This window comes from Sinomonas humi, assembly GCF_000802235.1.
GTDB classification, from domain to species: Bacteria; Actinomycetota; Actinomycetes; order Actinomycetales; family Micrococcaceae; genus Sinomonas; species Sinomonas humi.
In genome coordinates this window covers 1-57,152 of the sequence record NZ_JTDL01000037.1, presented here as the reverse complement: position 1 = coordinate 57,152, position 57,152 = coordinate 1, and the positions used below count along the sequence as shown (strand labels likewise).

General features: G+C 68.3%; 52 protein-coding genes and 1 pseudogene (1 of these 53 running past the window's edge). 22 read left to right on the top strand and 31 right to left on the bottom strand.

Annotated elements, in window-relative coordinates; all coding sequences use genetic code 11:
• On the top strand, positions 1–443 hold the end of the coding sequence (locus LK10_RS02645) for an AAA family ATPase (RefSeq protein ID WP_043119896.1). Its footprint begins 2,692 nt before the window's first position; only the last 443 of its 3,135 coding nucleotides appear in the window; the start codon falls outside the window, past its left edge; it ends in the stop codon at positions 441–443.
• Positions 444–519: 76 nt separating this feature from the next.
• Positions 520–1,728, top strand: coding sequence for an MFS transporter (locus tag LK10_RS02640; RefSeq protein ID WP_231567564.1), 1,209 nt, complete (start codon positions 520–522; stop codon positions 1,726–1,728).
• Positions 1,729–1,742: 14 nt separating this feature from the next.
• Here the strand turns inward: LK10_RS02640 and LK10_RS02635 are convergent, their stop codons facing one another.
• Positions 1,743–2,453 (bottom strand): IclR family transcriptional regulator, encoded by a 711-nt coding sequence (locus LK10_RS02635; RefSeq protein WP_043119892.1) that lies wholly within the window; start codon positions 2,451–2,453, stop codon positions 1,743–1,745.
• Positions 2,454–2,634: 181 nt separating this feature from the next.
• Here LK10_RS02635 and LK10_RS02630 point away from each other — a divergent pair, with 181 nt between their 5' ends.
• Positions 2,635–3,165: a flavin reductase family protein gene (locus LK10_RS02630; RefSeq protein ID WP_081998216.1), complete on the top strand. Its 531-nt coding sequence runs from the start codon at positions 2,635–2,637 to the stop codon at positions 3,163–3,165.
• Positions 3,166–3,196: 31 nt separating this feature from the next.
• Positions 3,197–4,648: a 4-hydroxyphenylacetate 3-monooxygenase, oxygenase component gene (gene hpaB, locus LK10_RS02625; RefSeq protein WP_043119891.1), complete on the top strand. Its 1,452-nt coding sequence runs from the start codon at positions 3,197–3,199 to the stop codon at positions 4,646–4,648.
• A gap of 115 nt (positions 4,649–4,763) precedes the next feature.
• Here the strand turns inward: hpaB and LK10_RS02620 are convergent, their stop codons facing one another.
• The 10 genes from LK10_RS02620 to LK10_RS02575 form a co-directional block, all read right to left on the bottom strand.
• Positions 4,764–5,456, bottom strand: a complete 693-nt coding sequence (locus tag LK10_RS02620) for a GntR family transcriptional regulator (protein ID WP_043119890.1) — start codon at positions 5,454–5,456, stop codon at positions 4,764–4,766.
• A 54-nt stretch (positions 5,457–5,510) separates the two neighbouring features.
• Positions 5,511–6,881 carry an MFS transporter gene (locus LK10_RS02615; protein ID WP_043119889.1) on the bottom strand — a complete coding sequence of 457 codons (1,371 nt, stop codon included), beginning with the start codon at positions 6,879–6,881 and terminating at the stop codon, positions 5,511–5,513.
• Between the two features lie 187 nt (positions 6,882–7,068).
• Positions 7,069–7,836, bottom strand: a complete 768-nt coding sequence (locus LK10_RS02610; RefSeq protein WP_043119888.1) for an SDR family NAD(P)-dependent oxidoreductase — start codon at positions 7,834–7,836, stop codon at positions 7,069–7,071.
• 12 nt (positions 7,837–7,848) lie between these two features.
• Positions 7,849–8,814, bottom strand: a complete 966-nt coding sequence (locus tag LK10_RS02605) for a 3-hydroxyacyl-CoA dehydrogenase family protein (protein WP_043119886.1) — start codon at positions 8,812–8,814, stop codon at positions 7,849–7,851.
• A 15-nt stretch (positions 8,815–8,829) separates the two neighbouring features.
• Positions 8,830–9,765: a sugar phosphate isomerase/epimerase family protein gene (locus LK10_RS02600; protein ID WP_231567563.1), complete on the bottom strand. Its 936-nt coding sequence runs from the start codon at positions 9,763–9,765 to the stop codon at positions 8,830–8,832.
• Between the two features lie 92 nt (positions 9,766–9,857).
• Complete coding sequence (locus LK10_RS02595; RefSeq protein WP_043119883.1) at positions 9,858–10,781, bottom strand: NAD(P)-dependent oxidoreductase; 924 nt, start codon at positions 10,779–10,781, stop codon at positions 9,858–9,860.
• Complete coding sequence (locus tag LK10_RS02590) at positions 10,778–12,307, bottom strand: four-carbon acid sugar kinase family protein (RefSeq protein ID WP_052206858.1); 1,530 nt, start codon at positions 12,305–12,307, stop codon at positions 10,778–10,780. Before LK10_RS02590 ends, LK10_RS02595 begins: the two co-directional genes overlap by 4 nt.
• 42 nt (positions 12,308–12,349) lie before the next feature.
• Entirely contained in the window at positions 12,350–13,126 is a 777-nt protein-coding gene (locus LK10_RS02585; RefSeq protein WP_043119882.1) for a triose-phosphate isomerase family protein, read from the bottom strand.
• 1 nt (position 13,127) lies between these two features.
• Positions 13,128–13,589 (bottom strand): ribose-5-phosphate isomerase, encoded by a 462-nt coding sequence (locus LK10_RS02580; protein WP_043119881.1) that lies wholly within the window; start codon positions 13,587–13,589, stop codon positions 13,128–13,130.
• A 64-nt stretch (positions 13,590–13,653) separates the two neighbouring features.
• Positions 13,654–15,405, bottom strand: coding sequence for a dihydroxyacetone kinase family protein (locus tag LK10_RS02575; protein WP_043119880.1), 1,752 nt, complete (start codon positions 15,403–15,405; stop codon positions 13,654–13,656).
• A 204-nt stretch (positions 15,406–15,609) separates the two neighbouring features.
• Here LK10_RS02575 and LK10_RS02570 point away from each other — a divergent pair, with 204 nt between their 5' ends.
• Together LK10_RS02570 and LK10_RS02565 are read left to right on the top strand one after the other, a co-directional pair.
• Positions 15,610–16,080 (top strand): hypothetical protein, encoded by a 471-nt coding sequence (locus tag LK10_RS02570; protein ID WP_156143999.1) that lies wholly within the window; start codon positions 15,610–15,612, stop codon positions 16,078–16,080.
• 77 nt (positions 16,081–16,157) lie between these two features.
• Positions 16,158–16,952 (top strand): alpha/beta fold hydrolase, encoded by a 795-nt coding sequence (locus tag LK10_RS02565; protein ID WP_052206900.1) that lies wholly within the window; start codon positions 16,158–16,160, stop codon positions 16,950–16,952.
• Positions 16,953–16,986: 34 nt separating this feature from the next.
• Here LK10_RS02565 and LK10_RS02560 read toward each other — a convergent pair whose 3' ends face one another.
• Entirely contained in the window at positions 16,987–18,570 is a 1,584-nt protein-coding gene (locus LK10_RS02560) for an aldehyde dehydrogenase (NADP(+)) (RefSeq protein ID WP_269429481.1), read from the bottom strand.
• The gene (locus LK10_RS02555; protein ID WP_043119874.1) at positions 18,567–19,907 is read right to left on the bottom strand and encodes an enolase C-terminal domain-like protein; all 1,341 of its coding nucleotides are present in this window, start codon (positions 19,905–19,907) and stop codon (positions 18,567–18,569) included. The genes LK10_RS02560 and LK10_RS02555 overlap by 4 nt, the downstream gene beginning before the upstream one ends.
• Positions 19,908–20,031: 124 nt before the next feature.
• Here LK10_RS02555 and LK10_RS02550 point away from each other — a divergent pair, with 124 nt between their 5' ends.
• Entirely contained in the window at positions 20,032–21,015 is a 984-nt protein-coding gene (locus LK10_RS02550) for a hypothetical protein (protein ID WP_043119873.1), read from the top strand.
• Here LK10_RS02550 and LK10_RS02545 read toward each other — a convergent pair.
• Positions 21,012–21,683: a TetR/AcrR family transcriptional regulator gene (locus LK10_RS02545; RefSeq protein WP_081998214.1), complete on the bottom strand. Its 672-nt coding sequence runs from the start codon at positions 21,681–21,683 to the stop codon at positions 21,012–21,014. The two genes, LK10_RS02550 and LK10_RS02545, sit on opposite strands and share 4 nt — an antisense overlap.
• Before the next feature lie 200 nt (positions 21,684–21,883).
• Here LK10_RS02545 and LK10_RS02540 point away from each other — a divergent pair, with 200 nt between their 5' ends.
• From LK10_RS02540 to LK10_RS02515, 6 genes are read left to right on the top strand one after another with little or no spacing between them, the layout of a single operon-like run.
• Positions 21,884–23,584: an amidohydrolase gene (locus tag LK10_RS02540; RefSeq protein WP_231567561.1), complete on the top strand. Its 1,701-nt coding sequence runs from the start codon at positions 21,884–21,886 to the stop codon at positions 23,582–23,584.
• A gap of 50 nt (positions 23,585–23,634) precedes the next feature.
• Entirely contained in the window at positions 23,635–24,624 is a 990-nt protein-coding gene (locus LK10_RS02535) for an ABC transporter substrate-binding protein (RefSeq protein WP_043119871.1), read from the top strand.
• 3 nt (positions 24,625–24,627) lie between these two features.
• Complete coding sequence (locus LK10_RS02530) at positions 24,628–25,404, top strand: ABC transporter permease (protein WP_043119870.1); 777 nt, start codon at positions 24,628–24,630, stop codon at positions 25,402–25,404.
• Positions 25,401–26,192, top strand: coding sequence for an ABC transporter permease (locus LK10_RS02525; RefSeq protein ID WP_231567559.1), 792 nt, complete (start codon positions 25,401–25,403; stop codon positions 26,190–26,192). Before LK10_RS02530 ends, LK10_RS02525 begins: the two co-directional genes overlap by 4 nt.
• Positions 26,189–27,025, top strand: coding sequence for an ABC transporter ATP-binding protein (locus LK10_RS02520; protein WP_043119869.1), 837 nt, complete (start codon positions 26,189–26,191; stop codon positions 27,023–27,025). Before LK10_RS02525 ends, LK10_RS02520 begins: the two co-directional genes overlap by 4 nt.
• Positions 27,022–28,701: a sulfatase family protein gene (locus tag LK10_RS02515; protein ID WP_052206857.1), complete on the top strand. Its 1,680-nt coding sequence runs from the start codon at positions 27,022–27,024 to the stop codon at positions 28,699–28,701. The genes LK10_RS02520 and LK10_RS02515 overlap by 4 nt, the downstream gene beginning before the upstream one ends.
• Before the next feature lie 132 nt (positions 28,702–28,833).
• Here LK10_RS02515 and LK10_RS02510 read toward each other — a convergent pair whose 3' ends face one another.
• Entirely contained in the window at positions 28,834–29,799 is a 966-nt protein-coding gene (locus LK10_RS02510; RefSeq protein WP_043119868.1) for an AraC-like ligand-binding domain-containing protein, read from the bottom strand.
• A gap of 12 nt (positions 29,800–29,811) precedes the next feature.
• Positions 29,812–30,384 carry a TetR/AcrR family transcriptional regulator gene (locus tag LK10_RS02505; protein WP_043119867.1) on the bottom strand — a complete coding sequence of 191 codons (573 nt, stop codon included), beginning with the start codon at positions 30,382–30,384 and terminating at the stop codon, positions 29,812–29,814.
• 232 nt (positions 30,385–30,616) lie between these two features.
• On the opposite strand from LK10_RS02505, the gene LK10_RS02500 reads away from it, so the two are divergent.
• On the top strand, positions 30,617–32,524 hold the full coding sequence (locus tag LK10_RS02500; protein WP_052206898.1) for a primary-amine oxidase: 1,908 nt from the start codon (positions 30,617–30,619) through the stop codon (positions 32,522–32,524).
• A 142-nt stretch (positions 32,525–32,666) separates the two neighbouring features.
• Positions 32,667–34,193: an APC family permease gene (locus tag LK10_RS02495; protein WP_081998212.1), complete on the top strand. Its 1,527-nt coding sequence runs from the start codon at positions 32,667–32,669 to the stop codon at positions 34,191–34,193.
• A gap of 6 nt (positions 34,194–34,199) precedes the next feature.
• Here the strand turns inward: LK10_RS02495 and LK10_RS02490 are convergent, their stop codons facing one another.
• A complete protein-coding gene (locus LK10_RS02490; protein WP_052206856.1) occupies positions 34,200–34,943 on the bottom strand; it encodes a phosphoribosyltransferase in 744 nt (247 codons plus the stop codon).
• Positions 34,944–35,008: 65 nt separating this feature from the next.
• Between LK10_RS02490 and LK10_RS02485 the strand changes: the two genes are divergently transcribed.
• A complete protein-coding gene (locus LK10_RS02485; RefSeq protein WP_043119866.1) occupies positions 35,009–35,614 on the top strand; it encodes a DnaJ family domain-containing protein in 606 nt (201 codons plus the stop codon).
• A 34-nt stretch (positions 35,615–35,648) separates the two neighbouring features.
• On the opposite strand, the gene LK10_RS02480 is transcribed toward LK10_RS02485, so the two are convergent.
• The 11 genes from LK10_RS02480 to LK10_RS02430 all read right to left on the bottom strand — a co-directional run bounded on the left by LK10_RS02480 (position 35,649) and on the right by LK10_RS02430 (position 47,746).
• Positions 35,649–36,494 (bottom strand): HpcH/HpaI aldolase family protein, encoded by an 846-nt coding sequence (locus LK10_RS02480; RefSeq protein WP_043119865.1) that lies wholly within the window; start codon positions 36,492–36,494, stop codon positions 35,649–35,651.
• Positions 36,479–37,264, bottom strand: a complete 786-nt coding sequence (gene hpaH, locus LK10_RS02475; RefSeq protein WP_043119864.1) for a 2-oxo-hept-4-ene-1,7-dioate hydratase — start codon at positions 37,262–37,264, stop codon at positions 36,479–36,481. Before hpaH ends, LK10_RS02480 begins: the two co-directional genes overlap by 16 nt.
• A gap of 3 nt (positions 37,265–37,267) precedes the next feature.
• Positions 37,268–38,386 carry a 3,4-dihydroxyphenylacetate 2,3-dioxygenase gene (gene hpaD / locus LK10_RS02470; RefSeq protein ID WP_043119862.1) on the bottom strand — a complete coding sequence of 373 codons (1,119 nt, stop codon included), beginning with the start codon at positions 38,384–38,386 and terminating at the stop codon, positions 37,268–37,270.
• Positions 38,387–38,428: 42 nt separating this feature from the next.
• Positions 38,429–39,934, bottom strand: a complete 1,506-nt coding sequence (gene hpaE / locus LK10_RS02465; RefSeq protein WP_043119861.1) for a 5-carboxymethyl-2-hydroxymuconate semialdehyde dehydrogenase — start codon at positions 39,932–39,934, stop codon at positions 38,429–38,431.
• Positions 39,935–39,961: 27 nt separating this feature from the next.
• Positions 39,962–40,675 carry a GntR family transcriptional regulator gene (locus LK10_RS02460; protein WP_043119860.1) on the bottom strand — a complete coding sequence of 238 codons (714 nt, stop codon included), beginning with the start codon at positions 40,673–40,675 and terminating at the stop codon, positions 39,962–39,964.
• Entirely contained in the window at positions 40,672–42,189 is a 1,518-nt protein-coding gene (locus tag LK10_RS02455) for a fumarylacetoacetate hydrolase family protein (RefSeq protein ID WP_043119859.1), read from the bottom strand. Before LK10_RS02455 ends, LK10_RS02460 begins: the two co-directional genes overlap by 4 nt.
• Positions 42,190–42,804: 615 nt before the next feature.
• Entirely contained in the window at positions 42,805–43,623 is an 819-nt protein-coding gene (locus LK10_RS02450) for an alpha/beta fold hydrolase (RefSeq protein ID WP_043120131.1), read from the bottom strand.
• An 80-nt stretch (positions 43,624–43,703) separates the two neighbouring features.
• Positions 43,704–44,036: a biotin/lipoyl-containing protein gene (locus LK10_RS02445; protein ID WP_043119858.1), complete on the bottom strand. Its 333-nt coding sequence runs from the start codon at positions 44,034–44,036 to the stop codon at positions 43,704–43,706.
• Positions 44,029–45,132, bottom strand: a complete 1,104-nt coding sequence (locus LK10_RS02440; RefSeq protein WP_043119856.1) for an alpha-ketoacid dehydrogenase subunit beta — start codon at positions 45,130–45,132, stop codon at positions 44,029–44,031. Before LK10_RS02440 ends, LK10_RS02445 begins: the two co-directional genes overlap by 8 nt.
• Positions 45,125–46,120, bottom strand: a complete 996-nt coding sequence (locus LK10_RS02435; RefSeq protein WP_231567583.1) for a thiamine pyrophosphate-dependent enzyme — start codon at positions 46,118–46,120, stop codon at positions 45,125–45,127. The genes LK10_RS02440 and LK10_RS02435 overlap by 8 nt, the downstream gene beginning before the upstream one ends.
• 327 nt (positions 46,121–46,447) lie before the next feature.
• Complete coding sequence (locus tag LK10_RS02430) at positions 46,448–47,746, bottom strand: amino acid permease (protein WP_231567582.1); 1,299 nt, start codon at positions 47,744–47,746, stop codon at positions 46,448–46,450.
• Positions 47,747–48,110: 364 nt separating this feature from the next.
• Between LK10_RS02430 and LK10_RS02425 the strand changes: the two genes are divergently transcribed.
• The 6 genes from LK10_RS02425 to LK10_RS02400 all read left to right on the top strand — a co-directional run bounded on the left by LK10_RS02425 (position 48,111) and on the right by LK10_RS02400 (position 54,634).
• On the top strand, positions 48,111–48,581 hold the full coding sequence (locus tag LK10_RS02425; RefSeq protein WP_043119854.1) for an Lrp/AsnC family transcriptional regulator: 471 nt from the start codon (positions 48,111–48,113) through the stop codon (positions 48,579–48,581).
• 273 nt (positions 48,582–48,854) lie between these two features.
• Positions 48,855–49,604, top strand: a complete 750-nt coding sequence (locus LK10_RS02420) for an NUDIX hydrolase (protein ID WP_043119853.1) — start codon at positions 48,855–48,857, stop codon at positions 49,602–49,604.
• A complete protein-coding gene (nadA, locus tag LK10_RS02415; RefSeq protein ID WP_043119852.1) occupies positions 49,601–50,911 on the top strand; it encodes a quinolinate synthase NadA in 1,311 nt (436 codons plus the stop codon). Before LK10_RS02420 ends, nadA begins: the two co-directional genes overlap by 4 nt.
• Before the next feature lie 2 nt (positions 50,912–50,913).
• Complete coding sequence (gene nadB / locus LK10_RS02410; RefSeq protein ID WP_052206854.1) at positions 50,914–52,545, top strand: L-aspartate oxidase; 1,632 nt, start codon at positions 50,914–50,916, stop codon at positions 52,543–52,545.
• Complete coding sequence (gene nadC / locus LK10_RS02405) at positions 52,542–53,480, top strand: carboxylating nicotinate-nucleotide diphosphorylase (protein ID WP_052206853.1); 939 nt, start codon at positions 52,542–52,544, stop codon at positions 53,478–53,480. The genes nadB and nadC overlap by 4 nt, the downstream gene beginning before the upstream one ends.
• Positions 53,477–54,634 carry a cysteine desulfurase family protein gene (locus LK10_RS02400; protein ID WP_043119849.1) on the top strand — a complete coding sequence of 386 codons (1,158 nt, stop codon included), beginning with the start codon at positions 53,477–53,479 and terminating at the stop codon, positions 54,632–54,634. Before nadC ends, LK10_RS02400 begins: the two co-directional genes overlap by 4 nt.
• Before the next feature lie 13 nt (positions 54,635–54,647).
• On the opposite strand, the gene LK10_RS20695 is transcribed toward LK10_RS02400, so the two are convergent.
• The 3 genes and pseudogenes from LK10_RS20695 to LK10_RS22170 form a co-directional block, all read right to left on the bottom strand.
• On the bottom strand, positions 54,648–56,306 hold the full coding sequence (locus LK10_RS20695) for an HNH endonuclease signature motif containing protein (protein ID WP_052206852.1): 1,659 nt from the start codon (positions 56,304–56,306) through the stop codon (positions 54,648–54,650).
• 36 nt (positions 56,307–56,342) lie between these two features.
• Positions 56,343–56,837: a GtrA family protein gene (locus tag LK10_RS02385; RefSeq protein ID WP_231567558.1), complete on the bottom strand. Its 495-nt coding sequence runs from the start codon at positions 56,835–56,837 to the stop codon at positions 56,343–56,345.
• 92 nt (positions 56,838–56,929) lie between these two features.
• Positions 56,930–57,152: pseudogene (locus LK10_RS22170) on the bottom strand (amino acid permease); the annotation flags it as partial.

The window sequence follows — 57,152 nt, the reverse complement described above, 5'->3', positions numbered from 1 at the left end:
TCATGAGCGATGGCCGCTTCAGTCTCGAGCACAGCGATGCCCTGGCCGCCCGAGGCGCTGCTTCGGGCCTCGGGCTCGAGGTCTTCGATGCCTGGACTGGCCAGCGCCGTGACCCCTCGACCCTCTCCGGGGGAGAGTCGTTCATGGCATCCCTCGCCCTGGCGCTCGGGCTCGCAGACGTCGTCCAACACGAGGCTGGGGGAATCGATATCGAGACCCTGTTCGTCGACGAGGGTTTCGGAAGCCTCGACGAGCAGACACTCGAACAGGTCATGGAGGCCATCGAGGGACTTCGAGACGGAGGGCGCACCGTCGGGCTCGTGAGCCACGTCGCCGAGCTCAAGCAGAGGATCCCAGCGCAGATCCGGGTCACCAAGGGCCGCTCGGGCTCGAGCGTCGCAGTCGTCGCGGGCGCGGATACGTTCTACGATGGTGGGGCGTAGCCGGGTTGGGCGCGACGGGAGGCAGGGACGTCGTGCATGAGCTGAGGCGTGCCCCGTGTCGACCCGAGTCTCTGTCTTGTCGCGCTACAAAGTCCTGCCAGACCTTGCTGGTGCAGCCTTTCTTCCCCTGGGCCTTCTCGCCCGCCTGCCCCTCGCGATGCTCACCGTCGGGACGCTCACCCTCGTAGCAGTCGAGTCGGCGTCCTACGCTCTCGCCGGTGTTGCTGCGGGCGCTGTCGGAATCGGCTCTGCCATTGGGGCACCCATCCTCGGTGCGCTCGCCGACCGGGCAGGGCAGAAGAAGGTGCTCCTCATCGCGGCGGCACTCAACACCGTCGCAGTCACCGCCGTCGTGCTTGCTGCCCTCTCGCTGAGCGCTGCGAACAGCGGGGACCAGGCTGGCGGCGCCGTCGTTGTCGCGGCTCTGCTGTCTGGCCTGACGACTCCGCAGGTCGGGCCGTTTGCGAGGGCGCGCTGGATGGGGCTCACCGAGGGACGGACTCTGAGGGCGCTCGAGCTTGACGCCGCCCTCTCGTATGAGGGGACTGCAGACGAGCTGACGTTCGTGCTCGGGCCAGCCCTCGTCGGCCTGTTGGGGGCCGGGATAGCCCCCTGGTTGCCGCTTTCGACCGCAGCCTTCCTGACCGCCACGTTTGTGACGGCCTTCGCGCTGCACCCAACCGCCTCCGCGGTCCGACCGATCCCACGTCACGAGCTTCCCGCCGTGACTCTCCGTGAGTGGTCGATCGTGCTGGTTCCTGTCGCGGCGATGGTGGCAATGGGAACATTCTTCGGCGGCACCCAGGCGGCGTTGACTGCGTTCGCCGGGGAGCACGGTTCACCGGATCTGGCCGGCCTGCTCTACGCGGCGCTCGGTCTCACCTCTGCCGTCGCGGCCCTGAGCGTCGCGGTCTGGCCGCCGGCTTTCGGCCTCCGGCTCCGCTGGGCCGTGTGCGCGGGGTGCATGCTCGTCTTCAGCCTCTCCCTCTTCGCTCCGCACGGCCTGACCTGGATGACGGGCGCGCTCCTGCTGGTCGGAATCCCCGTGGGCCCGATCATGGTGACCGTCTTCGGCATCGGCGGGCGGATTGCTCCCCGTGGCAGGACCGGGACCGTCATGACCGCGCTTGCGAGCGGGATCGTGGCGGGCACGGCGCTCGGAGCAGCCATCGGAGGGCAGCTCGCGGCGCGCGGTGGGACAGCAGCCGCCCTGTGGGCGCCGGTGGCAGCGGCGGGCGCGCTGCTTGCGCTCGGGGCGGGGGCCGCCGTCGTGCGCCGCCGCTGATTCGAAGATCTGGTTCAGCCGACGGCGGCGGCAATGCGGCGGGCCGACTCCTTGAGCGCTTGTCCGATCCTCTCGACCTCGATGTTTCCCCCCAGATGTACGACGGCGAGTGCGGAGGGCCGCTGCCGAGGCGTCAGGATGGGCGCGGCAATCGCAAAGACCCCTGGAATCACCTCGTCGTGGCTCACCGCGTACCCGCGCTCCCGGGCTTCCTCGGCCTCCGCTCGATAGGGGACGTCGGGCATCCGGCGTTCCCATTCGACACGCCCGATCGCGGACTGGATGGCGATGCCCGGGGCTCCCGAGGAGATGCTGTGGCGGGTGCCGGGGCGCTGCGCTATGGTCGTGCCGTTGTGGCGCGGTTCGACGGTTGCGAGCGTGACGCAGTCCGCGTGGTCCCACACGACGACGAAGGCGGTCATCCCGAGTTCCTCGGCGATACGGCCGAGTTCTGGTGCCGCCGCTGATTGCAGGTCGCGGGCGACGCCGCGCGCCAGGACGGCGAGACCCGCACCGGGCTGGAGACGTCCCGAGTCGTCGCGTTCGATGAGGGAATGGTCCTCGAGCGTGCGGATGATGCGGTAGGCGATTGAGCGATGCACCCCGAGCGAGTCGGCGAGCTCCGCGATGGTGAGAGGTGAGCGTGCGTCGGCGAGAACCTCGAGCGCGCGGATCCCTCGCGAGAGGGTCTGGGAGTGGGCCGCCGTCTCCGTTGCCTGCGGCATGCTGTTCCTTTCGGGGAAGGGTCACTCGGACCGCGGGATCGGGTCTTAGAGTCTTGTGTAGGACTCCACTGCACCCTACAGTTGAAATGTTCGATATGGGGACTCTATGTTCAATTATAGAACTGGAATTCGATATTCGACAGAACCTCAGCAGAATGTGACGGCCTGAGGAGGGAGCGCGATGATCGCCCAGCCGGGAGCGGTCCCCGAGAGGACGGGGCGAACCGTGAGCGCGCGCGCTCACCACTTCCGGGGCAGCCTTGGGCGCTTCGCGACGGGCGTCGCAATCGTTACGTTCGATGGCGCGACGAAGCGCCACGGCATCACTGTCAACTCGTTTACCTCAGTCTCCCTTGACCCCCCGCTCGTGCTCGTGAGCATTGCGCGCAACACTCGGGCCCACGATGAGCTCGCCGGGCGGCCGTTCACCGTGAATATCCTCGGGGCCGAGCAGAAGGCCCTCGCCATGCACTTCGCGGGCAGCCCAGGGCTGGAGCCACACTGGGTCGAGGGGACGGTCGCTCCGCGGCTCAGCAGGGTCCTCGCCTACTTCGAGTGCAAGCCGTGGGCGGCCTACGACGGCGGTGACCACACCCTCTATCTGGGCGAGGTCGTGGATTTCAACTATCGGTCCGGGGATGCGCTCGCCTTCGCGAGCGGCCGCTTCACCACAATCCCGGAGAGCCAGCTCGGCGTGGAGGACCTGCTTTAGAGCCCAACCATCCGACGACGGGAGAAGCACCATGGGCATTCGTACCGGCCAGCAGTTCCTGGACAAGCTCAATTCGATGCGGCCGCATCTGGTGATCGACGGTGAGGTGGTTTCTGAGAACCTCACCGATCACCCCGCCTTCAGGGGCCTTGCGCGAACCTACGCGGCGCTCTTCGACCTGCAGCACGACCCGCAGTTCCGGGATCGTCTGACCTACCCTTCGCCCACCACGGGAGAGCGTGTCAACACCTCATTCCTTGTTCCGCGTTCGAAGGAGGACCTCGCGCAACGACGCGAGGCAATGTCGGTGTGGGCGGAGTACTCGAATGGCTTCCTCGGCCGCACCGGCGACTATATGAACTCTGCACTCACCGCTCTGAGCGCTGCGAAGAAGTTCTTCGCCCAAGCGGATCCCGTCTTCGGCGAGCGCATGGAAGCGTACTACGAGATGGCGCGGGAGAATGACCTTCTCGCGACCCACACCCTCATCCCACCCCAGGCCAACCGCTCCGTCACAGGCTCGGAACAGCTGGGTGGCCAGCTCGCGGCCCGCATCGTCGAAGAGAAGGACGACGGCGTCGTCGTCCGTGGTGCGCGCATGCTCGCCACGATCGCTCCCATCGCCGACGAACTGCTCGTCTTCCCCTCGACCGTCCTCCGCGGCACTCCTGACGACGCACCCTACTCCTTCGCGTTCGCGATCCAGAATGACGCGCCGGGCCTGCGCTATCTGTGCCGGACCGCCCTGCACAACGGCGGGAGCCACCACGACGAGCCCCTCGCGAGCCGCTTCGAAGAGGTCGACGCGGTCGTAGTGTTCGACGACGTCTTCGTTCCGAACGAGCGGCTGTTCATGCTCGGGCACCCCGAGCTGTGCAATCAGTGGTACTCGGAGACTGGGGCCGCCGCGCTCATGACGCATCAGGTCGTGACTCGCACTGTGGCGAAGAGCGAGTTCTTCCTGGGGCTGGCATCTGAGATCGGAGCCGCCATCGGGATCGACGGCTTCCAGCACATCCAAGAGGACTTGGCCGAGCTCATCAAGGACGTCGAGATCGGCAAGGCGCTCGTTGTGGCCTCCGAGGCGCAGGCGGAGCTCAGCGACGACGGGGTGATGCTCCCGCACTGGCCGACCCTCAACGCGGCACGCAACTGGTATCCGAAGATCTCGCAGCGCTACCCCGAGATCATTCGCAAGTTCTGCGCCTCCGGCCTCATGGCCCTCCCCGGCGAGGCAGATCTTGACGTTGCACGCGACGACATCGAGATGTACCTGCAGGGGAAATCGCTTACGGGGCCCGAGCGGATCCGCCTCTTCAAGCTCGCCTATGACGCGTCCATCACGGGCTTCGCGGGCCGGCAGGCGCTCTACGAGTACTTCTTCTTCGGGGACCCGGTGCGCATGGCGGGGGCACTCGTGAACAGCTACGACCGCGAGCCTGTCCGCGCGCGTGTGCGGGAACTGCTGCACCGCGAGGACTGAGGGGTCGTCTTCGGCCCGGCACGTCCAAGGGTCACGTAACGACGCTTTTCACCGTCGTTAGGTGACCCTTGGATGGTGGCTCACCGTCGTTAGGTGACCCTTGGATGGTGGGTGGTCAGCTGCGCTTCGAGGCGGCGTCCTTCACAGCGCGGTCCCGCACGCCCGAGATGTGCTCGAGCATCGCATCGTGCGCTCGCTGTGGGTCGCCCGATTCGAACGCCTCGAGGATCTTCGTATGCTCCTCGATCGCGTTCTCGGCGTCAGTCACGCCGAGCTTCCCGAAGAACCTGAAGCGCTGCACCTGGCCGCCGAGGGCCCTGTACGCGTTGACCAGGAACCGATTCTGTGCGTTCTCGGCGATGAGACGGTGGAACCGCTCGTCCGCCTCCCAATACGCCCCGTACTCTGCGAAGGTCGGGCCGGTCGGAGCCCCACGGAGGTCGTCGACGGCCTGCTCGAGCTCTTCCCGAAGCTCCGCTGTCACATGAGCGCAGGCGCGCTCTGCGATGGCTGGTTCGATGATCGCTCGCGCGGCCATGAGCTCATCGAGCTCCTCCGCCGTGAAGAGTGGAGCCACCCGGTAGCCCTTGAGCGCCGCGCGCCGGACGAGCCCAGTGGACTCGAGCCGGGCGAGCGCCTCGCGAATCGGTGTCTGAGACACGTCGAGCTCTTGGGCCATCCGATCGATTCCGATGGCCTGCCCGGGCTCGAGCCGGCCGTCCATGAGGGACGCGAGCAGTTCCTGGTACACGTAGTCGGCCAGGAGCTGTCGGTTGGCTGGCCGACGACCACTCGAAACGGCGTGCATGGGTCGAATCCTATCGGATATTGTCTCGGTCACGTCAGGCTCGTGAACTCCTCGCTAGTGGTGCATCACCGGTTCGTCGAGCAGTTCGTCAGACTTTGCCGTCCGGAAGAACCTCGTCAGGTACATCATGAGCGCTCCGAGGAATGCGAAGACCCCGAGGGAGATGACGCCCCAAGCTCCGCTCGTCGTCGGCATCGCCGAGTTGAACGCCGTCCGCATGAGCGGGGCGACGAAGCCGCCGAGATTTCCGAGCGAGTTGATGAGCCCGATGCCGGCCGCGGCGGCTGCCCCCGTGAGGAAGGACGTCGGATAGGCCCACGTGATCGGTCCGACGGCGAGGAAGCTCGCGACTGCAAGCGTGATGAACACGATGCCGAGCAGCGGCTGGCTGCTCACACCCGCCCACGCGGAGCCCACGATGAACAGGCCGGTGCCGATGTAGAGGAGCGTGCCCCAGTTGCGGCGACGGGCTACCGTGTGCGCAGCGCGGCCGAGGAAGTAGCAGGCGAAAAGGCCCACGAGCCACGGGATGGCGGAGACAAGGCCGACTTCCCAGCCGACCTTCTTGCCGAGGAGCCCGGCAACCTCTTGGGGCAGGTAGAACGTAGTGCCGTACACCGCGATCTGCAGGGCGAAGTAGATGACCGTGAAGTACCAGACCTTCCAGTTCGCCATGGCCGACCAGATGCCCTTCGGGCCGTCCTGGTTCCGTGCCTGGTCCTCTACCGCCATGGCATTGGAGAGGGCGAGCTTCTCGTCATCGTCGAGGAACTTGGCCTTGGCGGGACTGTTCGTGAGGAGGAACAGCGCGGCGATACCGGCGAGGATCGCGAGGATGCCCTCGCCGAAGAACATGACCTGCCAGCCGCGGGCGAAGCCGAGGGAGTCGCCGAAGCTGATCAGGCCGCCGCTCATCGGGGCGCCGATCATCTGCGAGAAAGGCTGCGCGAGATAGAAGATCGCGAACATCTGGACGCGGACCTTGTTCGGGAACCACTCGGAAAGGAACATGATGACGCCCGGGAACAGCCCCGCCTCGGTGACACCGAGGAGGAAGCGCAGCACGTTGAACATGACGTCGTTCGTCGTGAAGGCGAAGCAGGCCGCCACGATTCCCCACGTGATGGAGATGCGGGCGAGCCAGAAGCGCGCGCCGAAGCGCTTGAGCAGGAGGTTGCTCGGGACTTCGAAGATGGCGTAGCCGATGAAGAAGATGCCGGCACCGAGGGCGAAGGCGGCGTCGCTGACGCCGCGGTCGGCCTTGAGCGCGGCTTGGGCAAAGCCGACATTCGTGCGGTCCAGGAACGCTACGAAATACAGGATCACAAGCATCGGCATGAGGTGCCGAGCCGCCTTGCTGATGGCGGATTTCAATTTCGCGTCGTGGATGGACGACGCGAGGGTCCTCTCGGCTGATGTGGACACTTCAAGCTCTCCTTTGAGATGAACTTCTCGTAAGACGGGTGCGCGAATTGGTGCCGCCGGAGCGGCGTCAGTGCTGAAGCAGCGACGCCGCGCCAAAGGCAACGAGGGCAAGGCCCACGGCGAGGAACAGCAGGCGCGATTTCGACCAACTGCCCAGAAGGGATTTCATGTGGGGTCCGCTCTGTAATCAGTGCATGTAGAGGCCGCCGTCGACGTTCAGGGTCTGGCCCGTCACGAAGCCGGCGTCCTCGCTGATGAGGTAGGCGATTGCGGCAGCGATGTCGCGCGGCGTGCCGATTCTCGGCAGGACGCCGTCGGCCGCCATCAGGACCTTGCGCTCGTCGGTGAGGGTCCCGCCCATGATGTCGGTGTCGATGGGTCCGGGAGAGATCACGTTGACGGTGATCCCGTCGTGGCCGAGTTCGCGGGCGACGCTGCGCGAGAAGCCGATGATGCCGGCCTTCGCGGCGGAGTACGGGGTCTTGCTGTACGTGCCGCCGCCGCGCTGTGCCGAAACCGAGGCAAGGCTGACGACGCGCCCCACACCGTTCTTGACCATCGATTCGACGGCCCTGCGCGTTGCGTAGTGGACGCCGTTGAGGTTGATGTTCATGACCCGGTTCCACTCTTCGGGGGTGACCTCGAGGTAGGGGACGGGCGAGGAGACGCCGGCGAGGTTCACGAGCGCGACGATCTGGGGCAGGGCACCTTCGAGTTCATCGAAGGCAACGCGGACCTGAGCCTCATTCGAGACGTCGGCCCCGGCTCCAGCTGCCTGGACGCCGTGCTCGAGGACGATCTCTTCGGCGACGCGCTTCGCGGCAGCAGCGTCGAGGTCGATGATCCCCACGTTCCAGCCTCGCTCGGCCAGGTAGTGGGCGGACGCACGGCCGATGCCACGGGGAGAGGCGGCACCGGTGAGGATGACGGTCCGGGATTCGGGGAAGGCGGTCATGGGGGGGTTCTCCTAGTTGATCGGTGCGGGGCCGAGCTCGTCCATGAGCTTCTTGATGGCCACATAGGCCTTGTTCCGGTACGCGACGAGCTCCGGCGTGCGGTCGGCGGGCACGTTGAGGTACCCCGCGCCGGACTTGGTGCCGAACTTCCCAGCATCGACGAGCTCTCGCAGCGATTCGGGAGTGGCGAAGCGCTCAGGCCAACGGGTCTGGAGGGACGCGTAGCAGAACGCGTAGACGTCGAGCCCGGCCATGTCCGCGATCGCGAACGGTCCGAATGCCGGGAGGCGGAAGCCGAACGTCGTACGGACGATGGTGTCGATGTCCTCGGGCGTGGCAATGCCCTCTTCGACGATCTGCGTCGCCTCGTGGAACAGGGCGTACTGGAGGCGGTTGAGCACGAACCCCGTGGAGTCCTTGACGCGCGCACTCTCCTTGCCCGTCGAAGCGACGATCTCCTCGACGAACGGCAGGACGCCCTCGTCGGTCCCCTCATGGGGGATGAGTTCGACGCCCGGGATGAACGGCGCGGGGTTCGAGAAGTGCACTCCGAGGAACCGCTCGGGGCGCTCGACGGCGGTGGCCAGTTCCGCAATGCGGATGGTCGAGGTGTTCGAACCGATGACCGCCTCAGGCCGAGCGGCTGCGCTGACGCGGCGCAGCGTCTCGTGCTTGATCTCGATCTTCTCGGGCACGGCCTCCTCGATGAAGTCCGCGTCGGCCACCGCGTCCTCGATGGATGCTGCGGGGGAGAGGTTCGCCTTGATGCGCTCGACCGCGTCGGCGGGGAAGAGCCCCTGCTCCGCGAAGTCGGCGGCCTCGGCGAGGAGCCGGTCGTAGTTCTTCTTGGCGATCTCCTCGGAGATGTCGGCGATCTTCACCGTCGCACCGGCGAGGGCGAGCGACTGCGCGATCCCACCTCCCATGTAGCCGGAGCCGACGACGGCGATCTTGTTCTGCGATGCCGAATTGGTCATGGCTGGGATTCCTTCCTAGGCCTTGGGCAGGAGCGAGCGGATGTACTTCTGATTCGTGGCGCACACGCCGAGGCTGTCGCCGCCGTACTGCTCCGTGAGGATGATCCCGTTGAAGCCGAGCTTGATGGCGTCGCGGAACACCTGGCGGTAGTTGATGAGGCCGGTTTCCATGGTCGAGGGCACCGACGTCGCCCAGCTGCCGTCCGCGGCTTCGTCCCGCGTGTAGTTCTTGACGTGCCAGTAGTTGGCGTAGGGGAGCGTCTTCGCGTAGAGCTCTCGCCAGTCCTCGACGGGGCGGTGGAGGCGGATGAGGTTTGCGACGTCAGGGTTGAGCCCGACATTGTCGAGCCCGACGGCCTCGACGAATCGCACCGCGCTGTCTGCTGTCCCCAGATACGTGTCCTCGTACAGCTCGAGAGCGACCGGAAGGCCGACCTCCGCCGCGTGCTTGCCCAGTTCGCGGATGCGGCTGACGGCGAGATCCCACGTCTCCCGGTCTTCGGGGTCCTTCGGCCCCTCGGCCGTCCAGAACCACAGGGCCTTCTTCTGGGCCTCGCTGAAGGGCTGGTGCAGCCCGGTCGAGAAGACCTGCATGCCCCATTCCGCGGCAGCGTCGATCGTGCGGTGCGCGTACTCGAGGTTCCGCTCTTCGTGGCCGGGCATGATGACGCTCTGCCGTTGGAGGTGCACCGAGGGGATGCCGACGCCGTGCGACGCGGCGATGGCGAGGAACTCGTCGCGGCGCGACGGGGAAAGGTCGGCCGGCCGGACGTGGCTGTCCGCGAGCTCGGCGAGGTTGAACCCGACCTCCTCGATCTGGGCGAACATGTCGTCCCAGACCTCAGGCTCGGCGTCGTGCATGTTCACGCCCTGCGCGTCGGTTGGGGCGAAGCCGTGGAGGCACGTGGCGATGGGCCAGGTCTCTGCGGTGTAGTGAGGATTCTCCTGCATGGTGCTCCGTTGCATGGTTGATCGACCGTCCTGATCGTAGATCCTATAGGATTTACAGTGAACCAAGTCACCGCTCAAGTCAAGCTGGTGCTTCAGGCCTCGTCGGGGGCCTTGCGAAGCTCGGGCGCGAGGACGCGGATGACGGCTGAATCGTCTTCTGCCTCGAGCCCCATCGACTGCCCCATAAGAAAAAGCTGCTCGGCGGCTGCCGCGACAGGTGTGGGAAGTCCGGCGGTGCGCGCTGCGCGTCCCACGATCCCAAGGTCCTTCACGAAGATGTCGAGCCGGCTCAGCACGGGCGCCCCGCCGTCGTCGTATGCGCTGAGCATGCGCCGGCCGCGATCCCCGAGCATGAAGGAGCCCGCCGCACCTGCCGTGAGGGCGTCGAGGGTGCGCGCTCGGTCAAGCCCGAGGGCGTCCGCGAGCGCGAGCGCCTCGGCTGCTGCGGCGATGTGCACCCCGCAGAGGAGCTGGTTGACCGTCTTGAGGGCTTGGCCGTCCCCGGCCCGGTCGCCCACGACCGAGAGCGTCGAAGCCAGCAGGTCGAGCACGGGGCGGGCGCGTTCGAGCGCCGACGGTGACGCGCCGACGACGACGAGCAGGTCACCTTGTCCCGCGCGAACCGGGCCGCCTGAGAGAGGAGCGTCCACGAGGTCGACACCGAGTTCCGCCAGGCGTTGGGCGGTTCCGTCCACGGCTCCGGTCCCAACGGTGCTGGTCAGGATCGCGACAGCGCCTCGCGAGAGCTCGGGTGCGATACCCGCATCCCCGAAGAGGACGTCCTCGAGCTGGGCTTCGTTGCGTACCGCGAGCAGAACCGCGTCGGCCCCGCGCGCCGCCTCGCGCGCCGATCCGAACGTCTCGACGCCCGCCTCGCGGGCGAGTGCGAGGCGTTCCTCAGCGATGTCGAAGCCGTGGACGGTGAGGCGCGTGGCGAGCCGCGATGCCATGGGCAAGCCCATCGCGCCGAGGCCGAGGACAGCAACCGTGTAGCGGTCGGCGGCAGGGTCAGTCATTGATCGGTTCCTTCTGGTAGCTCACCTTGGTCCTTCTGGTAGCTCAGCTTGGCTACTACGTCGGCCAAGGATGCGTCGTCGCCGACGTTTCCCGCGAAGACGACGTAGGGGATGCCGAGGGCAGGGCCGTCCATCGGCTCCCAGAGCGAGACGATTCCGGGGAGCATGGGGCCCCTGACGATCGCGTGCCGGATCCCGAGGCCGTGGGCGGCGACGTCGGACGATGTGATGCCGCCCTTGGCCACGACGAAGCGCGGGCGGACGGCCGCGAGGGTCCGGCGCACCACGTCGACGAGGGCCGCCGAGATCCGGCGGGCGATTGCGAGGCTTCCTGCGGCGGTGTCCGCGGTGACGAGGGTGCGGGTCGTGTGGACCACGACGTCCCCCGTCGCAAGCGAGGCGGCAACGAGCTCCGCGGTCTCGGCGACGTGCGATTCGTCGCCCGCGAGGACGCGTTCGACGTCGAGTTCAACCACGCGCGCGGACGGGAGGCGGCCCAGCAGCGCCTCGAGCTGCCGGGTGGTCTGCCCCACGTGCGAGCCGACGACGACGAGGCCGCCGCGCGGTGGGGCGTCGGGCCCGAGCGCCTCGGCAGAGCTGAGCGGCGCCTTGACCTCCTGACCGATCCGGCCGCGCACGAACGGAGGGCCGACCCGGTAGATGAACCTCTTCCCACGCCGCTCGGCCTCGGCGAGGCCGAGGGCGAGGCGCCGGAAGTCGTTCTCGGTCACAATGTCGACGGCGATCGGCGTCCGGTCCGTGGCGGGTGCCAGTGCATCCGCAATGGCGATCGCGCTTTCCGTGGGGGTGCCCGTGCGAAGGGTTGCGAGGTCGAGCACGATCACGCGGTCCGCCGGATAGCGCCCGCCCGACTTCTCCTCGACGTACTCCGCAAGTCTCGAGTTGTGGTAGCCGAACGTGGCGTCGCGCGCGAACTCGGTCTCGGCGACGGGCGTGAGCTGGCCGGAGCCGTTGCGGGTGTAGTGTGTGCCGCCGATGGTGACGCGGCCCGCGTCGGGAAAGGCCGGGACGATGACCACCCCATCAGCGCCGAGCGCCTCCTGTGCTTCGAGGGTTGCGGCGATCGTGTCTGTCTCGAGGGGGAAATGGCCGCGCAGTGTCGAGTCGCTGCGGCTCGTGAACGCCAGTTCGAGCCCCAGCTCGCGGGCCGCCGCGAGCGCATTCGTGACAACTTCCCGATTCCGTTCGGCCGCCTCGCCCGGGTCGAGGCTGCGGGTGTTCGTGAGGACGTAGACCGCAGCGGGAGGCTGGTGCTGCTCCTGGGGATTGTCACGTTCGGGTCGAGGGGAGCGGGAACCGGATGCAGCGAGTCCGAAGGCCCATCGGAAGTCGTCTGGCTCCCATGCGGTGAGGACGGGCAGGTCGGCGACCGACTGTGTTCCAGTCGGATCGTCGTCCAGGACCACAAGAATCCGCTTCGAGGCGGAGACGGAATCCGCAACCGCCTCTGCGGGCACGGTCGCGTCGGCGGGGAACCCCGCGAGCAGTTCTTCTTCGACGATCACAGGCACCTCATCGTGGACGGGAAATTGGTGGGACGGCTGCCGCTAGCGGGTCCCGGCGGGCTGCGCGCTGAGCACCTCGTCGAGGACCTCTTCAAGGGCCTCGGCGCGGTGGGCGAAGCGGCCGAGGAACAGTCCATCGACGTCGTCTGCGATCTCGCGGAGGAGCCCGGGCCGGGCGCTCCCACCGTAGATCACGCGCGAGCCCTCGAAGTCGGTGAACGACTCGAGATGGCGGCGCAGGCGGCCGCACACCGAGCGGATGTAATCCGGTTTGGCAGGTGCGTCCGCCCCGATGGCCCAAAGGGGTTCGTAGGCAACGATGACCCGGCCGCACCGGCCCGCCGCGCGCGCCGTGGAGAGTGCGTCGTCGACTTGCCGCATGCACTCCTGAGCTACGGATTCCGGTGCGCCGCGCTCGGCCTCGCCTACGCACAGGATCGGTGTGAGTCCGTTCCGGAGCGCGGCGTCCGTCTTCGCGCGGACGACGGCGTCCGTCTCGCCGAAGAGGCGGCGGCGCTCAGCGTGCCCGACCTCGACGACGCGGCATCCGACCTCCGCGATCTCAGCCCCGCTGACCTCTCCGGTGAGCGCTCCCGCGTCCTCCGTTGCGAGGTCCTGGGCGCCGACCATGGCGACACCGCGGAGGAGGTCCACCGCAGCCGGCACCGAGAGGTAGGTCGGGACCACGAAGAGCTGCGCCGCGCCGTCGCGCACCGCTGGGTGCGCTCGGGCGACCTCCGCGATGTCACGGCACCACGCGACGGTCTTCGCGTGGCTGAAGTACATCTTGAGGCTTACGCCGACGAGGCAAGGCGCCACGTCAGACGCCCTCGTAGGCGCAGAGCTCCTGGACCTTCTCGTTCGAAGCGCTCGTCTCGTCGAACTCATAGGTGAGCCACTCGCGGACGTTGCGCCGCGCGAGCTCGAGCCCGACCACGCGCTGCCCCATGCAGAGCACCTGAGCGTTGTTCGAGAGCACGGAACGCTCGACCGAGAACGAATCGTGCGCCGTGACCGCGCGGATTCCGGGCACCTTGTTCGCCGCGATCGCGACGCCAAGGCCCGTCCCGCAGATGAGGACGGCGCGGTCCGCCTCGCCGCGGGCGACGATCTCGGCAGCGCTCGTCGCGATGGTCGGGTAGTTCGTATGCCCGTCTGCGCCGACGCCGACATCCATAACGGACGCGACCAGCCCGCTCGCCTCGAGGTCCTTCTTGATTGCTTCCTTGTATTCGAATCCTGCGTCGTCGGAACCGACGACGATGCGCCACTGTCGGGCCATGATGTGCTCCTCTAATTGGTGATGGGGATAGGCAATTGGTGGTGGGGCTAGGGTCCGGGTGTTTTCAGCGGGCGACGTCGGTGCGCTCGCCTCTGCTGAGCAGCGCGGCGATAGTCGTCACAATGAGGGCGAGCGAGACGGCTCCGGGATCGGGCACCCCCAGGGCCTTCTCGCCGTGGGACCGCGCGCGGCCGAGGCCGGGCATGAGATCGGCCGTGCGCTCTGCCGCGGTCGTCGCTGCCTGCGCGGCAGCTTCCCAAGCTTCGGGCAGGGAAGCGCCTTCGTCCACGCGGGCAGCCAACGTGTCGGCGAATGGAACGAGGGCGTCGACGAGCGTCTTGTCGCCTACGCGGGCCTTTCCATACGATCGCACGGTCTCGGACGCCGAAAGCACTCCGTCACGGACGCCCTCTGGCGAGACCGCCTCCGTGTCGCCGAGCCGCTCTCCGAGGGTGCGGAGGATCACGCCCCAAAGGGCGCCGGAGGTTCCCCCGGCGCGGTCGGCCCATGCGTCCGCCGCCCGAGAGAGCAGGGTGCCTGCCCCTGCGCCGAGCTCTACAAGGGCTTCGGCCTCGGCCGCCGCCGCGCGAGCGCCACGCTGCATTCCGATCCCATGATCGCCGTCACCCGCGATCGCGTCGATGCGGCCCAACTCGTCCGCGTGCTCGTCGATGGTCTCGCGGGTTGCGCCGAGGAACTCGGCAATGCGCCGTGCTGCCTCGCTCGAGGCAGCGGACGCGGAAGGCACGTTTGCGCGCTCGTCCGCATCGGCGTCGTCCGCTGTAGGGGTGAGGGACGCGTGGTCCACTGCGCCACAGCGGAAGGCGGGAGTGTCCGCGGGAGCCAGCCACAGGCGCTCGAGCTCGTCGTCTAGCCATAGGAGCGTGAGCGAAACGCCCGCCATGTCGAAGCTCGTGCAGAACTCGCCGACCTGCGGGTCGACGATCGTGAGGCCCGCGGATTCGAGCAGGTCCGCCACCCGGGCGTAGACGACGAAGAGCTCCTCGGACTTCACCGAGCCGAGCCCGTTGAGCACGGGCACGACCCTGCCGCCGGACTTCGAGGCCCCGCCGGGCACTTCGGCGTCGGCGAGGAGCTGTTCGATGAACAGCTCGGCGAGGCCGTTGGCGGTCGGGATGTCCGTCTCGTCGAGCCCCGGTTCGCCATGGATCCCGAGGCCGATCGCCATCCTCCCCTCCGGCACGGTGAAGAGCGGCTCTGCCGCGCCTGGCATCGTGCAGCCGGTGAAGGCGACGCCGAGCGAGCGGGTCCTTTCGTTGGCGAGGCGCGCGACGCGCTCGACGCCGTCGAGGTCGTAGCCGAGCGATGCCGCCGCTCCCGCAACCTTGAAGACTGTCAGGTCGCCGGCAATTCCCCGACGCTTCTCGGCTTCCTGGGGAGGGGCGGAGAAGATGTCATCCGTGACGGTGACGGTTCGGCAGTCGATGCCATCCTTGCGCAGCGCCTCCTGCGCCTCGGAGAAGTGCAGGACGTCGCCGGCGTAGTTCCCATAGCTCAGCAGGACGCCGCGACCACGGTGGCTCGCACGCGCAACGGATTCGACCTGATGCGCGGAGGGCGAGGCGAAGAGGTTTCCCATGGCAGCCCCATGCGCGAGGCCGGGACCGACCAAGCCTGCGAAGGCGGGGTAGTGCCCGCTGCCCCCGCCGATCACGACCGCAACCTCAGGCTGCGCGGCCTGCGTGGAGCGGGTCACCCCGCCGTAGACTTTGCGGACCCAGCGGCCGTTTGCGCGGACGAAGCCGTCCACCATGTCATCTGCGAAATCGGCCGGTTCGTTCCAGAGCCGTGTCATGAGCTGCTGCCTCCACTTTGAGTCCCTGTTCTCCTCCGATCCTATAGGATATAGGGCTCTTTTGGAAGGAGGGAAGGCGCCGGCGGGAGGCGACGAGGTCTCCCGCAAGGACGCAAGACCGTTCTGCTCCCAATGTTCGCTCCGCGTCAAGAGGCGTGCGCTCTCGCAACGGCGGGGAGGGGCAGGAGCCGGCAGGGTTGAGGCATGCCTAGTACTGCGTTTCGTGCGGGTCCATCGAGCACCCACTCCCGCTGGGCCGCAGGGGCCGCGGGAGTCGGCGTCGTCGTGCACCTGGCGATGGTGAGTGCCGGGGGAGTGATGGCGGCAGCCGCCGTCCTCATGGCGCTGGCCTGCATTCCGTGCGCGTGGGGCATGTGGCGTGCGCCGACCCTGCGGACTGCCCGCGTCCTCACCGGCATGTCGCTCGGGATGGCCCTCCTCCACGGTGCGCTGCTCCTCGGCGTTGCCCCAGCGCTGCACCACGGAGGGATGGCGGGTATGGGCGCCTCGGCGATGGCTCAGGGCCCCTCGTTGTCAGTGCTCTCGGATGGAGACTCTGGCTCCACGGGCAGCGGCCTGATGATGCTCGCCGTCATGTGCGCCGACTTCACCGCCGCGATGCTCGCCGCGAGCTGGCTCCGCCGGTCGCTGGGCATAGCGCTCGCCGCGCGGTAGGCCTCCAACGCTGTGATACCCGCTACACGGTAACGGGGGCCACTGCAGAGGGCGACGCCGGGCGCTAGCGTTGCGTGGTGAGCATCGCCACCAACCCCTCGGACGGAACCCAACTCGCGTACGAAGTCTCGGGAGAGGGCCCGGGCGTGCTCCTGCTCCATGGCTCCGCGCTTTCGCGCGCTATCTGGAGGGGCTTGGGCTACGTGCGCGCACTCGAGGGATTCACGCTCGTCCGAATGGACCTGCGCGGCCATGGGCGGAGCGGCAAACCGCACACCCCCGACCGCTACCGCATGCCTCTCGTCGTCGAGGACGTGCTGACCGTCCTCGACGATGCTCGGGTTGAAGCCGCACACGCGGTCGGGTACTCGTTCGGCGCCCGCGTCGCGTTCGCTCTCGCGGCAGCGGAGCCGCGGAGAGTCCTGAGCCTCGCGACGCTCGGCGGCACCTACCGGGCGCAGCGCGGCGAGGTCGAGAAGGTCTTCTTCCCCGGTTATCTCGAGGCACTGCGCGCTGGTGGGATGACGGCCTTCGCCGATGGCTTCCGGGCCGCAGGGAATCAGCTCGACCCCTCAACCCGCGCGGCGTTCCTTGCCAACGACGCCGAGGCGCTCGCGGCCTATTTCGAGGCGACCGAGGAGGGTGAGGGGGTCCCCGAAGCTGTCCTGGCCCAGCTCTCCATGCCGGCGCTGCTCATGGCGGGAACCCTCGATGTGCCGAGGCTCGAGCAGTCACGCCGCGCGGCGGCCATCATGCCGCACGCCCGCTTCGTCGAGCTGCCCGCTCGCACCCACGCCTCGACGCTCTTTCCGGCAGGACCCGTGCTGGACGAGCTCGTGCCGTTCCTGCGCGGCGCCGTCGTGGCGGGCTAGCCCGCATCCTCGGGCAGCACGCGCTCAGTTCCGGTCAGCTGGCCGCCACCGCTTCTGGCTCTGGCCGCCGCCACGCGCCGTCGACCCTCTGGGGGATTCTCCACGGATTGGCGTCCTGCAAGGGCTCGGGAAGGGCTGCTTCGGGCCACCCCTGGTACGCGACGGGGCGAAGGAACCGCCGAATCGCCGCCGTCCCAACCGATGTGGTGTTGCTGGACGTCGCCGGGTAGGGGCCGCCATGATGCTGGGCATAGCTCACGGTCACACCTGTCGGCCACTGGTTCCAGAGCACGCGACCGCTGCGTTCAGCGAGAACCTCCGTGAGTTCGTTGGTCGAGTCCTGGCCGACATCACCCGCGGTCCCCTGAATCGTGGTGGTGAGCTGCCCCTCGAGGAGGCCGACGAGCCGGAGGAGCTCCTCGCCGTCGGAGTACCGCAGAACGAGGCTCGCAGGGCCGAACATCTCGCGGCGCAGCAGCTCGGGGTCGCTGAAGGCCTCGCGCGCGTCGGCGACGAGGACGGTCGGCTGTGGAACTTCGCCGAAGCTGCCAGGCACGAGGACACGCACGCCGGGGCGCCCTGACATCTCCTCGACCGCCTTCGCGTAGCCCGCGGCCAGGTGCGGGGAGAGGAGCGAGTGGCCGGCGGGCTCCCGCAGGGCAGCGTTGAGCGGCTCTTGCAGGTCCGCGTCCTCACCCGCTGGCACGAACAAGAGCCCCGGCTTCGTGCAGAACTGCCCCATTCCCAACGTGAAGGAGGCGACGTACTCGGAGATGACCTCGTCCCGGCGCTCATGCCACGCAATCGGCGTGACGACGACCGCGTTGATCCCGCCGAGTTCGCCATAGAAAGGGATGGGCTCGGGACGCTTCGCGGCGAGGTCCATGAGGGCGCGGCCGCCCGCCGTCGAACCCGTGAAGCCGATCGCCTTGACGAGCGGGTGCTGGACGAGCTCGGCGCCTGCCTCCCGTCCCGTGACGAGGGCGAACAGCCCGGCTGGCGCGCCAGCGGCTTCGAGTCCCCGGACGACGGCGGCGGCCGTGAGGGCTGCGAGCTCCGGGTGGGCTTCGTGGGCCTTGTGCACGACGGCGCAGCCAGCGGCGAGAGCGGACGCCGTGTCCCCGCCTGCAACACTGAACGCGAAGGGGAAGTTGGAGGCGCCGAAGACACCTACGACTCCCAGCGGGACATTCACCCTGCGGATATCCGGGCGGGGCCCCATTCCCCAATCGGGGTCCGCGTGGTCGATCGTCGCGTCGAGGTGTTCGCCGGAACGGATCTCCTCGGCGAAGAGCCGCAGCTGGAACACGCTCCGGCGCAGTTCACCGGTGAGGCGCTGTTCCGAGAGGTGCGTCTCCCGCGCGGCGACCTGGACGAGGGCTTCCGCGTCGGCCTCGAGGGCCGAGGCTACCGACTCGAGCCATTCCGCCTTTGTCCGGGGAGTCTCGCTCCTGGCTTTGAGGAACGCCTCGTGGGCTGCCTCGACCGCCTGGGCGAGCTCCGCCGTCGTCGTCTGCTGGCCTTTGGCGTTGGAGTCCTGGCTCATCGTGTCCTCTCGTGGCGTTGTGGTCGTGGCGTCGTGGTTGGCCGGGTAGTGGTCGCTGGCGTGCTGGCTCAACGGGCGTCTCCCGCCAAAGTGGGGGAGGAGACCGCCGCCCGGGCGCCCACCTCGAGCCAGCCCGGGCCCGCCGGGAACGCCCAGCGCTCCCGGGAAACCGCGAGCATTTCGGCGCCCGTCCCCGGGCGCCGCGGCGCGAGGTAGCGGCCGCGATCAATCCGGACCGGTTCAGCGAAGTGCTCGTGGAGGTGATCGACGTACTCGATCATCCGATTCTCCTGCGTGCCCGAGACTGCGGCGTAGTCGAAGAAGGAGAAGTGCTGGGCGAGTTCGCAGAGCCCGACGCCGCCCGCGTGGGGGCAGATGGCGACGCCGAACTGCGCCGCCAAGAGGATGTTCGCGATGTTCTCATTCACGCCTCCTACCCGTGTGGCGTCGATCTGGAGGACGTCGATCGCGCCTGCCTGGAGGAGCTGCTTCACGACGATCCGGTTGGCGACGGCCTCGCCCGTCGCGACTCGGATCGGCGCGATGCCCTTCCGGATGGCGGCGTGGCCGAGGATGTCGTCCGTGCTCGTCGGCTCCTCGATCCAGTAAGGCTCGAACTCGGCGAGCGCCTTGACCCAGTCGATCGCCTCGGAGACATCCCAGCGCTGGTTCGCGTCGATTCCGATGGGGAGCGCGCCCACCGCTTCCCGAGCGAGCCGAAGGCGGCGGCGGTCATCCTCGACGCTGCCGCCAACCTTGAGCTTGATCATGGAGAAGCCCTCGGCGGCGGCTTCCTTGCTCAGCCGGACGAGCTTCTCGTCGCTGTAGCCGAGCCAGCCAGGGGAGGTCGTGTAGGCGGGGTAGCCCTCCGATTGGAGGGCTGCGATCCGAGCTGCCTTCCCCTTCTGCCCGGCCCGCAGGAGGTCGAGCGCCTGGGCTGGGCTGAGGGCATCGGTGATGTGGGTGAAGTCGACGACGTCGACGATTTCCTCCGGGCTCAGTTCGCTCAGGAGGAGCCAGAGCGGCTTGCCTTCCCGGCGCGCCCTCAGGTCCCATAGCGCGTTGACGAGTGCGCCGCATGCCATGTGGCTCACGCCCTTTTCCGGGCCGAGCCAGCGGAGCTGGGAATCATGGACGAGGCGCCGTGACGCTTCGCCGAGGTCTGCCACGAGCGCGTCCGCGTCGAGGCCGGTCAGGAGGTCCGCATAGGATTCGATGGCCCTCACCACGATTTCGTTGCCGCGGCCTCCCGTGAAGACGAAGCCGTGGCCTTCCTCGCCGCTGTCGGTCCTGATGACGACATATGCCGCCGAATAGTCAGGGTCTACGTTGACGGCATCCGATCCGTCGAGCTCGAGCGAGGTGGGGAAGCGGATGTCCTGAGTCGTGATGGATGCAATGCGGGCCATGGGACTCTCTCGTCGTCGAAGTGCTGATCCTAGTCAAAGGGGTGATCCTATAGGATATCGATGAGCGTACCTGAGGGCGATGGTGTTCGTGTACGCCAAGATTCTCGGCGGCTAGCCTGTGCTTATGGCGGTCTCGGACTCCGTGCTCGAATGGCTCCTGGAAGCCGACCCTGCCCTGCGCTGGCAGGTCGAGCGGGACCTTGCGCATCTGCCCCCGCCGGTCTGGGAAGCGACCCGGCGTCGCGTTTCGAGCGAGGGATTCGGCGCCCGCCTCCTCGCGCTTCAGGAGCCTGACGGCCAGTGGGCGGGAGGGGCGTACTTTCCGGGCGACTTCGACTTCCACGGTCCGGAAGCTGCCGAAGGTGCCGGGCAGCCTTGGACCGCGACGACGTGGACGCTCAACACGCTGCGTGAGTGGGGACTCGACGCGGGGGCGCTCGACGGAACCGCACGCCTTCTCGCCGACAACAGTCGGTGGGAGTACGGGGACCTCCCGTATTGGGGCGGGGAAGTTGACTGCTGCATCAATGCCTACACTCTCGCGAACGGAGCCTGGCTCGGCGCCGACGTCTCCGGTATCGGGCAGTGGTTCATCGACCACGCAATGGACGACGGCGGGTGGAACTGCGAGTGGGTCAACGGATCCGGGCGCGCGTCATTCCACTCGACGCTCAACGTGCTCCGCGGCCTCCTCTATTACGAGGGCGCGACGGGCGGCGACGACGAGCTCCGTCGCGCGCGCAAGGCGGGGGAGGAGTACCTCCTGCGGCGGCACCTGCTCTGGAGGCTCACCACGGGCGAGGTCGTAGGGCCGTGGGCGACCAGCTTCGCATACCCGTTCCGCTGGCAGTACAACGCGCTGCGTGCCCTCGACTACTTCAGGTGCGCCGCGCTCCACGACGGCATGCCGCCGGATGCGCGTCTTGAGGAGGCGGTCGCCGTCGTGCGCGCAGGCCGCCACGACGACGGCACATGGCACCAGGGCAAGACGCTGCCCGGACGCGTGTGGTTCGATGTGGACGTGCCGCCGGGCCGGCCCTCGAAATGGTTGACCTTCTACGCCGCTCGCGCCCTGGAATGGTGGGACGCCGCCCGAGGAGGCCGTTAGCGGCGCGCCCCTACTGACACGTGCTCCCCCGCCGTCCTGTCTCCGGTTGAGGCTGAAGGGGCGGACGAGACGAGCGCGCCGAGCGAGTCGGCAAGCAGCTCGATGAGGCGCCGCGATTGGGTCTCATCCGGGCATGCGAGGTGCTGCATGCTGATCCCGTCGATGCCCGAGACGAAGAGCCGGGCGATGAGGTCGAGGTCCTCCGGAATGTGCTGCCCCGAGGCCTCCGCGGCCGAGCGGAAGAGGTCCCCGGTGGAGAGCACCCAGCCTTCGTACATGCTCCGGTTCTGCTCTCGGGCGATCGGTTCCTGCTCCGGCCCCTCCCGGAAACGACGGAGGAGCAGTTCGAACGTCGTCACCTGTTCGTGCGGCCGTTGGAGCATCCGGTCCCAAATGCGGCGAGCATGCTGGCGGATCACCGAGGGGAGGCCGTCCCCCAGGTCTTCAATGGGGGGAAGGCTCTTGGCATAGTCGCGGCTGAGGAAGTAGTAGACCTCTTTGAGCAGCTCGTCCTTGTTCCGAAAACAGTAGTGAAGGGCCGCGAGAGGGGCGTCGGCCTCGGCAGCGATGCGGCGTGTCGTAGCTGCAGGAAGCCCTTCCGCAGCGATCACGCGGGCCGCCGCCTCGACGAACTGCAGCCGCCGCTCCTCGGCGGGAATCCTCGCCATTCTGACCTCCCGATCTCGTCCGACCCATCGTAGGTCGTGCCCAGTTCCGAGCCGTCGATTCCGGCGCGCAAAAAAATTCTACGCCAAAACCTAGTCAAGTGACCTAGTCAAGCGACATACTCTTTTCCAGCGATGTTGAGCAGGTCACATTGAACGACCGCAAGCATCGAAGAAACCAAGCGAAGCAAGCAGGCCTATCCGTGAGGGGACCGACAATGACGCCGAGCGCCGAACTCGCCATCGTCAACGCAGACGTGCTGACGATGGCTGCCCACGGGCAGGGAGCTTCTGCCTCCGACGCCGTGGCAGTGGCGAGCGGCAGGATCCTCGCGGTCGGGAAGGACGCGGTGCCTGAGGTCATCGGCCCTGACACGACAGTGATCGACGCTCGTGGCGGGGCAGTGGTGCCGGGAATCAACGATTCTCATCTCCATTTCACGGCCGCAGCCATGGCTGCCTTTGGCTACATCCCTGTCGATCCGGCCGCGGCCCCTGACTGGACTGCTCTTGCGAGCGTCATCGAACGCGCGCAACCGGGCGAGGACGGATGGATCCGTGCACGCGGCTGGGACGACGCCCTCATCGGCCCAGCGACAGGGCAGCTCCTCAGCGTCCGTCCGGAAGTCCCGGTCGTCGCGTTCGACGCGACGGGACACCGGCTCGTCGTGAACCGCGAGGCGCTGCGCCGCGTCGGCGTGACGTCGTCGACCGCTCCGCCCATCGGTGGCGTCATTGGGCGCGATGCAGACGGCGAGCTCACCGGCCTCCTTCAAGACGGGGCGATGGAGCTCGTCAATGCCGCCTTGCCGCCGGTCCCGCGGTCCGTTCTCCGCGATGCGATGCTCGCGATGCAGCGGCACCTCCACGCGCAGGGCATCACATCCCTCACCGAACCCGGCTTGGGCCCCGCGAGCGCGGGGCTGCTCGATGGCTCCGGATCGACAGCGGCCCTACGTCTCCTCGGCGATCTGGCCCTTGCCCGCGATCTCACCCTCCGCACGACGGTCCTCTTGCTGTTCTCAGGTACGGGCGGAGCCGACGCCGCGTCCGTGGAGGCAGGGCTCGCCAGCGGCCTCGCGGCCGAATACAGCGACCGCGGTATAGATCCGGCGCTCCTGCGCATTGCTGGAGTCAAGGTGTTCGCCGATGGCATTCCTCGCAGCGGAACCGCGTGGATGGCCGAACCCTACGGTGACCATTGCACGCGAGGCAGCCTCGTCGTCGTCGGACGCTCGGAGGAGGAGCGCGTCGCCGAGCTGGGCCGCATCCTGGAGGTGATCGACCGGGCCGGCCTCCAGGCTGGCATCCACGCAACGGGCGACGCCGCGACCGAGGCCGCGGTTGAGGCGCTCATTCGCGGCACGGACGCCGCGTCAAGGCGTCACTACATCATCCACGGAGCGTTCTCGAGCCATCGCACGATCGAGCGCATGGCAGCGAGCGGGATCGGCTACAGCACGAACCCGCTGATCCGCCACGGGGCAGGCGAGGCCATGCGACGCCTGCTCGGCGAGGAGCGATTCGGGCGCCATCAACCGCTTCGCAGCGCGTCGAAGGCAGGAGTTCGCTTCACCCTCGCTTCAGATGCGCCCGTTGCGAGCACCGATTGGCGAGAGACGGTCATCGCCGCAGTGCGGCGCGGCACGCGAGCGACGCCGGGCGCGGATCGGGACCCGGAGCGCATCAGCGGCCGCCAAGCCCTCCGAGCCATGACGGCAGACGCCTCATGGCAGGACCACGCCGAGCACCTCAAGGGCCGCATCGCCCCTGGCATGGCTGCCGACCTCTGTATCCTCTCCCATCCCTGGCCCAACGACGACGTGATCGAGGACCTCCTCGAATCGGACATCGTCCTCACGCTCGCGGCAGGCTTGCCCGTTCACGAGCGTGCCCTGCTCTGACCCAACCCCCAAGTCCGTTCCCACCCCCACCACCACGAGGAGACCATTCCATGCGACGAAGCATCCCCGCGGCCCTCGCCGCCGTCCTCGCCCTCGCCCTCTCGGCCTGCGGCGCCAGCACCGCCGCGTCCCCTGGCGCGAGCGGCTCCGTGACGACGCTCAGGGTCGGAACGATCGGCATCGGCAGCGACGCCGCCATCAAGCTCGCGGAAGAGAAGGGCTATTTCAAGGAGGAAGGGCTCGACGTCAAGATCTCCGTCGTCGCCAATCCGCCCGCAGGGATCGCTGCCGCCCAGAGCGGCCAACTCGATCTCACGTACACGCCGTCCATCCCGCTGCTCAATGCCCTGAGCAACAACGTCCCGCTCACGGTCGTCGCGGCTGCCGACGGCTATTCGGCACAGGCGATGACGAGCAAGGACCTCACCAAGGTCGACGACACCGGCCTAGTCGTCCAGAAGGGCTCGTCGATCAACCGTCCGAGAGACCTCGAGGGCAAGTCGGTCTCCGTGCCGGCACGCAAAGCTCAGCTCGAGGTCACGGTGAGCAAGCTCATCAAGGACGACGGCGGTGATCCTTCCAAGGTCAACTGGATGGTCCTCGACCCGTCGTCCGCGCTCCAATCGCTCAACTCGGGCCGCGTCGACGCGGCCTCGCTCGTCGCCCCGTTCGTCTCGAAGGCGATCTCGCAGGGCGATCGGCTGCTCGCCTCGCCGGGGGTCGAGTTCTTCAAGGCCGGCGCCGTGGGCCTCTGGGCCACCGGCAACTCGACCCTCGGGAAGGAACGCCAAGCCCTCGAGGGGTTCAAGACTGCGATCTACAAGGCCAACGCCTACGCGAACACCCACATTGACGAGGCGCAGCAGCTGAGCGCGCAGATCACCAACACCCCGCTCAGCGTCATCAAGGCGGGCGCCGTCAACTACTGGCCCGACACCGTGACCACGGGCGACATCCAGCGAGTCGACGATTCCATGGCCGAACTCGGCTATCTCAAGGCCCCCGTGAAGCTCCCGTCGAATCTCATCCTGGGCGACTGACCAATGGCACTCACAGTAAAACCGGCCGTTGCGGGGGCGGCAGGCATCGCCGTCGCACTCGCCATTTGGCAGGCGGCCTCGTCCGCTCACGCTGCCGGCGGCTCGTTGCCAGCCGTGGCGACCGTGGCCACGGACCTCGGCGGCCTTCTCGCCGAGCCCGACTTCTGGTCCGCTGTTGGCGCTACGGTCGGCATCGCCCTGCTCGGACTCGGCGCCTCTGCAGCGGCTGGGATTGTGGTGGGGGTGCTTGTGGGAAGCTTCGAGCCGATCCGCTTCGCGACCCGGGCGGTCCTCGAATTCCTCAAGCCGATCCCGCCTATCGTGATCCTTCCGCTCGTCGTGCTGATTCTCGGGCCGACCGGGCAGATGTCGTGGTTCCTCGTGTTCCTCGGCTGCCTCCTGCCGATCGTCATGCAGACCGTGGACGGGGTGCACAGCACCGATCCCGTGGCCCGGGACACCGCTCGCTCCTACGGCATGGGCTCGGCGGAGATTCTCGCAAGGATCGTCGTGCCCAGTTCGCTTCCGTACATCGGTACGGCCATGCGCGTCTCGGCGCCCGCGGCCCTCATCATTACCGTGGTTGCCGGGCTGCTCGGCGGCGGTCCCGGGCTCGGCGCGCGCCTCTACCTGGCCCAGTCCGGGGGCGACTACCCGACCCTCTACGCACTCGTGATCGTGCTCGGCGTCCTCGGGCTCATGTTCCAGGGCGCCACGCGCTTCGCCGAGCGGCGGCTCCTGCACTGGCACGAGTCCTACCGAGAGGTGGTGCACTCGTGAGCAAGCGACCGTCCCTGAAGTCTGTGCGCCTGTGGCTGCTCGGCGTGGGAACGCCGCTCGTCCTTCTCGCCGTGTGGTGGTTCGCGTCGGCGGACTCGACGGACACGTTCTTCCCGCCCCTCGCGGAGATCCTCGACCGGTTCCGCGCGCTGTGGCTCTTCGACCACTTCACCTCGGATGTGCTCGTAAGCCTTCGGAACCTCGCTCTCGGGTACGCGATCGCCGGCGTCGCCGCCGTCGCAGTCGGCTTTGTGACGGCGCTGTCCGCTCCGATCCGCTGGGCCGTGGATCCCGTGATCCACTTCCTGCGCGGCATCCCACCCGTAGCCCTCGTGCCGATCTTCATCTCGCTCATGGGTTTCGGGCTTGAAATGAGGATCACCAGCATCGCGCTCGCTGCCTTCTTCCCGACGTTCATCGCGACGGTGGACGGCCTCCGGGCGGTCGACCGCGGCCTTCTCGACGTCGCAAGCGTCTACCGGCTCAGCCGCGGCGAGCGCGTTGTGTCGGTGCTCCTTCCCGCGGCCGGCCCGCAGATCTTCTCGGGTCTGCAGGTCAGCCTCCAGACCGCGTTCGTCGTCATGATCGCCTCGGAGATGCTCGGGCCCTCGCAGGGCATCGGCGCCATGACCCTCCTCGCGCAGCAGAGCTTCATGATCTCGGACATGTGGTCCGGCATCCTGCTCCTCGGCGTGATCGGCTTCGCCGCCAACTTCTTGTTCGACCTCGTCCGGCGCAAAGTCCTGGCCTGGTACATCGGCTCCCGCAGATTGGCTCGTGCATCATGACTTCACCCCATCTGGCAACCACTCCGCTCGAAGGCTCCCTCGGGGGTGAGCCTCAGGGACAGCGGCCGGCTCGCCTCGACGTCGTCCATCTCGCCAAGAGCTACGGGACGGGCGACGGCGCCAAGAAGGTCATCGAAGACCTCACCTTCAGCGTCTCGGCCCGTGAGATCGTCTGCATTGTGGGCCCGTCCGGAATCGGGAAGACCACTCTGCTGAAGTGTCTCGCCGGCCTCCAGCCCACGTCCGGGGGCCGCGCGGCGATCGACGGCCGCGAGATCAGCGGGCCACCGCCCGAGATGGCTCTCGTCTTCCAGGACTACAGCCGGTCCCTCATGCCGTGGCTCACGGTACGGAAGAACGTCGTCCTGCCCCTGCGCCACCTTCGGCTTCCCAAAGCTGAACTCAAGGCGCGGTGCGACGAGGCCCTCGAAGCAGTGGGACTCGCACATGCCGAGAACCAGTTCCCCTGGCAGCTCTCCGGGGGAATGCAGCAGCGCGTTGCGATTGCCCGGGCGCTCGCATATCGACCGGAGATCCTCATCATGGACGAGCCGTTCGCCTCGGTCGACGCGCAGACGCGCTTCGACCTCGAGGACCTGTGCCTCAAGATCCGTGAGGGCTTCGGGATGACGATCCTCGTGGTGACCCACGACATCGATGAGGCGGTCTATCTCGCGGATCGCGTCGTCGTCCTCGGTTCGAAGCCCGCGCGCGTCCTCCGGATCGTCGACGTCGAGCTGCCGTCGCCGCGCGACCAGATCGGCACCCGCGCCCTGCCGGAATTCGCCGCCCAGCGGACGGACGTGCTCTCCCTCATCAAGAGGCCGGCGTGACGGGCGCGGGAGAGAGCCGCGGGGAGCGCAACCGCCGGGAGGACAACAGCCGTCGTCCCAACGTCCTCGTGATCGTCGCAGACCAACTCCGTGCCGACCACGTCGGTTTCGGGGGCAACAGCGTGGTGCGAACCCCGCATCTCGATGCCCTCGCCACCCGGGGGATGGTGTTCGAGAACGCGACGGTCGCCAACCCGACGTGTATGCCGAACAGGGCTTCGCTCGCAACGGGACGGTGGCCGTCGTCCCACGGCACGCGGTGCAACGGGATCCCGCTGGATCCGGACTCCCGCACCATCATGCGCTCGCTCGCGGACGCGGGCTACCGGACGATCGGCGTGGGCAAGCTGCACCACCAGAACATGGGCTGGGGGTTCGAGCCCGAGCAGGAGGATGAGATCCTCGCGACGGCGCCCCTCCTCCTGGACCCGACCGCCCAGGACGCGCGCCCGCGCGGCGGCGAGGAGGGATGGGACCGCTGGGAGGACCGGGCGCGCCACGAGGAACGCTTCATCCCCCTGCCCGCTGACTACTACGGGTACCAACACGTGGACCTCGTCGTCGGCCACGGTGACCATCCCGGGGGACACTACTTGCACTGGGCGCGTGAACGTGGCCTCGATCCCGACGCCGTCGGCGGCCGGGATCACGCCGACGTGGCGTACGGAGGCTGGGACCAGGTGTACCGGACCGCGATCCCAGCGGAGCTCCACCCCAGTGCATTCATCGGCGAGAAGGCGGTCGAGCACCTCAAGGACGCCGCGGGCCAGGACGCTCCCTTCTTCCTCTTCGTCTCCTTCCCGGATCCGCATCACCCGTTCTCGCCCCCCGAGGGCTACGACTCGCTCTATCGACCCGCAGAGATCCCATTGCCCCTCGGCTTCGAGCAAGACCACGCGCGGTCGCCGCAGCACATCCGGCACATGATGTCCCACCGGGGAGAGCCCGGGAGCGACCCGACCATGACGTGGGCGGCGACTGCCGAGCAGTACCGGCACGCGGCCGCGGCGCAGTACGGACTCATCACCCTCATGGATGAGCAGATCGGCCGGATTCTCGGCGAGCTCGAGGCGCAGGGACTCGCAGACGAGACCATCGTCGTCTTCACCGCAGACCACGGCGACCTGTTCGGAGACCACGGGCTCATGCTCAAGCACTTCTCGCACTATCGGGCGGTGACGAATGTCCCGCTCATCGTCGCCCTGCCGACAGGCGCAGACAGCCGACGGCCCGAACCAGGGGGCGCCAGCAGCGAGCCCGTGGCAAGGAGGAGCCAAGCTCTCGTCTCGAGCCCAGACCTCGTCCCGACCCTCATGGAACTCACAGGCGCCGCGCCGTTCCGTGGAATCCAGGGTCGGTCCTTCCTCCCTGTCCTCATCGGCGGGGCCGAGGCCCACCGATCTGCGCTCCTCGTCGAAGAAGACCAGCCGTTTGGCCTCCCCGGGCTCCCGGGTCCCGTCCGCATGCGGACGGTGATCACTTCCGAGGGCAGGCTCACTCGGTACTTCGGTGCCGGGGAAACCGAGCTTTACGACCACATCTCCGATCCCGGCGAACTCGAGAACCTCGCGGGACGCCCCGAGCACCGTGAGCTCGAGAGGCGCCTCACGGAGGCGCTCGTCGTCGAGATGGCAAGCCTCGCTGACGAGGGCACTGCGCCAACTGCGGCGGCGTAGTGCCCGGTGAGGGAAAAGCCCCGGCATGCGGTTCTCCAGTCCGCGTGCCGGGGCACTCGTCTCTTCCTAGGCGTCGTTCGGCGGGCGCCTTTTCTGGCGCGCCCTTTCCCGCGCCTTTCCCGCCACGTCTTTCTAAGCGCCCGCCCTGTATCCCGTGGGCGACTCGCCGAAAGCCGCCCGGAAGATGCGGCTGAAGTGCGCAGAGTCGAGGAAGCCCCAACGCGCGGCTATCGCAGTCACGGGCCTATCGGCGAGCACAGGATCGCGGAGGTCCCGCCGGCACCGCTCGAGGCGGCGCTCGCGGATGGATGCCGCGACGGTCGTGCCGAGCTCCCGGAACAGGTCGTGCAGATGCCGGGTGGAAATGTAGTGGGCTGCGGCGATCGAGCCGGGAGAGAGCTCTGGGTCGCCGAGATGGGATTCGATGAAGTCATGGATGCGGGCCAGGAGGATCTGATGCGGATCGCGTGAGGCGGCGACCCGCGCGTCGAGTTCGCCATTGAACAGCGTGGTTACGAGATCGAGCGCGTTGTGCACGAGCCGGGCGCCGTTCGGCCCAGCGATCGCGTCGAGGTTCTCCGCGAGACGGATGAGGAACGGGCTCACGAGCTGGCCCAGACCGCTCGAGCCACTGATGGCGGTCGCCGTCACCTGAGCCATCGCTTCTGTCGGAAGGTCGAGGGCGGAGTGCGGGAACATGAGCACGAGCGAGCGGAAGTCGCCGTCGAATGCAAGGGTGTAGGGCCTGTCGGTCGAATACACGGCCAGATCCCCTGGCTGCAGGACGGCCTCCCTGCCGTCCTGCAGGAGCAGACCGGTTCCGGCCAGTTGGATCCCGAGCTTGAAGTACTTCAGGTCGGACGAGGCGATGAGCTCTTCGGTGCGGTGGACGGCGTGCCCGCTCGCGTCGACCTCGATCATGGCGAGGTCGTCCGGCAGGAGCCGCTTGCCGCGCATTTTCCCTCGGAAGCTCGCGGGACGGTCGACCGTGACCTTGAGCGGTACGAAGGATTCCGACGTCGCGCGGCGCCACGTGTCGACGTCGTGTGCGACGGCGAGGTCAAGGGCCGGCGTCATTGTCGGCGTGAGAAGTGTCATCGTGATCCTCCCTTAGATGAGGGCGTCGAGAAGGGTGTCGAGCTGGGCGATGAGCTTGTCGGGAGAGTGGTGGGCGGGGGAGAGGGTGGCCGTGATCTGTGCTCCGAGCACGAGATCCATCACGGCTCCGAGCGCGTTCTCGAGGTCGTTGCCCCGATAGCCCGCATCGACGAGCAGCTGCCCGAGCGAGGCGCGCCATTGCTCCATCGACCGGTCGTGCACGGCGGCCTTCGCGGGGTCCTGGAGCGCCTTCTGCCAGAAGGCGATCGCAACCCGGGCCTCGTTGAGGCGCTCGTCGTCGAGCGGGAGGATCTCGTGGCAGTAGGCGCGGACGGCGGCCCGTCCGGAGAGGCCGTCTGTGGCGGCCTTCATGCGTCGGTTGGTCTGGGCGAAGATGTGCTCGAACGCGAAGTCGAGCAGACGGTCCTTGGTGGGGAAGTACGGCTTGAGGGCACCATTGGCGAAGCCAGCCTCCGCGGCGATGTCCCGCATCGTGGCCCCGTCGAGCCCCTTCTCGGCGATGATCCGCCACGTCGCGTCCACGAGCTCCACCCGGCGCTGGTCGTGGTCCACGATCTTGGGCATCGGTCTGCGGCACCTTCCTCACATCTTTTTTCTACAGCTGTTGTGATTCACCTTACAGGCCGTTATTGTCTACGTCTATAGAAAAAACCGTTTCTCCCCGGAGGCACCATTGAGCACCGAGACGACGACGTCCACGACCGACCAGGCCGCACACGAGGGCCAGCACGCCTGCCACAGCGCGGCAGAGGAGGCGACGGAAGGCGGTGCCTACGGCCTCACTACGGCAGCCGAGATCACGGCAGTCCGCGAGATCCTCGCCGAGGCCGGCCGCTGGAGCGAGACGACCCGCATCGCGTACCTCGGGCTCGTCGACCCGCCACGGGGGAGCGCGGGGGACAGCCCGGTGGACCGCCGCTTCCGAGCGTTCCTCCACGACACGTCCGGCGCCCGGCCGCACGACGTCGTCGTCTCCGTGACCCACCGGAACCTCGTCTCCGACGTCGAGCTCGACACCTCCATCATGGGTGAGCTTCCAGTCCTGGAGGAGGAGTTCGAGGCCGTCGAGGAGATCCTGAACGCGGACGAACGCTGGCTCGCAGCGCTCGCCGCCCGCGACCTCAACGTCGCGAAGGTCCGGGTCGCGCCGCTCTCGGCCGGCGTCTTCGAGTACCCCGAGGAGAAGGGCCGCCGGATCCTGCGCGGGCTCGCGTTCGTCCAGGAGTTCCCGGAGGACCTCCCGTGGGCCCACCCGGTGGACGGGCTCGTCGCGTACGTCGACATCGTCAACCGTGCGGTGGACCAGGTCCTCGACTTCGGGCCCGTGCCGGTTCCGGCGGAGCACGGCAACTTCACCGATCCCGAGCTCACCGGACCCGTGCGCACGAGCCAGAAGCCGATCGAGATCACCCAGCCCGAGGGCCCGAGCTTCGAAGTCACCGGAGGGAACCACGTGGAGTGGGAGCGGTGGAGCCTGGACATCGGCTTCGACGTGCGCGAGGGGCTCGTGCTCCACAACATCGCGTTCGACGACGTCGCCTCCGGACGAGCCGGAGAAGGCAGCGCGCCCCAGACGGGCGCCCCGCAGCGCCGGCGGATCCTGGACCGCGCCTCGATCGCCGAGATGGTGGTGCCCTACGGAGATCCCTCACCCGTGCGTTCGTGGCAGAACTACTTCGACACCGGCGAGTACCTCGTGGGCCAGTACGCGAACTCGCTCGAGCTCGGCTGCGACTGCCTGGGCGAGATCACCTACCTCAGCCCGACGGTGAGCGATGCGTTCGGCAATCCCCGGACCATCCGCAACGGGATCTGCATGCACGAGGAGGACTGGTCGATCCTGGCCAAGCACTCCGACCTGTGGGCAGGCGTCAACTACGTGCGCCGCAACCGCCGCCTCGTCATCAGCTTCTTCACGACGATCGGCAACTACGACTACGGCTTCTACTGGTACCTGTACCTCGACGGCACCATCGAGTTCGAGGCCAAGGCCACCGGCGTCGTCTTCACGAGTGCCTACCCCGGCAAGGGCTACGAATACGCGTCCGAGATGGCCCCGGGGCTCGGGGCTCCGTTCCACCAGCACCTCTTCAGTGCGCGCCTGGACTTCGCGCTCGACGGCGGCCCGAACCGAGTCGAGGAAGAAGACGTCGTCCGAGTCCCGGCTGGCCCGGGCAACGAGCGCGGCAACGCGTTCACCCGCCGTCGCACGGTGATCCGGCGCGAGTCCGAGGGAGCACGGACTGCTGACATGGCTGCGGGCCGGACGTGGATCGTCTCCAACCCGGACTCCCTCAACCGGCTCGGCGAGCCCGTCGGCTACAAGCTGCACCCGCAGGGGCAGCCCACGCTGCTGGCCGACCCGTCGTCGTCGGTCGCCAAGCGCGCCGCGTTCGCCACCAAGGAGCTCTGGGTCACCGCGTACGACGAGGCCGAGCGCTACCCGACCGGCGACTTCGTCAACCAGCACTCCGGCGGTGCGGGCCTGCCCGCGTTCCAGGCCCAGGACCGGGAGCTCGACGGCGCCCAGCTCGTCGTGTGGCACACCTTCGGCCTCACCCACTTCCCCCGCACCGAGGACTGGCCCATCATGCCGGTGGACCACGTCGGCTTCCGCCTCCGCCCCGAAGGATTCTTCGACCGCAGCCCCGTCCTCGACGTCCCGCCGTCGGCTCCCCGCGAGGGCGGCCACTGCCACTCCTAGTCGCCGCTTGAGCCCACGCGCGAGCCTCGCTTCCGAGGACAAGAAGCGTTCGCTGTGGGACAAGTCACTCGGCCCGCGGCCGCAGCACGATGGTGCTGTGGCCGCAGCCGCATCCTACGATTTTTTGAGACTGGAGAATCCCATGAGCATCGAGACGAGCTCGCCCCGCCCGGGCTCCAAGAGCACAGCGGGGGGCACGCCGACCGTGGCACACGCGAAGGAGCGCAGGCTCGGTGTGGCGTCGGTGACCATGATGATCATCGCCGCCTCCGCGCCGCTGACTGTCCTCGCCGGCGGCGTGACGACTACCTTTGCCGTGACCGGGCTCCTCGGCGTGCCCCTGTCCTACCTCATTCTCGGCGCCGTGCTGGCCATCTTCGCGGTCGGGTATGCCGCGATGAGCCGCCACGTCACGAACGCTGGCGCCTTCTACGCGTACGTCGCCCAAGGCATCTCCCGCCCAGCCGGGGTGGGAGCCTCCCTCGTGGCCCTCATGTCCTACAACCTCATGCAGGTCGGCATCTACGGGCTCTTCGGCTTCACGGTCTCGTCGCTCCTGTCCTCGCGATTCGGCCTCAACGTCCCGTGGTGGATCCCAGTGATCATCTGCATCGCCGTCGTCGCGGTTCTGGGCGTGAACCGCGTGGACCTTTCGGCCAAGGTCCTGGGCGGCCTCGTGGCCCTTGAGTTCCTCGTCGTCATCGTCTACGACGTCGTCTCGTTCGCCGTCGCCCCTGAGGGCGTCACGGCAGCCCCGCTTTCGCCCTCAAGCCTCTTCCTCCCTGGCGTCGGCGCCGTCCTCTCCTTCGGCATTGCGGCTTTCATGGGCTTCGAGTCCGCCGCGATCTACAGCGAGGAGGCCAAGGATCCCCGCCGCACCATCCCCCGCGCCACCTACACAGCCGTCGCGGTCATCGCAGTCTTCTACGCCGTGTCCTCGTGGGCGATGGCCATCGGAACCGGACCCTCACAGCTCTTCGACGCCGCCGGCAAGCAGGGGCCGGACCTCGTCTTCACGTTCCTCTCGGGCCACGTCGGCCAGCTCATCGCGGACATCGCCCAGGTGCTGTTCTGCACTAGCCTCTTCGCGGCCCTCGTGAGCTTCCACAACGCCGTGGCACGCTACTTCTTCTCTCTCGGCCGCGAGCGGGTCATCCCCGCGTGGCTCGAGGCGACGAGCCGCCACGGCGCGCCCAAGGCGGGATCGCTCGTGCAGACGGGCATCGCCGTCGTCGTGACCGTCGGGTTCGCGATCGCCGGCAACGGTGCCGATCCGCTCTACCCCGTGCTCACGATGTTCACGTGGCTCACGAACGCCGGCGCGATGGGCCTCGTGCTGCTCATGGCCATCGTCTCTGCCGCCGTCATCGGCTTCTTCCGGCGCCGCCGCCATCTCGCGCAGGGCACGTGGTCCGCCGTCGTCGCCCCCGCGATAGGCGCCGTGGCGCTCGCCGTCGTGTTCGGACTCATCGTCGCGAACTTTGACGTACTGCTCGGCCAGACGGAGTCCACCCCCGTCAGCTTCATCCTGCCCGCCCTCATCATCGTCCCTGGCGTGGTGGGGATCTTCTGGGCCCTCCGACTGCGGCGCGCGAAGCCCGCCCTGTACCAGCGCATCGGGCACGGCGAGGAAGGCGCGGCGACGCACCACTTGGGCGAGGACGACTAGCTTCTCTCAGTCCGCCGGCTCCCTGTCTGCCAGGAGCCGGCGGACTTCGTCGTCGCTGCATTGGGGAAAGCCCTCGTAGGCTCCGCCGACCGAGAGGAACGCGAGCGGCTGGCGCGGGCACACGACTTGGTCCGCGACCGCGTCGAGGTCTTTCACGACGCTCGGTGGCGCGACCGGTACAGCGAGGATGACGGCCGAGGCCCCTGCAGCCCGCACGGCGGCAACCGCGGCTCGCGCTGTGTCCCCGGTGGCGGCGCCGTCGTCGCACACAATCACCGTGCGTCCCGCCGCGTTCTGGTGCCGTCCGCCGAGAAACACCTCTTCCTGCCGTTCGAGTTCGGCGGTCTCGCGCTCACGCACTTGCTCAAGCGAACCGTTCGTGAACCCGGCGGCGAGGAGGCGGCGGATCAGGGGCCGGTCCAAGTCAGCGCACCGCTCGCCGTCGCACGAGGCGATCGCCCCGAACGCGACCTCCTCGTGGCCCGGGATGCCCAGCTTCCTGGCGGGCACGACGTCGAATGGCAGCCCGAGCGCGCGGCCCACCTCGGCTGCGACGGGCACCCCGCCCCGGCTGAGCCCGACGACGAGGGGGAGGCCCCTCGATCCGGGCGCAGGCGGTCCGGGCGCCGCCGAATTCGGCAGACTGGCTGAATCCCTGAGCGCGGCCGCGAGGACGCGCCCCGCTTGGGCGCGGTCCATGTAGAGGCCCGTGCCCTCATCCGCTGGTTCAGCCCGCGGCGACGAGGCCATGATGTCAGTATGCGCGCTCAGGCCCACGAGAGGTGGGTAATGGTGGTCCGAGGCGGTGATGAAGTGTGAATCCTGGTGGAGCTGACGAGCTCCGGAAGCGGCTCGAGCGGGCAGCCGAGCTGCGGGCCGCCGGAGACGTGGAAAACGATCCCGAGCTCGCGGCCGAGGAGGAGCTCCGCAAGAAGCGGCTGAAATTCGATCCCACAGCCCGGGCCGAGTACCTGGTTCGGGATGCGATGGCCCGCGGGGAGTTCGACAACCTCAAGTACGCCGGGAAGCCGATCCCCGGCCTCGGCGGAACGTACGACCCGGATTGGTGGATCAAAGGCCTCATCCAGCGCGAGCACCTCTCGGGCCTCGGGCCCAAGGCGCTGCTCCTGCGCGTCGAGGACGCCGAGCTGGACGAGCGGCTCGACACTCTCTTCACTGAGCGCGAAGTGCGGGCCGCGGTCGAGGACTTCAATGCGCGGGTGATCGACGCACGCCGTCAGCTCGAGGGCGGGCCTCCCGTGGTCACCAAGACGCGGGATGTCGACGGCGAGGTGCGCCGCTGGCGCGAGCGGCGGGAAGAACGGGCTGCCGCGAGCCGGGAGCTCGAGGCAGCAGCGGAGGAAGAGCAGCGGAAGAAGCCGCGGACGTGGTGGCAGCGCGTCTGGCGGGGGCAGCACTAGTTCAGGCCTTGCTGCGCCCCCGCCAGTCAACACTTCAGTAGCTTGCGGGCCTTCCGGCGTCGTCTGTGGTGCCCGCTCCGCCTGTCGCCGAGTATCGCGCGGCGAGCTCCTCGCTCGAGCGGGCGAGGATGGCGACGTCGGCGCCCACGAGGACGAAGCGCGCGCCTGCCTCGATGTAACGCCGTGCAGTCGCCTCCACGAAGGCGTTGACGCCCGCGGGCTTCCCCGCAGCCTGTGCGGCGGCGAGGCAGCGTTCGACGGCGGCAATCACCTCCGGGTGCTCCTGCTGGCCGAGGTAGCCCATCGAGGCCGCGAGATCGGACGGGCCGATGAAGATCGCGTCGACGCCGTCGACGGCGAGGATCTCCTCGACGTTCTCGACCGCCTCGCCCGTCTCGATCTGCACGGCGAGCGAGATGGTCTCGTCTGCCCGGGCCAGATAGTCCGGGATGCGGTTCCACCGCGCCGCTCGGGCCAGCGCCGAGCCGACGCCGCGCACGCCGTGCGGCGGGTACCGCACGGCGGCGACGGCGGCCCGCGCCTGCTCGGCGTCGTTGACCATCGGGATGAGGAGGTTCTGCGCGCCGAGGTCGAGGTACTGCTTGATGAGCACCACATCGTTCCAGGGCAGCCGCACCATGGGCAGCACGGGGTACCCGTGCACGGCGTGGAGCTGGGCGAGGACCGACTCGAGCGAATTCGGGCTGTGCTCGGTGTCGATGAGGAGCCAGTCCGCGCCGGAGCCGGCCATGATCTCGGCCACGAGGGCGCTGCCGGAGCAGACCCAGAGGCCGATCTTCGCGCCAGCCGGTCCCACGCCGTTGCTGGGCTGTTCGAGGGCGTGCCGGAAGGTGCGCTCGGGCTCTAGACGAAACGGCATGTCACCGTCCCCAGGGGCCCATAGTCTGCGTACACGGTGTCTCCTTCGTAGACCCACATCGGCCGGGTGAACGACCCCGCGAGGACGAGGTCGCCAGCCCGTAGGGACTGCCCGTGCTGGGCGAGCTTGTCCGCGAGCCACGCGACGCCCGACGCCGGGTGGTTCAGCACCCCGGCGGCAACACCGGTCTCCACGATCTCCTGATTCTGGTACAGGAGGGCGGAGACCCAGCGGAGGTCGACGTCGTGCGGGCGCACCGGGCGGCCGCCGACGACCATGGCGCCCATCGCGGCGTTGTCGGAGATCGTGTCCACGATCGTCCGGCCCTGCATCTCGATGCGGGAGTCGAGGATCTCGAGGGCCGGGACGACGTAGTCCGTTGCGTCGAGGACGTCGAAGAGCGTCACGCCCGGCCCCTTGAGATCCTGGTTGAGCCGGAACGCGAGCTCGACCTCGATCCGCGGATGCGTGTACCGCTTCCAGTCCACGACCGAGCCGTTCTCGAGGACCATGTCGTCGAAGATGACCCCGTAGTCAGGCTCGGTGATGCCCGTCGCGGCCTGCATGGCCTTCGAGGTCAGCCCGATCTTGCGGCCGACAACGCGCTTGCCCTGGGCCTCAAGCCGCGAGGCCCACAGCTTCTGCACCGCGTACGAGTCCTCGATGTCCATGCCCTCGTAACGGGTGTGGAGGAGCGGGACGGGAGTGCGCGTCCGCCCCGCCTCGACGAGTTCGTCGGCGATCGTCTCGATGCTCTGGGGATCCAGCACGCGTCAGACCTGGCTTCCGAGCTTGAAGCCCTTCGACGCCTCGCCGTGATACGAGCCGGAGTCGTCCCCGGCGCGGGTGTAGGAGAAGCCGTCGGCTCCGATCGTCACGGCCATCTCGGACTTGTCCTCGCGCTTGATCACTTCCTGCGGGTTGCCGTCGAGGTCGAGCACGAGGGAGGCCTCCGTGTACCAGGACGGGACGACGGGGTTGCCCCACCAGTCGCGGCGCTGGTTGTCGTGGACATCCCACGTGATCGTGGGGTTGTCCGGATCGCCCGTGTAGTAGTCCTGCGTGTAGATCTCCACCCGGTGGCCATCGGGATCGAGGATGTAGAGGTAGAACGCGTTCGAGACGCCGTGCCGGCCCGGCCCGCGCTCGATCCGGTCCGACATGCGCAGCGCGCCCATCTTGTCGCAGATCTGGATGATGTTGTGCTTCTCGTGCGTCGAGAACGCGATGTGGTGGAGGCGCGGGCCGTCGCCGCCGGTGAGCGCGGTGTCGTGCACGGTCTCCTTGCGGTGGAGCCACGCCGCGTACGTCGTGCCCTCGGAGTCCTTGATGTCCTCGGAGACGCGGAAGCCGAGGCCTTCGAGGTAGGCGCGGCCGCGCGGGACGTCGGGGGTGACCTGGTTGAAGTGGTCGAGGCGCACGAGCTCGCCGGCCGAGTACAGGTCATAGCGCATGTGCAGGCGCTCCACGTGCTCGACCTCGTAGAAGAACTCGTAGGGGAAGCCCAGCGGGTCCTCGACGCGCACGGCGTCGCCGATCCCGCGCACGAAGCCCTCCTTGCGGCGCTCGGTCCGGCAGCCGAGCTCCTTGAAGTAGGCCTCGGCCTTGTCCACATCCTCGGGGGTGCGGACGCGGAAGGCGAAGGCCGCGGCGGCAGCGATCGGACCCTTGCGCAGCACGAGGTTGTGGTGGATGAACTCCTCGAAGGAGCGCAGGTAGATCGCCTCGTCGTCCTCGTACGTCACGTGCAGGCCGAGCAGGCCCACGTAGAAGTCGCGCGACTTCTTGAGGTCGGTCACCACGAGGTCGAGGTAGGCGCAGCGGACGATGTCGGGGGCCGGGACGGAGGTGGTAAGGGTGGCTGGGTGGGGGAGCTTGGGGCTGCTGGTCATGATGTTCTCCTCTTTGAGCTGTCAGTAAGTGGGGCGAGCGTCTCAGGCGCCGAACTTGGGCGTGTGGACCTCGCCGAGCGTGATGTGGACGGCCTGCTGGTCGGTGTAGAAGTCGATCGAGCGGTAGCCGCCCTCGTGTCCGAGGCCCGAGGCCTTGACACCGCCGAACGGGGTGCGCAGGTCGCGGACGTTGTGGGAGTTGAGCCAGACCATCCCCGCGTTGATCGATTGCGCGAAGTTGTGGGCGCGCTTGAGGTCGTTGGTCCAGACGTAGGCGGCGAGGCCGTACTTCGTGTTGTTGGCCAGCGAAAGGGCCTCGTCGTCGTCGTCGAACGGCGTGATCGCGACTACCGGGCCGAAGATCTCCTCCTGGAAGATCCGCGCGTCCGGCTTGACGTCCGCGAAAACGGTCGGGGCGACGTACGAGCCGTTTTCCTGGCCCTCCGGAAGGTGCTCTGGTCGCCCGCCGCCAGCGAGGAGCCGGCCCTCGGACTTGCCGATCTCGACGTAGCTCATGACCTTCTCGTAGTGCTCGGGGTGCACGAGGGCGCCGACCTGCGTCTTCGGATCGTGCGGATCGCCGACCACGATGTTCTTGGCCCGCTCCGCGTACCGCTCGGTGAACTCGTCGTAGATGCTGCGCTCCACGAGGATGCGGGAACCGGCCGTGCAGCGCTCGCCGTTGAGGGAGAAGACGCCGAAGAGCGTCGAGTCGATCGCGGCGTCGAGGTCTGCGTCGGCGAAGACGACGGCGGGGGACTTGCCGCCGAGCTCCATCGACATGCCCTTGAGGTTCTCCGCGCAGTTGCGGAAGATCAGCTGGCCGGTCGAGGACTCGCCCGTGAACGAGATGAGCGGCACGCCCGGGTGCTTCACGAGGGAGTCTCCGGCGGTCTCGCCGAAGCCGTTGACGAGGTTGAAGACGCCCTCGGGCAGGCCCGCCTCCTCGAAGATCCCGGCCCACAGCGAGGCCGAGAGCGGCGTGAACTCCGCGGGCTTGAGCACCACGGTGCAGCCCGAGGCGATCGACGGCGCGAGCTTCCAGGACTCGAGCATGAACGGCGTGTTCCACGGTGTGATGAGGCCCGCGACGCCGATCGGCTTGCGGTTCACGTAGTTCAGCTGGCTGCCGGGGACCTTGAGTGCGTTGTCCTGCTGCGCCACGATGAGGTCCGCGAAGAAGCGGAAGTTCTCCGCCGCACGCTGCGCCTGGCCGCGCGCCTGGGTGATAGGGAGTCCCGTGTCGAAGGTCTCCATCTCGGCGAGGCGGCCCTCCTGCGCCTCGACCGCATCGGCGATCGCGAACAGGACCTTGGCCCTCGCGCGGGGCTTCATGCGCGGCCACGGGCCGTGCTCGAACGCCTCGGTCGCGGCGGCGACGGCGGCGTCGATGTCCGCCTTCTGGCCGGAAGCGGCGGTCGCGTACGTCGTGTTGGTGACGGGATCGAGGACCTCGAAGGTCTCTCCGCCGATCGAGTCGACGCGCTTGCCGCCGATGTAGTGCTGCAGGTGGGTCGGCAGGTTCTCGGGCACGAAGTGCTTGCTCATGGATTGGCTCCTTAAGAGGGGAGTGCTTTAGAGGATTGGGAAGCCCGGGTGGGCGTCGGTGCGGTCCAGGTACGCCTCGAGGGTCGCCGAGCGGTGCCGGCGGGCGGCGAGTTCGATCTCCGCGGTCGGTGCGCCGTTCTCGATGAGCTGCAGGAGCTCCTCGTGTTCGGCGACCGACTCGCCTGCGCGTTCAGGGACGAAGCTGAACGTCGAGCCGCGGAGGGCCGTCAGCCGGTTCCATCCGCGGTGCACGAGGTCCAGGATGTGCGGGTTCGGGCAGTGTTCGAACAGCACGCTGTGGAAGTCATGGTTGAGCTGCGTGAACTTGACCGGGTCGAAGCGCTCGGGGAAGTCGACGAGCATCGCCTGCATCTGCCCGTTGACTTCGCGGGCGGCGTCGAGGTCGGAACGGCCGACGGCGGGTGCGGACAGCGCGGTTGCCGCGCCTTCCACGAGACTCAGGGTCTGCATCGTGTACAGGTACTCCACTGGGTCGATGCCGGCCACGGTCGCCCCGACGTTCTTCTCGAACGTGACGAGGCCCTCGGCCTCGAGCCGGCGAACCGCCTCGCGCACGGGCACAACCGAGATGTCGAGCTCGGTCGCGACCTGTGAGAGCACAAGGCGGGATCCGGGTCCGAGCCGCCCCGAGACGATCCTCTCGTGGAGCCACTCATAGGCGAGCTGGGACTTGCTCAGAGTTGGGGATGCAGCGGTGGTCGCTCCGGCCGGCGCACTCATGACGTGCGCCCCGCGGTGCTGGAAGCATCAGCCTCATACCGCGCCCGCCATTCGGCGTTCATCGGGAACAGCCCGTTCACGGGATTGCCCTCGGCGACCCGCTCGGCGACCCACGCCTCTTCGCGCTCCTGGGTTGCGGCGTCGTTCGCGACCTCCTCCACGAGCTGCGGAGGGATCACGACGAGGCCGTCCTCGTCGCCCACGATGACGTCGCCCGGCTGCACAGCAGCGCCGCCGCAGGCGATCGTCTCGTCGACGGCCCACGGAACGTGCTTCCGTCCGAGGACCGCGGGATGGGCGCTCGAGCCCCAGGCGGGGATGTCCATGCCGGAGACGGGGCCGAAGTCGCGAATGCCGCCGTCTGTGATGATGGCCTCGGCGCCGAGGACCTGGGCGCGGAGGGCGAGGACGTCGCCGAGCGTGCCCGAGCCCTTTTCGCCCCGGGCCTCCATGACGAGGATGTCGCCCGGGCGGAGGGAGTCCACCGCGCGCTTCTGCGCGTTGTAGCCGCCGCCGTGCGTCTTGAACAGGTCTTCCCGGGCCGGGATGTAGCGGAGCGTGCGGGCGACGCCGACGATCTTCGCGCCCGGCTTCGTGGGGATGAGGCCCTCGATGTGGCAGTTCTGCATTCCGCGCTTGCGGAGCTGGACGCTCAGCGTCGCGGTGCCGACGGACCGGAGCGTGGCTTCGAGCTCGGGCGTGAGGACGCTTGCCGGCCGGTCGTCGCTTGCCTGCCCATCGCTCGCCGCGATCCCCGCCGCTTCGGCCGAGCCCCACGCATCGATGCGTTCGGCGTCGTTCACCTTCGGCAGGGCACCGAGGGGGGAGAGGACCAAGTCCGACTGGACGACCTTGTTCGAGAGGCGCCCCGTGCTGACGGGCGTGCCATCTAGGGCCGTGCCGTCCACCTCGACCTCGAGGACGTCGCCAGGCTGAGCGACCGTTGCCCCTGCCGGCGTGCCGGTGAGGATGATGTCGCCCGGGTGGAGGGTCATGAGCCGTGAAAGGTCCGCTACGAGCTGGGCGAACGGGAAGATCAGCGTCGAAGTCGAGTCCTCTTGGATGAGCTCGCCGTTGCGCCAGGTGCGGACGCGGAGGTTCGTGGGGTCGAGTTCCTGCGCGGGGAGGAGGGTGGGGCCGATCGGGGCGATGCCGTCGGCGCCCTTCGAGCGGAGGTTGGAGCCCTTGTCCGGCCAGCGGAGGTCGGCGAGCCCGGCGTCGTTCGCGGCCGTCACCCAGCCGACGTGCTGCCACGCTTCGTCGATGCCGACGTTCCGTGCACGGCCGCCCATGATGAGTGCGACTTCGCCCTCGAAGGTGAAGAGTTCGACGTCCTGAGGGCGCTCGAGTTCGGCACCGGAGAGGGCGAGCGAGGTGGCCGGCTTGAGGAAGTAGGAGGGGACCTCAGGAGTGCGGCCGCGTTGCGCTGCTCGACTCGGGTAGTTGAGGTGTACCGCGATGACCTTGCCGGCGGCGTCGATCGTGTCCTGGCCCAAGCGGTCGCGTTGTTCCACTGTTCCCTCTCCCTCGAGTTGGCAGTCCCGGCGAAGCTCTGGCCCTTCGGCCTCTCGGCTTAACCCGAACTGGATCGTATACGATCATCGTATACGATCCAGTGTGCCTCGGAACAAGCGCCTCGTCAACCCCCAGCCCCGCCCCCGTCCGTTGGCCACCTAACGACGGTGCCCCCCCGTTCGTTGGTCACCTAGCGACGGTGCGGGCCCGTTCGTTGGTCACCTAGCGACGGTGCGGGCCCGTTTGTTGGTCACCTAACGACGGTTGGGTGACGCTTGGACGAGGTCGCACCGTCGGGAGGTGACGGTTGGAGGGGAAGGCGGGGCGCCGTCGTCGTTCATTGGTCACCTAACGACGGTGGGCACCGTCGGGAGGTGACGGTTGGAGGGGAAGGCGGGGCGCCGTCGTCGTTCATTGGTCACCTAACGACGGTGCGCCCCCGTTCGTTGGTCACCTAACGACGGTGGGCACCGTCGTTACGTGACCCCTGGACGGCGGCTTACCGTCGTTACGTGACCCTTGGATGGCCCGGCACCGTCGGGAGGTGACGGTTGGAGGGGAAGGCGGGGCGCCGTCGTCGTCCGTTGGTCACCCTTCATTCCGTTGGTCACCCTTCATTGAGAGAGGAAGTCGATCGCCGCCTGCTTGAACGCCCGTGCCGTCACCGCGTTGACGTGATTCCGGCCGGGGATCAGCACGACCTGCGCCTGAGGCACGAGGCTTTGGAGCGCCTCGATTCCGGCGGCCCGTTCGTCCTTCTCGCCAGCGGCAATGAGGATCGGCTGCCGGGGAACCGCCTCTGCGGCATCGAACGGCTCCTCCTTGATGGCTTCCACAAGTGAGAGGAGCGCGTACATGTCGGAACCGGGCGAGGCCAGGGCCATGGTCACGAGCGCAGCCGTGGATTCGTCCTCGATGGGCGTTCCGTCAGCGAGGAACCGCTGCGCCGCAGCGAGGTCGAATTCGGCGAGGGGGTCTCGGCCACTCGGGCCGCCCAGCACGAGTCGGCGCACGAGCGCCGGCTGCGTCGCTCCGAACTCCCACGCGAGCCGGGAGCCGAGCGAGTAGCCGATGAGGTCAAGCCCGCTGTCGGGATGGCCCGCGGCGAGCGGGCGCGCGCCGGCGTCGGTTGCGATCTGCAGGAGGTCGGCGCGGATCCGGCTCGGCGAGTAGGAGTCCACATCCTCGGGCGCGGCGCTCAGGCCATGGCCGGGAAGGTCGACGGCGATGACGCGACGCCCCGCCGCAAGCAGCGCGGAGATCCAGCCGCTCTGCTCCCAGTTGAGCGCGACGGAGGACGCGAAGCCGTGGATCAGCAGGACGGGCGGCAAGGCCGCCGCCGTATCGGGTTCGAACGTCTGGACGTTGAGGCCCGGGTCCGTCCCCTCGACCGTGTGCTGTGCCGAAGCCCCCGCATGCCGACCCGTCGCCATCGTCATCAGTCCTTCTTCCTCGGGTCCCAGATCCACCAGCCCCAGGTCCACCAGCCCCAGGTCCACCAATTCTGGACCGCTCAGTCTTCGTCGAGGTTCGCGTTGAGCCGGACGCGCCGCCGTTTCGGGGCCTCGTCGCTGGGCACCGTCCCGACGATCCCGGCGGTGTCATCCGGGACTTCGAAGACGATGAGGGGCTCGCCCACTTTGATCACGTCGCCCGGGGCACCGTGGACCTTGAGCACCTTGCCGGATTGCGGCGAAGGGAGTTCGAGCGCGGACTTCGTGGTCTCGACCTCGACGAGCGGCTGGTTCCGCTCGACCTGCTCGCCCTCGGCGACGAGCCATTCGAGGACGGTGGCCTCGATGAGGCCTTCTCCTAGGTCGGGGAGGGGGAAGGGGATCTCAGCCACGCTTGTACTCCAATACTCGTTGGATTCCGAACAGGATGCGGTCGATGTTCGGGATGTACTCGTCCTCCAGGTCGCCTGAGGGATACGGTACGTCGAACCCCGTGACGCGCTCAACGGGTGCCTTGAGGGTCGCGAAGCAGCGCTCGGTGATGATCTGGGCCACCTCGCCTCCGAGCCCCGAGGTTCGGGGGGCCTCATGGACGACGACGGCGCGGCGCGTCTTCCCCACGGACGTCGCGAGGGCTTCGGCGTCGATGGGCTTGAGCCAGCGCAGGTCCAGAACCTCGACGTCGATCCCGTCCTCGGCGGCGAGCTCTGCGACCTGAAGGCAGCGGGCAACCATGGCGCCCCAGGCAACAAGCGTGAGGTGCCGGCCGGCCCGGGCGATCCGTGCCCCGGTGAGATCGGACGACGACGGCGACCCTCCGCCGTCGTTCGCCGCCCCACCTCGGGCGGTGCCAGCCGCGCCCGAGCCCTCAAGCACGACCTGGCCTTTCTGCCAGTAACGGGACTTGGGCTCCATGAAGATGACCGGGTCGGGCATGCGCGTCGCGGCCTTGAGCAGCGAATAGCCCTGCTGCGGATCAGAGGGGGAGACGACCTTGAGTCCCGGAACGTGGGCGAAGAGCGCCTCAAGGCTCTCGCCGTGGTGCTCGGGGGCGCGGATGCCCCCGAAGCTCGGAACCCGGAGCGTCACGGGCATAGGCAGCGTCCCGCGGCTGCGGTAGTTCATGCGGCCGAGCTGGCACACGATCTGGTTCACGGCCGGGTAGGCGAAGCCGTCGAACTGGACCTCGGGGATGGGATGGAATCCGGCCATCGCGAGCCCGATCGACATGCCGAGGATCCCGGACTCCGCGAGTGGGGTGTCGAAGACGCGCTCGGCGCCGTGCTTCGCGGCCAGCCCCGAGGTGACTCGGAACACGCCCCCGAGCGTGCCGACGTCCTCGCCGAGCACGAGGGCCTTCGGATCCTCTGCGAGGATCTCGTCGAGGGCGAGATTCAGCGCGCCCTGAAGAGAGAGCTCGAGCTGAGCCGGGACCTGTGCCATTCTCGTCTCCGGTTCGGCTTTGGGTGCCGTCAGGGTCTCATGCATGCTCGGACTCCTCGTGCCATTCGGTCTCTGCCTGCCAGTTGGCCTTCTGCCGCAGCAGTTCGTCGGTGGGTTCTTGGAAGACCAAGTCGAACATCTCCGCCCCAGGGCGGCCGCCGAGTGCGAGGACGCCTCTTCGGACGCGCTCCGCCTCGGCCGCTGCGGCATCGTCGGCCTCGTTGAGTGCAGCCGCGTCGGCGATGCCCTCGGCCACAAACCGTTCCCGCAGCCGGGCGACCGGGTCTGCACCCGCATCCAGACGCTCGTCCTCGAGCGAACGGTAGCGGCCGGGGTCGTCGGAGGTCGCGTGCGGGCCGCGGCGGTAGGTCATGGCCTCGACGATCGCGGGGCCCTGCCCGGCTCGCGCGTGGGCGACGGCCCTGCGTGTGGCGGTCAGGACGGCGGCCGCATCGTTCCCGTCGACTTGAATGGCCGGGATCCCGTAGCCGGCCCCCCGGGCGGCCACGCTGCCGCCCGCGACCTGCCTCTCAGTGGGCACCGAGATGGCCCAGCCATTGTTCTGCACGAAGAAGACCACGGGAGCCTTGAAGATGGCGGCGAAGTTCATGGCCTCGTGCACATCGCCCTGACTCGAGGCGCCGTCCCCGAGATACGTGATCGCGACGTTGTACCCCTCGGCCGGCAATTCGCCGTGGGCTTCGAGGGTCTGCCCATGCGCCCAGCCGACGGCGTGGAGCACCGATCCTGCGACGACGGCTTGGATCGGCGCGACGTGAGTCTCCGCCGGGTTCCAGAGGCCGCCGTGCCACGTCGCCTTGTGCGTTGACATGTACTCCACCATGTCCACACCGCACGCCCGTGCGACGCCGAGTTCTCGGTACGTGGGGAACACGAAGTCCCGCTTCGGATCCACGGCGAGGGCCGAACCGACCTGTGCAGCCTCCTGCCCCAGCTCGGGGGCGTACGCCGGCACGATGCCCTGGCGCTGCCACGAGATGGCGGCGAGGTCGAGGTGGCGGACGGCGGTCATCAGCCGGTAGAGCTCCACGAGGTCGCTTCCGGTGACGGGTTCGACAGAGGGAAGGTCGGAGAGCGGTGGCCGGGGCGCGTCAGCGAGTCCTGCCCGCCCGTGCGCCGTCGTGCTTTGTCCTGAAGTCTGCATAGCAAGACCGTAGGTTTACTCAGCACACTGTGCAACAGCTGCTCTGATATCTATACAAACTGGACGATCCGGGCCCCTTGTGGCCTGCATCACGAATCAGAGTGCCTACTGACAGAAGCGCCCCGGCTTCCGGAGTTCCCCACGCGCTTTGCGCCGGGGCAATTGTCCGAAAACCGGGGCGGTTCGAGGGGGTGGCTAGGCGGCCGGCGCGGTCGCCCGCCGCCGCCGGAGGGCGCTCGCTGCGGCGAGCACGACGACGAGCGCAAACGTGCTCAGCAGCTGCGGCCGCGAGTCGTCACCGACGAGCCCGACCGCGAAGATTGCCGCGAGCAGGACGAGGCCGAGCGAGGTCAGCCACGGGAACCCGGCCATGCGCAGCGGCAGCTCGAGGCCGTCGCGGTCGGCCCGGCGCCGGAGGACGAGCTGCGAGACGAGGGCGGAGCCCCACACCATGAGGCACGTCGAACCCACGATGTTGAGCAGCACCGGAAGCACGCGGTCGGGGAAGATCAGCTCGAGCACGGTTGCGACCACGCCGAACGTGACACTCGCGAGCACCGCCACCGCGGGGACCTTCGAACTCGTGAGGGACTTGAGCGCGCGCGGTGCCTCGCCGCGCTCGGCGAGGGAGAACACCATGCGGGATGCGCCGTACAGGTTCGCGTTGAGGGCCGAAAGGAGCGCGACGACGGCGACCAGCGTGATCGCGGTCGCGGCGCCTGGCATTCCGGCCGCGTCGAGGACGCCTGCGAACGGGCTCTTGAGGGCATCCGAGCTCGCGGGGATGACAGCGGCGATGATGAAGATCGAGCCGATGTAGAACACGAGGATCCGCCATACGACCGTGCGGACTGCCTTGCCGACGCTGCGGGCCGGGTCCCGGGTCTCGGCCGCCGCGACCGAGACGATCTCAGTGCCGCCGAATGCGAAGGCGACAACGAACAGCGCCGTCGCAATCCCCTCGAAGCCGTGCGGTGCGAAGCTGCCGAAGTTGGTGAAGCCGGGGGAGTGGGCTCCCGGGATCCACCCGAAGAGGAGCGCGACGCCGATCACGAGGAAGCCGACGATTGCGGCGACCTTGAGGAGTGCGAACCAGAATTCGAACTCGCCGAAGTTGCGCACGCGGGTCAGGTTGACGGCCGTGAGAGCGGCAATGAACAGGAGGGCCATGAGCCACACGGGCAACGCGGGGAAGACACTCGCGAGCAGGCCCGCCGCGCCGAGGGCTTCCGCCGCGATGACGACGACGAGCTGCAGCCACCACAGCCAACCGACGGTGGCCCCGGACACCGGGCCGAGCGCCCGCGCGGTGTAGACGGAGAACGCGCCGCTGTTCGGGTTCGCTGCGGCCATCTCCCCGAGCGCCCACATGACGAGGATGATGAGGCCGCCGGCGACGAGGTAGGAGATCAGGACGGCCGGGCCCGCGGCCTGGATTCCGGCGCCGGAGCCGATGAAGAGCCCGGCGCCGATGGCGCTGCCGAGACCCATCATGGTGAGCTGTCTGGGCTTGAGGGCGGCCCCGAGCGTCGACGTCGTCGTCGGATTCGCCTGCCGGGTGCCCGCTGTTGATTCTTTGTTGCCAACTGTCGAATCTGCAGTCTGCATAGGTGTCATTGACCCTCTTTGGTTCTTCGATGGCTCCAGCGGGGTGTGCCGGCGCCAGGGGACGGTGACGAGAATAGCCCGATTTTTCGCGCTTGTGTGGTGCGCATCACGGGGCTGGGCAGTCTGCTGACATCAGGGTTCAGAAGAGCCCCTGCTCTGAGCAGTATGCGCAATAAAGGAAAATTGATCCATCAATCTGTACCATCGCTATAGGCCCGCGCCGCGCAGGTCTGGGAATGGGAGGTCACTGATGCGGGTCGACGAGCTTGATGCGAAGATCGTCCGGCTCTTCACCGAGGAGCAGCGCATGTCTGTCCTTGAGGCCTCGCGCATCCTCAAAGTCGCCCGGGCGACGGTGCAGGCCCGCCTCGACCGGATGATTGCCAACGGCGTCATTGCCCAGTGGGTTCCCCAGCCTGAGCCGCGCGCGTTTGGCTTCCCCGTCGTGGCCTTCTGCTTCCTGACCATCAACCAGGACCTCGGGCACGATGCTGTCTCCAAGGCACTCGCCGCGATCCCTGAGGTCATCGAAGTCCACACCGTGTCGGGGGACAGCGACCTCATGGCGCGCGTCGCGGCTCGTTCCAACTCCGACCTGCAGCGGGTCCTCGACATCATCATGGCCACGAAGGCCGTGGTCCGGTCCTCGAGCGTCATCGCGCTCAACACCCACTTCGAAGGCCGTACCCTCCCGCTGCTCGAAGCAGCGGCCCGCCCCTGACCGTTTCGGGTACGCCAACTCCCGCTCACATCCGTTTCGGGTACGCCAACTCCCGCCTCCGCCTTGCTGCAGTCCGTTTCACCAGAACTATCCGTACCCGAAACGCCTCAGGGCGGCAGTTCGCGTACCCGAAACGGACGACGGCGGTCCGTCACTTTTGCCGCAGACGGGCAAGGAGGCGTATCCTGACTTAGGGTCAGATCGACTTTAACTGAAGTTGAAGTCAGCAGCCGTCGGAGTTCAATCGCAAGTCACTACGAAGGAGGCCCGCAAGTGAGCACCCTCTTTGCCGGTCCCTTCGGCGCGAACGTCTCCGAGCGTGCCCAGCTTCCGCCGTCGTTGGCCATCTCGACCGTCATCTTCGCGCTCAAGCCGAGCCGGGACGTCGGGAAGCCGACGCTCTGGCTCCCCCTCGTCCGGCGGGTGAAGGAACCGTTCAAAGGCCAATGGGCCCTCCCTGGCGGCCCCCTCGCCGCGACGGAGTCGCTTGAGGACGCGGCCCGCCGCAACCTGCGCGAAACCACCGGACTCGCCCCCGAATACCTCGAGCAGCTGTACGCGTTCGGCGGCCTCAACCGGGCGCACCGGCCCGGCCAAGGCAGCCAACGGGTGGTCTCGATTGTGTACTGGGCACTCGTGCGGCCCACGGAGGCTGAGCTCCTCGTCGAGGGCGAGGCCGAGGCAGAGAACGTTGCGTGGCATCGCGCGGACACTGCGGGCGACGGCGAGGGCGGCCTCGCGTTCGACCACCGGGAGATCATCGACTACGCGCTGTGGCGGCTGCGCAGCAAGCTCGAGTACGCCCAGATCGCTTACCACTTCCTCGGCGAGACGTTCACCCTCGCCCAGCTCCGGGAGGTCTACGAGGCAGTCCTCGGCCGGCCCCTCGATCCGGCGAACTTCCGCCGGCAGCTCAAATCCGTCCCACAGATCGAGCCGACAGACCAGTTCCTCGAGGGTGGGAAACACCGCCCTCCCCGCCTCTACCGCTACACCGGCCCTGCCCAAAGGAGCACGACATGACGTCCGTCGCAACCGCCATCGACCTCATCACCCGCGCGGAAGCGGAGCGGCTGTCCAAGGAGGCGCCGGCGACGGGCACCTGCAGCGCCGACCTCTCCAAGGGCCCGTGGGAGTTCGACGCCGCCGAGGCCCTGCGCGGGATGCCCGCCTACGGGCCGGGAGCGTCGAGCGGGGACGTCGCTCCGGCGTCGACCCCGCGCCAGGGCCAGCTCCCGCAGGAGTACAAGGACGCGAGCAAGGACGAGCTGCACGCCCGCATTCGCGCGGCGAAGAAGACCCTCGGCGAGCGCGTCGTCGTGCTCGGCCACTTCTATCAGCGGGACGAAGTCGTGGAGCACGCGGACTTCGTGGGCGATTCCTTCCAGCTCGCAAACGCCGCCCTCACGCGCCCCGACGCCGAGGCCATCGTGTTCTGCGGCGTCCACTTCATGGCCGAGACCGCGGACATCCTCTCGCGCGATGACCAGGCCGTGATCCTGCCCAACCTCGCTGCGGGCTGCTCGATGGCGGACATGGCAGACATCGACTCGGTCCAGGAATGCTGGGACCAGCTTGAAGACCTGTTCGGCACGGAGCCCGACGCGGACGGCCGCGTGCCCGTCATTCCCGTGACCTACATGAACTCCTCCGCCGCGCTCAAGGGCTTCTGCGGCGAGCACGGTGGCATCGTTTGCACGTCCTCGAATGCTGCGACCGTTCTCGAGTGGGCATTCGAGCGTGGCCAGCGCGTCCTCTTCTTCCCGGACCAGCACCTCGGGCGCAACACGGCCAAGGCCATGGGCGTCCCGCTCGAGCAGATGCCGATGTGGAGCCCGCGCAAGCCGTGGGGCGGCACGAGCCCGGAGACGCTGCGCGACTCGCGGGTCATCCTGTGGCACGGCTTCTGCTCGGTCCACCGGCGCTTCAACGTGGCGCAGATCGAGAAGGCTCGCGCCGACTACCCGGGGGTTCGCGTCATAGTCCACCCCGAGTGCCCGATGGAGGTCGTCGATGCGGCCGACGAGTACGGTTCCACCGACTACATCCGCAAGGCGATCGCGGCCGCTACGGAGCCGACCGTCTTCGCGATCGGCACCGAGGTCAACCTCGTGAACCGACTCGCCGCCGAATATCCGCAGCACACCATCTTCTGCCTCGACCCGGTCATCTGCCCGTGCTCGACGATGTACCGCATCCACCCCGGCTATCTCGCGTGGGTCCTCGAGGGGCTCGTCGAGGGCGAGGTCCGCAACCGCATCGAGGTTTCGGAGGACGTCGCGGGGCCGGCACGGGTGGCGCTCGAGCGGATGCTGGCGGCGCGGCCGTGAGCATGCCCGCAGTGAGCCTCGGCCGGCCGAGTGGACGCCGGCTGGCAGTCGTCGGCAGCGGCGCCGCAGGGCTCTTCGCCGCGATCTCCGCGGCGGAGGCGGGGGCCGACGTCGTTCTTCTCACGAAGGCCACGCTTGCGGATAGCAACAGCATGCTCGCCCAGGGCGGCTTTTCCGCCGTCCTGCCCGGAGGCCAGCACGCGCCGGGAGACAGCATCGAACGCCATGTGGCGGACACGATGTCAGCTGGAGCCCAGCTGGGGACGCGGGCTGCCGTGGAGGTCATGTGCCGGCGCGCCGCGAGTGTGGTGGAGAGCCTTCTTGCCCACGGCGTCGCATTCGACCGCGGCCCTGACGGCCGGCTGCTCCTCGGCCTCGAGGCCGCCCACTCGTTCCCGCGCATCCTCCACGCTGGCGGGGACGCGAGCGGCGCCGGCATTACGCGCGCGCTTATCTCGCGGGTGCGTGGGCTCGAGTCCGAGGGCCGCGTCGAGATCCTCGAAGGCGCGCTGGCGACCGAGATCCTGCTCGACTCAGGGGCCGTCGCCGGCGTCGAGTACGTCTGCGGGACCGGCGCACGACGCCGGGTGGGCGCCAACGCGGTTCTGCTCGCCACGGGAGGCGCCGGGCAGCTCTTCGCCCAGACCACGAATCCCAGCGTGGCGACGGGCGACGGCGTGGCGCTCGCCTTCCGCGCGGGCGCACTGCTGCGTGACCTCGAGTTCTATCAGTTCCACCCGACGGCGCTCCAACTTCGAGCCGACGACGGGACGCTCCGATCGTCCCTCATCTCGGAAGCCGTTCGCGGCGAGGGTGCCGTGATCCGTGACGCCTCCGGAAGTCGTTTCGTCGAGGAGTACCACCCCCTCGGCGAACTCGCTCCCCGCGACGCAGTTTCCCGGGCGCTCGCCCTCCACCGCCGGGCCGGAGGTGGTCAGGCCTATCTGGATGCCACAGGCCTGGAGGCAGAACGCGGGAATGGATTCCTCTCGCGGCGCTTCCCGAGCCTTGACGCGATGACCCGTGCAGCAGGCTACGACTGGCGCCGAGATCTCCTTCCGATCGGCCCCGCAGCCCACTACTGGATGGGCGGGGTGGCCACCGACCTTGACGGTGCGACAAGCATCCCGGGCCTCTACGCAGCGGGGGAGGTCGCGTGCACCGGTGTCCACGGCGCGAATCGGCTCGCCTCGAACTCCCTTCTCGAAGGCGTCGTGTTCGCGGCCCGCGCCGTGGAGCACTTCCGCGCCGAGCCAAGTCACTGGGCGGGTCCCGCCCAGAATGCCGGCGCTGCACTCACCATCGAGGTCGGGGCCGAGGCTGCGCCGCGCTCACACGCGACCAGCCGCCCTGAACTCGCGGCGCTCATGGAGCGGGATGCGGGGGTCCTCCGGGACGCCGAAGGCCTTGGCCGGGCGAGAGCCGCGCTCGCGAACCTCTCCTCCGAAGACCCCGAGACCGAGAACCTCATCCTTGCCGGCAAGCTCCTCGTTGCGGCGGCAGCTGCACGCGAGGAGTCTGTCGGAGCTCATTTCCGGCTCGACTTCCCCGTCCGCCGCTCTCGCGACGGGGCCGTGGAAGTCTCGATCGACGTCGTACGCCAGCCTGTCCTGGCAGGAAGGAACGCCTCATGACAGCGCACGCCGTACAAGCCGCTCGGCCGTTCGTCTCGACACTGCCGATGCCCCTTTCGCCTACGGCGCTCCGGCGTGTCCTCGACTCCGCCTATGCCGAGGATGCGCCACATGGCGACATCACCTCGCTCGTCCTCATCCCGGAAGGGCTGGCCGCCAGCGCCGAACTCCGAGCCAGAGTGCCGGGGGTCTTTTCGGGCGGCCCAGTCATCGAAGCGGGCTTCCGGCTCCACGACTCGCAGGTGCGGGTCGAGCTGCCCGTCGCCGAAGGCGAGGCGTTCGAGGCGGGCGCGGTCCTCGCCCGCGTTTCGGGGCGGGCGCGCGAGCTTCTCACCGCGGAACGGGTCGTGCTGAACCTCGTCCAGCGGATGAGCGCTATCGCTACCCTCACCGCCCGTTATGTGGCGCTGACGGCGGGGACGAAGGCTCGGATTGTGGATACGCGCAAGACGACCCCCGGCCTCCGTGAGCTCGAACGCTATGCGGTGCGCTGCGGCGGCGGCCGGAATCACCGCTTCAGCCTCTCGGACGCGGTCATGGCCAAGGACAACCACCTGGCTGTTCTGACCGGGGGAGACCCTGCGAAGCTGACTGAGGTGCTGAGCGCCGCCCGGGACCGGCTGGGGCACACAACGCACTTCGAGGTTGAGGTGGACGCGATCGAACAGATCGAGTCCGTGCTCGCAGCGGGCGTGGACACCATCATGCTCGACAACTTCACTCCCGAGCAGCTTCGCGAGGGCGTCGCGCTCGTGGCAGGCCGGGCGATCGTGGAGGCGAGTGGTGGCGTGAACCTCGAGACGGTCGAAGCGATCGCGGCGTCAGGAGTGGACGTGATCTCGGTCGGTGCGCTCACGCATTCGGTGGTCAACCTCGACTTGGGTCTTGACGTGGTGCTTGACGCGGCCCCGCCCATGGAGGGAGACCCTTCGTGATCTACCTCGACGCCGCTGGCACGACTCCCGTGCGCCGCGAGGTCCTCGAGGCCATGTGGCCCTATCTCACCGGCGACTTCGGGAACGCTTCGAGCCACCACGAACTCGGGGAGCGGGCACGGGCCGCGGTCGAGGCGGCGCGCGCCGACGTCGCCCGCGTGCTCGGGTGCCGCCCGGGCGAGGTGACTTTCACCTCTGGGGGCACGGAGGCGGACAACCTTGCCGTGAAGGGGATCGCCCTCGCACGACGCGCGGCTGATCCGAACCGCACTCGGATCGTCGTGAGCGCAATCGAGCACCCCGCCGTTCTTGAGTCCGCGCGGAGTCTCGCCCGCTTGCATGGCTTCACGGTTGACGTCGTGCCTGTCGACGAGGTGGGACGCGTCTCGCCGGATGCGCTGGCTGGCGTCGTAGGCCCGGAGACTGCCGTGGTTTCGGTCATGTATGCGAACAACGAGGTGGGCACAGTCCAGCCGATCGCCGAGCTGGCCGCCGTGGCGCGCGCGGCGCGCGTCCCGTTCCATACCGACGCGGTCCAGGCAGCGGGCATGCTCCCGCTCGACGTGCGCGAGCTCGGCGTGGACTCCCTCAGCATCTCCGGCCACAAACTCGGCGCGCCCAAGGGCGTCGGGGTGCTGTACGCCGCAGGCCGGCTGACTGTCGAGCCGCTCGTCCACGGCGGTGGGCAGGAACGCGGGCTGCGCTCGGGCACGGAGAACGTCGCGGGCGCCGTCGCGCTCGCCACGGCCCTCCGGCTCGCCGAGGCTGAGCGGCCGACGGCGGCGCCTCGCCTTGCAGGGCTCCGGCGATCGTTCGTCGAGCGCGTCACCGAGCTCGTACCCGACGCCCTCGTCACGGGCGACACCGAACGGCGCCTCCCCGGAAGCGCCTCCTTCTGCTTCCCTCGGGTCAGCGGCGAGTCGGTCCTGCTCGAGCTCGAGCGTCGAGGAGTGCTCTGCTCGTCGGGCTCGGCGTGCGCAGCCGGTTCGAGCGAGCCCTCCCAGGTGCTTCTCGCGCTAGGTATCGATGCCGAGACCGCCCAGACCGCGGTCCGCTTCACGCTCCCAGTCACGATCACCGCGGAAGAGCTCGAGACGGCGGCCCTTGCTCTCAGCGACTCGTACGCTGCGGTGACTGGGATCGCACACCGGTAAGGGAAAACCCAGATCAGAACGGAGGCGGTGCGTCTCCTTCCGGGTACGTGATGTACCGGTGACCGGATGGCGCGGTCCATTCCAGTGTTCCGGGTGGAGGCGACGCTGCTCGGGAAGACCTAGGAGACCGCCCGTCGTCGCGCCCGTGGTCGCGCCGGCCGTCGTCTCGGCGCACGTCGCCACCCAGCTGAGCGACTTTCCAATGCCCCAAGGTCTTGAGCCGGTGATGCTCGGGGCAGAGCAGTGCGAGGTTGTGTATGTCCGTGGCTCCGCCCTCGGACCATTCTTGAGTGTGGTCGGCCTCGGTGGCGGCGGCTGGCTTGTCGCACCCCGGGAATCGGCACGTCCGGTCACGCGCGCCAAGGAAGCGCCGCATCGCGAGCGAGGGGGTGTAGCGCCGTCGTCCGATCGCTAGTGGGGCGCCGGTGTCTTGGTCGACGTAAAGTCGCGTCCAGGTTGCGGCCTCGGAAGCCAGAAGCCGCGCGGCCTCGCGATCGACCGCCCCGTAGCCGACGATCTCGCCCGGCGTATCGGAGTTTCCGCACAGCGTACCTACCGGAATGGTGACGATGAGTTCAGTACGCACGCCACCCGCTGGTCCATGCGGTCGCGGGCTCTCCCTCCTCCGGTCCGAATCGGAGGCGCGACCGACGGTACGGTCACAGGCGGGATCGTTGAGGAGATCCGCGAACGCATCGGCCCGGAGCTGGTTGATCGTTCGCCCCTCCCCAGGATTCTGCAGCGATCGGGCAATGGCCTCCAGTCGAGTATCGATTGCCGCACCCGTTTCAAGAGGGAGGTAGGCCGAGAGCCAGCACATCCCATCCTGGGCTGGTTCGAGGTCAACTCGACGATGAGCCCTCACTCTTTCCTTTCTGGCCGGCAAAGGTTCGCCCGCATAGTCTTCAGCCAATCGGCGAAGTCGGCGCCGCATAGTGCCTTGGCTGGGGAGTTCATCCGGCACCGTCGGACACGCGATCGCGACAGCCTGAGCGGCGAAGGCCGCGAGGGCCTCTGGCGGGACGGGCGCCGCTGCCTCAAGGATGGCGTTTGCGCGACGGCGCGGCAGATCCCCAGCGGCCATGCGGTCGAGGAGGGGTGCCCAAGAGGGGGTTGTGATGGTTTGGGCTTCGAGCACAGCGGCTTTCGCCGTGCGTTGGGAGATCCGCAGCGCAGCTGCCATCTCGGACGCTGCCACGCTCGGTGCCTCGAGTCTCTGGACCGGGTCCTCCGAGGAACCCCCGAGGGCAGCGGTCAGCGCCGCGAGGACAATGGCTTTGCGGGCCTCAAGTCGTGCCTCCTCCGCATCGATCTCCTGCAGTTCCGCGACAAGGACGTCAGCACGTTCCGCTCGGGCGCGGGCCATGATGGCGGTGGGAGAAAGGGACGCCTCCCACAGCGCATCGAACTCGGCATTGTCCTCGGGCCCGCGGAAGAGGTCTGGATCGAGGCGGGGCGGCTCTAGAAGGCGGGCGAGCGGGTCCGCGCTGAAGTCCCAGACGTCTTCCCCCAGGGGATCGGCCACCGGATCGGCGGCCGGGCCGGCCGCCGCATCGCCCAACGGACCCGGCGGCCCCACCGGATTGCCCGGCCCCCGCGGCCCCACCGGATCGCCCGGCCCCACCGGATCGCCCGGCCACGCCGTCCGCTGGCTCCGCCTCCCGATCTCCATGTCCCAAGTCTCTGGGATGGGTCCGACATTCTTGGCTCAGGCATTCCTCGCGCGGCGGAAGACCCAGTAACGCAAAAGGACGAAGCGGGCTGCGGTCGCGACCCAGCCCGCAAGGGTGGTGGTCCATAGTTCCTCGACGACGCCTGCGTTCGGCTCTGCCCAGAGAAGGGCCCAGAGGCTCCCGCTCGTGAGGACGAGGGCGATTACGAGTGCTACGAGACCATGGAGGTGATCGTGGAGGCGACGCCGGCGCTCATGGATGCGGAACGTGAACCGGCGATTCAGTTCAGTATTCAGCAGCGACGTCACGATGAGTGCCGTGGCGTTCGCAGCCGTCGGCCCGATCGGGAACCGAAGGCCCGCATAGAGGCCCATGGACGCCGCCGTGCAGATGATGCCAACGCCCGTGAACCGGACGAGCTGCCGAACGACAGGACGACGGACGGCACCCCGGACACGCCCCCACCGCGGCGAAGCGGTGAGGGCGTTCGGCCGGGGGCCGTCCGTCATCGTGGGCGGTGTCGACGTCATTGCTTCAGCTTGCCATCAACTTCTGTGCCCATGCTGTGTCGCGGCGATGCGTGGCCAAGACAAGGCGATGTCCGCTCAGGTTTCCCGTCTGGCTACTTCCTGCCAGGCAGGGGTCGGTTGGCGATGACGGGTGCTGTTCCGGTGTGGCCGTTGCGGGTGGCGGCGATTTGGTGGATGCGGTCGCGGCAGGCGTACCAGCCGGCGACCATGAGGATGATGGCGATGGCGGTGGCCAGGAGGGTCCAGGGGGAGTCGGCGAGGATCATGATGAGGACGGCGGCGAGGAAGGCCAGGGTGAGGTAGCCGGTGTAGGGG

Coding starts and splice junctions, on each gene's coding strand:
- LK10_RS02635 (WP_043119892.1), bottom strand. CDS start 2,453: ATGCCGCAGGCAACGGAGACGGCGGCCCACTCCCAGACCCTCTCGCGA.
- LK10_RS02630 (WP_081998216.1), top strand. CDS start 2,635: ATGATCGCCCAGCCGGGAGCGGTCCCCGAGAGGACGGGGCGAACCGTG.
- hpaB (WP_043119891.1), top strand. CDS start 3,197: ATGGGCATTCGTACCGGCCAGCAGTTCCTGGACAAGCTCAATTCGATG.
- LK10_RS02620 (WP_043119890.1), bottom strand. CDS start 5,456: ATGCACGCCGTTTCGAGTGGTCGTCGGCCAGCCAACCGACAGCTCCTG.
- LK10_RS02610 (WP_043119888.1), bottom strand. CDS start 7,836: ATGACCGCCTTCCCCGAATCCCGGACCGTCATCCTCACCGGTGCCGCC.
- LK10_RS02605 (WP_043119886.1), bottom strand. CDS start 8,814: ATGACCAATTCGGCATCGCAGAACAAGATCGCCGTCGTCGGCTCCGGC.
- LK10_RS02600 (WP_231567563.1), bottom strand. CDS start 9,765: ATGCAGGAGAATCCTCACTACACCGCAGAGACCTGGCCCATCGCCACG.
- LK10_RS02595 (WP_043119883.1), bottom strand. CDS start 10,781: ATGACTGACCCTGCCGCCGACCGCTACACGGTTGCTGTCCTCGGCCTC.
- LK10_RS02580 (WP_043119881.1), bottom strand. CDS start 13,589: ATGGCCCGACAGTGGCGCATCGTCGTCGGTTCCGACGACGCAGGATTC.
- LK10_RS02575 (WP_043119880.1), bottom strand. CDS start 15,405: ATGACACGGCTCTGGAACGAACCGGCCGATTTCGCAGATGACATGGTG.
- LK10_RS02570 (WP_156143999.1), top strand. CDS start 15,610: ATGCCTAGTACTGCGTTTCGTGCGGGTCCATCGAGCACCCACTCCCGC.
- LK10_RS02555 (WP_043119874.1), bottom strand. CDS start 19,907: ATGGCCCGCATTGCATCCATCACGACTCAGGACATCCGCTTCCCCACC.
- LK10_RS02550 (WP_043119873.1), top strand. CDS start 20,032: ATGGCGGTCTCGGACTCCGTGCTCGAATGGCTCCTGGAAGCCGACCCT.
- LK10_RS02545 (WP_081998214.1), bottom strand. CDS start 21,683: ATGGCGAGGATTCCCGCCGAGGAGCGGCGGCTGCAGTTCGTCGAGGCG.
- LK10_RS02535 (WP_043119871.1), top strand. CDS start 23,635: ATGCGACGAAGCATCCCCGCGGCCCTCGCCGCCGTCCTCGCCCTCGCC.
- LK10_RS02530 (WP_043119870.1), top strand. CDS start 24,628: ATGGCACTCACAGTAAAACCGGCCGTTGCGGGGGCGGCAGGCATCGCC.
- LK10_RS02520 (WP_043119869.1), top strand. CDS start 26,189: ATGACTTCACCCCATCTGGCAACCACTCCGCTCGAAGGCTCCCTCGGG.
- LK10_RS02510 (WP_043119868.1), bottom strand. CDS start 29,799: ATGACACTTCTCACGCCGACAATGACGCCGGCCCTTGACCTCGCCGTC.
- LK10_RS02505 (WP_043119867.1), bottom strand. CDS start 30,384: ATGCCCAAGATCGTGGACCACGACCAGCGCCGGGTGGAGCTCGTGGAC.
- LK10_RS02495 (WP_081998212.1), top strand. CDS start 32,667: ATGAGCATCGAGACGAGCTCGCCCCGCCCGGGCTCCAAGAGCACAGCG.
- LK10_RS02490 (WP_052206856.1), bottom strand. CDS start 34,943: ATGGCCTCGTCGCCGCGGGCTGAACCAGCGGATGAGGGCACGGGCCTC.
- LK10_RS02480 (WP_043119865.1), bottom strand. CDS start 36,494: ATGCCGTTTCGTCTAGAGCCCGAGCGCACCTTCCGGCACGCCCTCGAA.
- hpaD (WP_043119862.1), bottom strand. CDS start 38,386: ATGACCAGCAGCCCCAAGCTCCCCCACCCAGCCACCCTTACCACCTCC.
- hpaE (WP_043119861.1), bottom strand. CDS start 39,934: ATGAGCAAGCACTTCGTGCCCGAGAACCTGCCGACCCACCTGCAGCAC.
- LK10_RS02460 (WP_043119860.1), bottom strand. CDS start 40,675: ATGAGTGCGCCGGCCGGAGCGACCACCGCTGCATCCCCAACTCTGAGC.
- LK10_RS02450 (WP_043120131.1), bottom strand. CDS start 43,623: ATGGCGACGGGTCGGCATGCGGGGGCTTCGGCACAGCACACGGTCGAG.
- LK10_RS02440 (WP_043119856.1), bottom strand. CDS start 45,132: ATGCATGAGACCCTGACGGCACCCAAAGCCGAACCGGAGACGAGAATG.
- LK10_RS02435 (WP_231567583.1), bottom strand. CDS start 46,120: ATGACCGCCGTCCGCCACCTCGACCTCGCCGCCATCTCGTGGCAGCGC.
- LK10_RS02430 (WP_231567582.1), bottom strand. CDS start 47,746: ATGATGGGTCTCGGCAGCGCCATCGGCGCCGGGCTCTTCATCGGCTCC.
- LK10_RS02425 (WP_043119854.1), top strand. CDS start 48,111: ATGCGGGTCGACGAGCTTGATGCGAAGATCGTCCGGCTCTTCACCGAG.
- nadA (WP_043119852.1), top strand. CDS start 49,601: ATGACGTCCGTCGCAACCGCCATCGACCTCATCACCCGCGCGGAAGCG.
- nadB (WP_052206854.1), top strand. CDS start 50,914: ATGCCCGCAGTGAGCCTCGGCCGGCCGAGTGGACGCCGGCTGGCAGTC.
- nadC (WP_052206853.1), top strand. CDS start 52,542: ATGACAGCGCACGCCGTACAAGCCGCTCGGCCGTTCGTCTCGACACTG.
- LK10_RS20695 (WP_052206852.1), bottom strand. CDS start 56,306: ATGGAGATCGGGAGGCGGAGCCAGCGGACGGCGTGGCCGGGCGATCCG.
- LK10_RS02385 (WP_231567558.1), bottom strand. CDS start 56,837: ATGACGTCGACACCGCCCACGATGACGGACGGCCCCCGGCCGAACGCC.